The organism is Oceanobacillus sp. Castelsardo, assembly GCF_001659985.1.
Lineage (GTDB): Bacteria > Bacillota > Bacilli > Bacillales > Amphibacillaceae > Oceanobacillus.
Genome location: NZ_LYCS01000004.1, coordinates 1 through 57,671 on the forward strand (window position 1 = coordinate 1; position 57,671 = coordinate 57,671).

The window sequence follows — 57,671 nt, forward strand, 5'->3', positions numbered from 1 at the left end:
CTGAGCTACGCCGCCACTTTGGCTCCACAGGTAGGATTCGAACCTACGACCGATCGGTTAACAGCCGATTGCTCTACCACTGAGCTACTGTGGAATAGTGAAATGTTAATAATTAACAACGATATAAAATTTATCATGTTTTATATCATTTGTCAACTCGTTTTTTATAATCTCGACAAACAGAAAATAACGTATTTTATAATATCATCTTACAATTTATTTTGCAAACAAAAAGAGAAGGCTTTTATACCTCCTCTTTCAACTTAATTATTATGACCTAAAACATACTCTGCAATGTTCACAGCATGGTCACCTATACGTTCTAGATTACTTATAATATCAACAAATACAATACCAGCGGAACCACTACAAAGTCCCTCGTTCATACGAATAATATGTCGTTTACGATAATCTCTTTCCATTTTATCAATTTCTTCTTCTCGTTGTACAACTTCCAGAGCTTTCTCTCTATCTGACTCATTTAAAGCATCTACAGCTTGCTTAACAGTCGTAGTAGTTAAATCAAACATAGTATTTAATTCACCCATTGCTTTATCTGAAATTTGTACTTTATTAGAAATCTTGTAGTCCACTAACTCGATTAGATTTTCAAAATGATCTCCTATTCGTTCAATATCACGTACGGAGTCCATTAATGCTGTATGTTTTTCACTTTCTAGTTCTGATAAAGATCTCCCGGAAACGGTCACTAGATATTCCGTAATATTGCGATCTAGATTATTAATTGCACCCTCAATTTGCATGGCCATGTCAGAATGTTTTTGAGAACCTGTTGTTAAATATAAGTTGGATTCTTCTAGACCTTTACAAGCATATTCTCCCATTCTAACTATTTCCTTTTTCGCTTGATCTAACGCTAATGTAGAAGATCTCTCAATGAAAATTGGATCCAAGTATTGTGGTTTATATTCAATAATCGTGTCTTTTCCAGGGATAATTTTTGTTACTAGCCATGCCAAGCCAGCTATAAACGGAAATTGTATGATAGTATTCATAATATTAAAGCTTCCGTGCGCAAATGCAATCGTCATTTCTGGATTCAAATTTAATTTTGTCTGTAAGAATGATACATAAGCTGCAAATGGAATTAATAAAATTAGAAAAATAATAGTACCGATTAGGTTAAAAAATACATGGGTAAATGCAGCTCGCCTTGCAGCAACAGATGCACCGATTGCTGCTAACATAGCAGTAATTGTTGTCCCTATATTATCACCAAATAAGACTGGAATTGCTGCATTTAATGTTATTGCACCCTCGGAAAAAAGACCTTGTAAAATACCAACGGTTGCACTTGAGCTTTGTACGATCAAAGTAAAAACTGTCCCAATAACAACACCAAGAATTGGATTATCACTCATACTTACCGTTAATTCATGGAAAGCTTCTAGTGAGCGTAAAGGTTTCATACCACTGCTCATTAATTCTAATCCAAAGAACAATGCACCAAATCCAAAGACAGCTTGACCTAGAGCATTTATAATTGGCTTCTTAAAAAAGAATATTAGAAACGCTCCTGCTGCTAGAATAGGTAAAGCATACTCACCAATATCAATACCGATAATAAATGCGGTAACAGTCGTTCCAATATTCGCTCCCATAATAACACCGATTGCTTGTCTTAAAGTCATAAAACCAGCATTAACAAGACCAACTGTTAATACGGTAGTGCCCGAACTACTTTGAATAAGAACTGTTACTACGGCACCAGCAACTACTCCAAGCAATGGGTTACTAGTAAATCGATCAAGTATATCTCTTAATCGGTCACCTGCAGACTTTTGTAAACCATCCCCCATAAATTTAATACCTAAAAGGAAGATTCCCAGTCCACCAAAAAATTCAAAGAGCAGTGTCTGAATATCTACATCCAATGAAATTACATCCTTTCATCCAATTATCAAAATTAAAAAACCCTACTCTATATTAAGGTCAGGTTAATCCATTGTAAAGATATTTCGCCATAATTTTACATTAAATTTACAATCCTCTACAAAGCTCAAATATATTTAGTTATTACCCTGTTTTTAATTTAAGTATTCTCAAAAATAAGCAATAAAAAAGACTGTTCTTTGTTAAGTTTCCCAAATACTTTTATTTTAACTATTTAGGACTATTAACTTTTACAGTCTTCTATATTGACACTATTTAATTTTTTCAACTAATATTTTTGTTCCATCCACTTGTATCACTTGTATATGGGAATCTTTATCAATCCATTGCCCATTGGATACTGCGCTATAATCTTTTTTATTTACCTCAATTGTACCAACTGGTCGTAAATCTGTTTTAGTCATTCCAATTTGACCTAACAGCTTTTCATATTCTTTACTCATGGAATTATATCCTGCCTCACTTGTTAATTGATCCTTTAGAGCTATTTTTGTCCACATTTCCCGCTTATTAAAGACTTTTAAAAATAGTAAAGACCCCACAGTACCTAGAATCACTCCAAGAACCGAGTACAATCCTGAAGTAAATGAGGGTGCTGCTAATGCCACGGAAATTAACATAATAGCGACACCAATGGTTGCTAATGTCCCATCATTTAAAATTTTACCATCAATAATAATTAATATTAGTCCTAAAAAGTACAAAATAAGCATAAGAATAAAGGAACTTGTTTGCACAACATAAGCACCAAAATAAACTGTAATAAAGCCTATTCCTAATAAACCAAAAACTCCTCGAGCATTTACTAATACCTCACCAATTAAAAACAATGAGCCTAATCCTGTTAAGACAAAACCTATCCATACGAAATCAAAAATTTCCAACTACATCCCCCCTATATTAATTATACGAAATGATTTGATTTTAGTTTCATTTTAGAAAAACTTCTTTACCGAAAAGTTACTGGCGAAGGAAAAAGTTTTCTTTAACTTTTATAGTATAATAAGGAGCAAGTCATATGTCCTTTTCCAAACGATTTATTCTATATATATCCATTATACTGTTAATTGCAAGCATTTATAAAGATTTATCGTTAGCTAATAATAGTATAGAAAATTATCATTACACTAAACCTCTAACAACAGCCAACAGTCACTACTCCATAGTAAAGGTTAAAGTTGAATTCGGGGACACTGTAATATCGATTGTTGAAGACATAAACAAAGGTAATATGAAAATTTCTTTAGAACAAATAATGGATGACTTCCAGCATTTGAATCCAAATACTAATTCTCAATCTATTCAACCAAAAAATTATTATTATTTTCCTCTATATAAGTAAAAAATGGAGACTGAGTTATCAGTCTCCATTCTTTAAGCTAAACGAAAGGCAATATAAATACTGTTACTAAGATAGAAATTGCTCCAGCAGCGATTGCAATATTTCCTAACGTATCTGCACCACGGGCTCTGGAAACAAAACCTAAAATAATCCCTGCTGCACCTAAAACGATTGGCCATACGAAGAATGAAATAATCGATAGAGCTAGACCAATCCAGCCATACATACTATTGACATCACCATCAACGTCGTCTCTATCTCTTACAGCATAATCATCGGCTGTAAATTCTGCAGCAAATTCCTCATTCCTAGAACTATCTGGTTCAATTTCAACAAAATCCTGATTTTTAATTTCTTCACCGTGTTTTGGAGCATTTTCTATATCTTTATAATCCGCCATGGGTTTTGACCTCCTTTATTAGTCGAGGTGCATTTATAGTGTATGGAATAACGACATGTTTATAATGTTATTTTTTGGAAACACGCTAAAAAAGGCGGTATTTTTTAATAATACAAGTTTATTTTCCCTTTATAAATGCATATAGTACAACAGATTCTATTTAAAGGAGGTTCGCTAATGTCCATTATCATCAAAGAATTAGTGAGAAGGAAGCTTAAACAAACAAGTGATATCGAATTATTAGATTACTCTCAACAATACGGTTTTTCCATATCTAAGGAACAAGCTAAGCAGATATCTAACTTTTTAAAACATTATAATGGTGATCCTTTTAGACACGATAATCGGGAAACAATGTTTAGGGAATTAGCAAATATTACTGATTTACACACAGCAAAAGCGGCAAGAAAATTACTTAACGAACTTATTAAGTCCTATGGATTAGAATATTTATTTGAATAAAAATAGGGATAACCTTAGGTTACCCCTATTTTTATCTTAACTATTTTGTATTTTTTCCTTTAGATTTTCTTCAAAATGACCACTTTTAATCATTTCAATTTCAAATTGGTATGGCGCCTTTTTATTTTTCTTTTCCTCTCCAACGAAGGGGGTTTCTAATATTTTAGGCAATTCTTGTAACTGAGGATGATGGATAATGTAATGCAAAGCCTTAAATCCAATATGCCCAAAACCTATATTTTCATGGCGGTCTTTATGAGCCCCTCTTTCATTTTTACTATCATTTACATGAACAACCTTAATTCTTTCAACACCAATAATTTTGTCAAATTCATTTAAAACCCCATCAAAATCATTCACTATATCGTATCCTGCATCATGTATATGGCAAGTGTCCATGCAAACAGATAATTTTTCATTTAGCGTGACCCCGTCAATAATTTGGGCAATTTCATCGAAAGAACGTCCAATTTCAGTTCCTTTACCTGCCATGGTTTCTAATGCTATTTGCACATCATTATTTTTTTCAAGAACTTCATTTAAACCCTCAATGATTTTTTTAATTCCATTTTCAGCTCCAGCTCCAACATGTGCACCGGGGTGTAAAACAATTTGCTTTGCTCCAATAGCCTGTGTGCGTTCAATTTCACTTCTTAAGAAATTAACACCAAGTTCAAAAGTTTCTGGTTTTGTTGTATTTCCGATATTAATGATATAAGGGGCATGTACAACGATGTCAGTGAGACCATTTTTTTCCATATGTTCACGCCCAGCCTCAATATTTAACTCTTCAATTGGTTTCCTTCTCGTATTTTGAGGTGCACCTGTATAAATCATAAACGTATTTGCACCATACGAAATAGCATCTTCACTTGAACCTAATAACATTTTTTTACCACTCATTGATACATGCGATCCAATTTTTAACAATTTCGACGCACTCTCCCTCTTTATTCCATCTTTGTTCCATTTCTACTTTTTATGTTTAGAATTTTTTTGCAATTGATTTTTTATGGAGATTTGTTGTTTTTTAAGTTTTTTCTTATATCCGGGTTTTACTTTTTTAGCTTTTGGCACCCTTTTCCAAGCTTCTTTTTCAAGATCAGTATTTGTATTTTTTCTTAATTGACGGTCATTCCAAGATTTTGCTTTCGTCCATTCGCCATTTTTAATATCCACATATTGGAATGAAAGACCTTTTTCTTCAAGTTTTTGAATCAACTTTAAGTCGTCTTCAAGGTATAAACTTATTGCTGTACCTTCCATTCCTGCTCTTGCAGTTCTTCCAACCCGATGGATATAAAATTCTTCTTCTTTCGGTATATCTGCGTTAATGACGTGACTAACACCTTTAATATCGATTCCTCTTGCTGCAAGATCAGTTGCAACAATGTACTGGTACCGAAGAGTTTGGATATCTTTAAGTACTCGTTTTCTTTCTCTTGGTGTTAAACCACCATGAATAATCCCTACGTCCAAACCTTTTTCTTGCAATTCTGATGCAAGTTCATCAGCTTGCTTCTTACCATTTGTAAAAATAATGCTAATGTAAGGATTAATCGCTTTAGAGATTTGCAAAATAATATCCGCTTTTTCCCGATGTTTAACCGCGACTAATAAATGCTCCATTGTTTCTGGGGAAAAATGATCATTTATTTTTACGTAAATTGGGTTTTCTAAATATTTCTTAAAAAAATGCTGTAATCGTTCAGGGATTGTAGCCGAAAATACTAATAATTGGATATCCCTTCTTGTCCGTACTAACAGTTGATCTACATCATTAATAAAACCTAAATCAAGCATTAAATCCGCTTCATCTATAACAAAAGATTTTGCAGAATATATAGAAAGTGCTTCTTCTTTTACTAAATCCAAAATCCTTCCAGGCGTTCCAACAATAATATGAGGAGGTTCCTTTAATTTTTCCTTCATTTTTTGCTTGTCAGTTCCACCTACTAATAACTTAGCTACCCATTCACTTTCTTTATTCGAAAATTGGATAATTTTTTTTACCTCATCATAAATTTGCATTGCCAATTCTCTAGTAGGGGTTGTTATAACAAATTGCACTTCCCTTTTTGTACTATCCAAGTTATTAAATAGTGGAAGAAGAAAAGCATGGGTTTTTCCTGATCCAGTTCTTGATTGACCAATAACACTATTTTTATTTAAAATTTTGGGAATGATTTTCTCTTGAATTTCAGTAGGTTTCTTAAATTTTAGTTGACGAATGACCTCAAGTATAGAAGGTTTCAATTCTAATTGTTCAAATTGTTTTTCTGTCATATAATTATTGCTCCTTTTTAGAAAACTTGGTATTCCTTCTTTCTAAACAATAAACTGAAATGGATCAGTGTTTGTTTCAGACATAAGGATTTCTATGGAAGAATGATGTTTTAATTCATTCTTTAAATAATCTACTGTATATTTTTTCATGATTTTTTCAATATAATGACCAGCATCAATGACAGATAAACCCATTTGCCAAGCATCTTGTGCTGTATGGAAAGTCATATCTCCGGTAATATAAACATCGGCACCTTTTTGTTTTGCAGTTTGGATGTATTTTTCTCCACTTCCACCTAATATTGCCACTTTCTCAACTCTTTTCTCTAGATCTCCAATAACCTTTAAACCTGAGATATTAAGGGATTGTTTAATTTGTTTACATAACTCTTCAAGGGTTAATTTTTGAGGTAACACACCAACGCGACCAATTCCAAAACGTTTTACACTGTTTTTTAGAGGATATATATCATATGCTGGCTCTTCATATGGATGAGCCTTTAATATGGACGAAATGACCTTATTAACTTTCTCTTCTGGCACAATAGTTTCCATACGAACTTCATCTACAAACTCCAATTGGTCAGCTGTACCAATATAAGGATTTGTACCCTCTAACGGTTTAAATGTTCCTTGACCTTCTGTTTGGAAAGTACAATGACTATAGTTCCCAATATGTCCTGCGCCACTATCAGATAGGGCATTTCTAATTTCCTTTATATGTGTCTTTGGAACATATACAACTATCTTTAATAAACGTTGTGCACTAGTCTCTAATAAGTTATCTGTAGAATGTATTCCAATCGATTGACAAAGCATATCATTCACACCACCAACTGCAGCATCTAAGTTAGTGTGAGCCGCATAAACCGTAATTTGATGATTAATTAACTTTCTTATAATTCGTCCTTGAGGGGAGTCAAAGTTAATTTGCTTCATTGGTTTAAATAGTAAGGGATGGTGAGAAATGATTAAATTTACTTCTTTCCGGATTGCTTCATCAACAACCGATTCTAATACGTCTAATGTTACCATAATTTTATTCACGTTTTGATTATGTGAACCTACTTGTAATCCAACATTGTCCCAATCATATGCCAGATATTTTGGCGCCCATTTCTCCATTAACTGAAAAACGTGAGAATTATTAATTGGATGCTTTTTCATCTTTAAGTTCCCCCTCCATCCATACCAATTCTTTTTCAAACTGTATTATTTTTTCTTTGTCACGTACATTAGCATTTTTCATTTGTGCTACAACTTGTTGCATTTTTTCATATTCATGTTGCCATTTCTTATAAAATTCAATTGTTTTATTTCTTAATAATACGGGACCAAATAACAATTCTTTTTCACTAAGATTGTTTATTTGTTGTGACTTTGTTTGTTCCGCAACTATTATTTCATAAATATGACCATTTTCTTCTATAATGGATTCATTAATAATATTAAAATTATTATTTAAAAACCATCGTCGTACATTTCTTGCATCGATATTAGGCTGAGCTATGATACGCTCAACATTAGTAAGTTTTTTCTTTCCTTCTTCTAGAATGGTCTTAATTAAAGATCCACCCATTCCAGCAATAACAACGTGATTAATATTATCATCATGTTTTATGATTTCCAAACCATTTCCTAATCGCACTTCAATAACATCGTTAAGTTCAGTATCACTTACTGTCTTCTTCGCACTATTAAAAGGCCCCTCATTTATTTCACCAGCAATGGCACGAGCAGTGTTATCTTTTAAACATATATAACAAGGCAAATAAGCGTGATCTGAGCCGATATCTGCAAATTTTGCACCTTTACCTATAAAGTTCGCTACTTGAATTAATCGATTAGATAGATTTATTGTAATTGTCATGGTTCTCTCCTTCCATTAGCAAGTTCCAGTGTTACTAACATAATCATTATTATACTTTCCAAACAACCAAAAAGAAAAGCTTTCTGATTATAACAGAAAGCTTAACCTTTTTATTATTCCTTATTATTGTTTTTCACTAAGCCAATTAGCTAATAATTCTAATTCCTCCGGTGCTAGTGATCCACCAAAAGGGGGCATTCCTGCATCTGTACCATTTCGGATAATTTCTGTAATTTCATCAACACTGTGTGAAGAACCAATTTTCGTCAAATCTGGACCCGCTCCACCGGATAAATCTGCTCCGTGACACGCAGTACAGTTAGCTGAATAGATTGCCTCAGGATCAGTTGATACTTCCCCTTCTTCAGCGGTTTGTTCTCCGCCTTCCTCTGCTTGTTGAATCGCATCCCGTTGATTCACCCCAATAAATGAAATAATAATGATAGCTAGTACCCCTACTACGGCAATAATTGCGTATGGTATAACCGGGTTCTTTTTCATTACGTTTCCTCCTTATGTAATCCCCTTTTTCCTTTATGTTTTTATTAAGGCTATATATAGTTTACTCGAAAATCGTCTAAGTTTAAAGAAATTAGATAAGAAATTTTATAAAATAATAAAAGATGGCAAAAATCAGGCCAGTGATACTTGTATATTTTAAATACTTTAACTGTTTTATGTAACCTAAATAAAGCCAAAAAACAAAATTTAATATAATTGTAACATTGACAAAAAAACTACCACTTGATAATGTTTTAGCTAAATGAATACTGAATAAAAGTATAATAAATAAAGCAATTATAAGAGCTATATGAGCCATAATGTCTGTACGTTTTTTTAAAGATTTAAAACACCATAACGTGTAAATAAAAAAAAGAAATAAAATAGCGAGTTGCAAAAGAGCTTCAAATCTCGTAAAATAAATCACAAGAAAAGAAAACGGTAACAGCAATGTACATAGTACTAGTTGCAGAATAGGGATTACCTTTTGGAACGAGCTTGATTTAATGAAATCATCGCTCTCCCCCTTCGTATATAATGCCAAAAGATAATCACAATACGTCTCGGGTAGCATTTTATTTCTTTTCCAATAATTTATTTCATTAATAATAATATTGATGCGATTATCATCAGGCATATAGAGTCATCTCCTGAAAAACGAGATTAATTAGAAAACTTGACATTCGCCAAGCCGTTAGGCAAATGCCTTAGTTGCACTTATACAAAATAGAAAAAATTTTTCTACCAAAGAGAAGAGCCATTGAAAACTCTTTCGTTTTCAATGACTACAATCCTCAATTAATCCATGAAGTCTTTTAGTCGTTTACTACGACTAGGATGTCTAAGTTTACGTAAAGCTTTAGCTTCAATTTGACGGATACGTTCTCGAGTTACACCAAAAACTTTCCCTACCTCTTCAAGTGTTCGAGTACGTCCATCATCGAGACCAAAGCGAAGTCGTAAAACGTTCTCTTCTCTATCTGTTAACGTATCAAGAACATCTTCTAACTGTTCTTTAAGAAGTTCATATGCAGCATGATCTGATGGTGAAATAGCTTCCTGATCTTCAATAAAATCACCTAAATGGGAATCATCTTCTTCTCCAATAGGGGTCTCTAATGATACGGGCTCCTGAGCGATTTTTAAAATTTCTCGAACTTTATCAGGTGCTAATTCCATTTCTTCACCAATTTCTTCTGGCGTCGGTTCTCTACCAAGATCCTGCAAAAGTGAACGTTGCACTCGAATTAATTTATTAATTGTTTCAACCATGTGAACCGGAATACGGATGGTTCTAGCTTGATCCGCGATTGCCCTAGTAATTGCCTGACGTATCCACCATGTTGCATACGTACTAAATTTAAAGCCTTTTCGATAATCAAACTTTTCTACAGCTTTCATCAGACCCATGTTACCTTCTTGAATTAAGTCAAGAAATAACATTCCACGGCCAACATATCTTTTAGCTATACTTACAACCAATCTCAAGTTCGCTTCAGCTAGTCTTCTTTTTGCTTCCTCGTCGCCCTCTTCAATTCGGTTTGCAAGTTCGATCTCCTCCGCTGCGGAAAGTAGATTAACACGGCCAATTTCTTTCAAATACATCCTTACTGGATCATTGATTTTTATTCCAAGAGGCACACTTAAATCCTCTACATTAAATTCTTCTTCTTTGGCAATTTCCTTCATGTTAGGATCATCTTCAGATTCACCTATTACTTCAACACCTTGTTCTTCTAATTGTTCATAGAACTCATCCATTTGATCTGATTCAATCTCAAAGTTGGATAAACGGTCCGCAATTTCTTCATATGCTAAAGTTCCCCGTTTTTTCCCTAATTCCATTAAGCCTTCTTTAATTTGCTCAAGGGTTTCTGTTTCTTTAATTTGTTGTGATTGTTCCTTATCAGCCATGAGTCCCCCTCCTTCCAATTCCATAGAAAAAATTAATTTGTGCGTTTCAATTGCTTCTGAATTTCAATAATTTGCATTGCAATTTGGGCAGCTTTTAATGGATCACTTTGCTGTTCGGCTAATTTTTGTTGCTCTTTTAATGTTTGAATATGAACATAATCGTCGTTTTGAAATTTTATAGTTCGAATATAATCACTAATTTCTTGATCACTTATGTTATCTAATGTAGGATACATGGCTATCTCCGATGTTAGTTTCTGTAATTCAGGTTCATTCAATCTTTCTATAAACAAACTAACATTTGCTTCATTACCCTCTTCATAAAAAGCATATAAATAAGTCGCAATGATTTTATGCAAATCCAAATTAAATTTTGCCCCTAACTCTTGCTGAACTTTTTCAGCAATTAATTCATCTTGGAGCATGTAAGCTAATAACTTTCTTTCAGCATTTTGGTAAGCCGGTAATAGTTTCTTATTTTTTTGTTGAATATTTGCTCTTTTATTATGACTATATCTAAGCGAATTATCCTTATTTCGAGACTGGTCTTCATATTTTCTTCTTTGGTTTTCCACGTCCTCTGTAAGTGATTCCATGGAAATATTAAACTCATTATGAAGTTCCTTCAAATAATATTCTCTCTCGACCAAACTATTAAGGCTGGAAATTTCCCTTATCACTTTTTCTATATAGTCAATGCGATCTCCTTCCACACTAAGATTATAATCCTTCTTAAGATATCGCATATAAAAGCTTAAATAAGTTTCACTCGTATCCAACACTTTGTTTTTGAAGGCTTCTCCCCCATTTAGTTTTATATAACTATCAGGATCTAAGCCTTCCTTTAAATTAGCAATTTTGACTTGGCATCCTACATTTTGAAGTAATTGGACTGCTTTATATGTTGCTTCAAGTCCAGCGTTATCTCCGTCATAACAGACAACTACCGTTTCAACATATCGTTTTAATAACTTAGCTTGTGTTTCTGTTAATGCAGTACCTAAAGTAGCAATAACGTTTTTTATTCCTGCCTGATAGGAAGATATAACATCCAAATACCCTTCAAATAATATTACTTCACTTTCTTTACGAATATGTTTCTTTGCTAAATCAAAATTGTATAAAATTTTTCCTTTTTGGAATAGCTCACTTTCAGGACTGTTCAAATATTTAGGTCCACCTTCTGCAATTAACCTTCCTCCAAATGCAACGGTTTTACCTAAATGATTACGAATAGGAAATATAATTCTTCCTCTAAATCGGTCAGTTACACTATTGTCATTTTGTAAAGAAAGTAAACCTTCTTTCACCAATAAAGCTTGATTAAACCCCTTTTTCTTTAAAAATTCAGCGGTAAAACTTTTTGCTGTCGTAGCAAATCCTAACTGAAATTCATCAATAGCATGATCATTTATTCCTCTTTCAATTAAATAGTGATACCCTTCCTTACCATCCCTTGTATGTCTCAATAAATGATGATATAGTTTCGTTAACCAATCAAAAGCTGATAAGACATTCTGGCTTTCTTGGGATATAGTAAACTCACTTTGATTGCTATTAATGGGAAGATCTATTCCACTACGCTTAGCTAAATGAGTGATTGCTTCAATAAAAGAGTACTTCTCCATTTCCATCATAAATGTAACGACATTGCCACCCTTACCACATCCAAAACAATGAAAAATTTGCTTATCTTGAGTGACTGAAAAAGAAGGTGTATTTTCACCATGGAAAGGACAAAGTCCAAAAAAGTTTTTACCTTGTTTTTTTAATTGGACATACTCTCCTATAACATCCACAATATCATTAGACTTACGAACTTCCTCAATGATTTCCTCTGGTATTTGATAGGCCATTTGAACCACCATACTTTAATTATTCGATATAAACTAAAATAATCCTTCATGTTTCGACATTTTTTTCTTAAACTAGAAAAAAATTTCTACCCTAATGAGTGAATAATGGAAGGATAGTGAGTAATCTATAAGGTCGCCATTTAATAGGCTTAATGTATAATTCTACATAATATTGTAAGATTCCTTCTTTATCCTAGATGTTTTATTTTTCAGAATATGTCTAAGTTACTTCACTTTACTATATATATATCTTTACACAAATAATTATTATAATACAATATTAATAAAATTTCTATAAAAACGTTTTAAAATTTTCCAATCAGAAGAAAAACATTCTACAACAGTAACGTGTAGAATGTTTTATCCTTCTATTATATACCTTCATTACTTGTGAATCTTTTGTAAAATCACATTCGCAGTTTCTTCTACTGCTTTATTAGAAACGTCTATTACTTTACAACCTATTCTTTCCACTATTTTATTAAAATAGTCAAGCTCTTGAGAAATTCTATCAATATTTGCATATGTTGCTTGATTCCCCAAACCCAAAGCTTTTAAACGCTCTTTTCTAATTTCATTTAGTTTTTCTGGTCGAATACTTAAACCTATGCATTTAGCTGGATCCACCTCAAATAATTCTTCCGGTGGGTCAACTTCAGGTACAATTGGTACGTTGGCAACTTTTAATCGTTTATGAGCCAAGTATTGGGATAGCGGAGTTTTAGAAGTCCGTGAAACTCCAATCAGTATAATATCGGCTCGTGCAATCCCACGTGGATCTCTACCATCATCGTACTTCACAGCAAACTCTATTGCCTCTACTCGTTTAAAGTAATCTTCATCAAGCTTATGAACTAATCCAGCTTCTAATCTAGGTTCCTTTTTGAAAACACGTTCCATCGCACTAATCATAGGTCCCATAATATCAATAACTTCTATTTTTAACTTACTGGCTTGATCATTTAAATAGTTTCTTAATGTTGGATTAACCAAAGTAAAACCGATTAAACCATCGTTTTCGATAGCCAACTGCAACGTTTCATCAATGGTTTGTTGATCCTCCACATACGGAATCCGTGAAATTTTATAATCTTGACTATTAAATTGACTTAAGCCTGCTTTCACTACTAATTCTGCAGTTTCCCCAACGGAATCCGATATAACATAAACAAGTCGTTCGGAACTCATAGCCTACCTCTCCATTCTTACAAATTAAACATTCTTCGCTGAAGCCAGTTCTACAAAAACTCTAGTAATTGTTGTTTTCGTTACTCTTCCAACAACCGTTAAACCATTTTCAACATCTTTTACTACGGGCATTCCATCAATTTGTTTATTTATTAGTTTCTGCGCAACATCGATTAATGAATCATCTTTTCGACAAACCGTAATGTTAGGCATTCTTGTCATAATTATGTGGACAGCGATACTGTTAAGATCTTGTTGTCCAATGCTTGCACGTAATAAATCTTTACGTGACAAAACACCAGACAAACAACCCTTATCATTTAGTACAAATAGTGTTCCAACATCTTCAAGAAACATCGTTGAAATGGCATCATAAACGGATACGTCCTCTTTTACAACAATAGGTATTTGTTGGAATTCTGCTACTTTATATTTTTTTATTTTCTCTGATAACAATTCAAATCCAGTTTTACCCGTGTAGAAATATCCCACTCTGGGCCTTGCATCAAGAAATCCGGACATTGTTAAAATGGCTAAGTCTGGACGTAATGTTGCACGTGTTAAACTTAACTTTTCCGCAATATTTTCACCGGTTATCGGGCCGTTCTCTTTAACAATCTCAATAATCTCCTCTTGCCTTTTTGATAATTCCACCCTTTCACCACCTTACAAATGTAACACACTATTAAGAATAATTATATACTATTTATATTAGAAAGGGAATTTAGGTTAACATTCATATTTAACTTATTGAATTTTGTCTGAAGTATGGCCGCTTTCACTTTAGTTCATTGATGCTGTTTCCATTCAATTAATGTTAATTCGGCATATTTTTTAATCATATTTGCAATATTATTCACTAATGCCAAACGATTATTTCTCACATTTTCATCATCTGCCATAACCATATTGTTATCGAAGAAATCATGTATTGGCTTGGATAAATTACTTAGATGTAATAAAGCCTCTTCCGCATCAAAGTCTTCTAAAGCTTGACTATAATCTGCAGCAATATTTTGATATGTTTCATATAGAGCATTTTCAGACTCTGTTTCAAACCATTTTGCATCAATATTCATATTTTCCGTTTTATCAGCTAAGTTAAGTACTCGCACTAATGCTTCTTCAATCGATTTGAAATCTGGATCATTGCGTCTTTCAGATAATACTCTTGCTTTTTCCTCTGTAAATACATAAACACCTATGCCATTATTCGTAACAGCTTGAATGATATCTGATTCAATATTGCTCTCTTTTAATAAATAAGAAGCACGTTGTTGGAAAAATTCTTTTAATGCTTTTGTAACTTCTTCTTTATTGTCGATTTCAATTTCGGTATTTCTATAGATTGATTTTGCTATTTCTAAAAGAAATTCTAGAGAGATATTCCATTTATTCCCACTTAAAATCCGTAATATTCCTGCAGCTTGGCGACGTAAACCATAAGGATCTTGAGAACCAGTTGGTATTAAACCAATTGAAATACAGCCTACAATGGTATCTAATTTATCCGCTATGCTAACAATGGATCCTATTTGAGTTTCCGGTAAGTCTCCATTAGCCTGTTTTGGTAAATAATGTTCTCTTACCGCTTTAGCTATCTCTTCATCTTCACCAAAAATGATAGCGTATTTCTCTCCGATGATACCTTGAAGCTCCGTGAATTCGTCCACCATATTTGTCATTAAATCAAATTTACTAATTTCGGCTGCTCTAATTGCTTTATTCATCGTTACATCATCAAGTTGTAATTCTTTACAAATCTCTTTTGTAATAGAGATAACCCGATTGACTTTATCTGTATAAGTTCCTAATTTCACTTGGAAAACTACACGTTGTAATTTCTCTAAATAGAAATCGATGGAATGTTTTTGATCCTCTTCATAGAAAAATTCCGCATCTGACAACCTTGCACGTAATACTTTTTCATTCCCTTTAACCACGGTTGAAATGGAATAATCATCCCCATTTCGAACACCTATGAATTTTGCTAACAATTCCTGCTTATTAGACATAACCGGAAAATATCTCTGATGTTCTTTCATTGAAGTTATTAATACTTCAGACGGCAATTGTAAATATTCTTCCTCGAATGAGCCTAAAAATACAGTAGGATATTCTACTAAATTACGCACTTCATTTAAAAGGTCTTTATCAACGGGAATAATAACATTTTCTTTCTCTTCCAAATTTTTAATTTGTTCTACTATCATTTGTTCACGTTCATTTGAATCCACGATAACATATTCCTTACGAAGTAGTGATTCATATTGTTGGGCTTCTTGGATTGTTATTTCATTCCCTAAGAACCTGTGACCGAATGTTTGATTTCCAGTTTCGACTGTCGCCACTTCAAACCGAACAACTTCCTCACCAAAGAGCGCAACTAGCCATCGTATAGGACGAGCATATCGCATTGTTTGTGTAGACCATCGCATGTTCTTTCCAAACTGAATGGACTCTATTATTTTTTTAAATTCTGGTAATAGATCAAAGGTTTTTTGACCCTTAATATGTTTTTTCACATAGATATAAGAGGTTCCTTTAATCTCTTTAAGATATATATCATCTACTGTCTTCCCTTGACCTTTCGTAAAACCAATAGCCGCTTTTGTCCAATTACCATCCGCATCTTTTGCTATACTTTCGGATGGGCCTTTCACTTCTTCTTCAACACTTTCTTGTATTTCTCCCATGTTGCTAATTAGGACAGCCAATCTTCTAGGAGTAGAATATGTTTTAATATTGTCGAAGGAGATGCGCAATTCTGTTAACCATTTTGTTGTTTTATCTAATAATTGCTTTTCGGCATCATCAACAAACCGAGCAGGTAATTCCTCTAAACCAATTTCAAATAATGCATTTTTTGCCATTTATTTCTCCTCCTTATTTAACATAGGGTATCCAAGACGTTCGCGCTCAGCAACATACGCTTTTGCAATATTTCGTGCTAAATTACGAATCCGTGAAATATAACCTGTACGCTCCGTAACAGAAATAACTCCTTTTGCATCTAGTAAATTGAATGTATGGGAACATTTCAATACATAGTCATAGGCTGGAAATACAAGGCCTTTTTCCATTGTTGTTTTTGCTTCTTGCTCGTACATTGTGAACAACTCAAATAGCATTTCTGTATTGGACTCTTCAAACGTATATTTAGAATGTTCATACTCGGGCTGATAAAAAATATCACGAATCGTTACACCGTTGTTCCACTCCAAATCAAATACGTTTTCTTTATTTTGAATGTAGGAGGCTAAACGTTCTATACCGTAAGTTAGCTCTACAGCAACTGGGTTTGCTTCTAAACCACCGATTTGCTGGAAATAAGTAAACTGAGTAATTTCCATTCCATCTAACCATACTTCCCAACCTAAGCCGGCAGCGCCTAATGTAGGATTTTCCCAATTATCTTCAACGAAGCGAATATCATGTTCCAATGGGTTAACACCTAATTCTTTTAAAGAGTCTAAATATAACTCTTGTATATTATCGGGAGAAGGTTTCATAATTACTTGGAATTGGTGGTGTTGGTACAATCTATTTGGGTTTTCACCATAGCGACCATCATTGGGCCTTCTAGACGGTTCCACATAAGCTACGTTCCAAGGTTCCGGTCCTAAACTTCTTAGCAATGTCATTGGAGACATTGTTCCTGCACCTTTTTCAACATCATAAGCCTGCATTAAAATACAGTTCTGATTCGACCAGTATTTTTGAAGAGTTAATATCATTTCCTGGATATTCATATCAATTCATTCCTCCTAAAATTAGAAATAGGAAAAGCCGTCCCTATGTCTTATTCACACAAGACATAGGGACGGCTTTTACCGCGGTTCCACCCTACTTGCTCAAAGTTTTGAGCCACTTTATAAAACATGCTCCGGAGCGCCTTTCTCTGTATCCCTATTATCCAGCTTGCACCATCCTGGACTCGCTTAAAATAGGTATTACAGATACTCCTCTCCTTCTCTGCACAATCTATTTTTATCGAATTATGTACAAATCATACTGTAACATTAAAAACTTGTCAACTTTTACCTGGGGGTTAAGGGAATTTTCGCTACTTTATTTCAGTAAATCTATTTGGTTTAAAAATTTACGTGCCTTTATATAATATCCACCATAATGATCATAATAACTATCTAGAATTTGTCTAACTATATTTTTATTTTCATCTTTAACTGAGATATTGTTCACTCTTTCCAATCCAATTTCAGAAAAAATGTATAGTAGTTTAGGCAATGGGGTTGGTAAAAAGGTCGAATCTAAATCTACATGTCTACAACGAGAACATAAAATTCCACCTTCTTTTATCGAAAAGACAACAAGTTCCTCCTTTTTTCCGCAATTAACACAACTATCTACCTTTGGAGCAAATCCACCTATCTTATATAATTTCATTTCATACATGATAACAGGTATCTCACAATTCTCATTTCCTGCGATATAATCCATCGTATGTTGTAATTGTTCAAAAATATAGGCTTCACTATTACGGTCTTCCAATAATTTATCTGTTAGCTCCATTATATAAGCTGTATAGGCTGTCTTTATTATATCTTCACGAATTATACGATTAGAATTAATAATTTCCCCCTGCTGAATCGTACTTAACCCTTTGCTCATATAAATAAAAAATTGAGCAAAGATGAATGGCTGCGTCACCGCAGCCATTCTACTTTTCGGCTTTTTTGCACCTCGAGCCAATGCAGTAATCTTTCCAAACTTCTTACTAAATATAGTTACTATCTTATGTGTTTCTCCATAATCTCTGGATTTCATTACAATCCCATTAATTTTTTCAAGCATATCAATTCACCTTCTCCAAATAGATATGCCGAGAACGGGTCTAAAAACTAAGGTTACATTATTTTGATTCTAACGGTGATTCTTTCTCGATTTCCATTTGACCAAATTCAATAGAATTATGGTGGTCATTTTCTAGCTCCTTAAACAATAAATACGATTCAATACTTCCAGTTTCTTTAAAGAGTTTCCATGTAAGGTCGATCACGAAAAAACCCACCTTTCAGTAAATTTGTGATAATGTAACGTATCCTTAGGTTGACCCAGACTCAACCAATCATAAGTTAAAAAATTTACCAAGTATACCAATTAGTACTCATCACTACGGAATCCAAATTCATGTAATTGGCTTTGTTTATTTCTCCAATCCTTCTTAACCTTCACCCATAATTCAAGATATACTTTTGATCCTAATAAGGCTTCAATATCTTTTCTAGCTTTCTTCCCAATTTCTTTTAGCATGCTTCCTTGTTTACCTATAAGTATTCCTTTTTGTGTTTTTCTTTCAGTAACAATAGTTGCTTGTATAAAGACAGCATTCGATTCCCTTTTTTCTAGGTTTTCCATAACAACCGCAATGGAATGAGGTATTTCTTCTCTCGTTAATTCCAATACTTTTTCCCTTATTAATTCTGTTATAATAAATCTTTCCGGATGATCCGTAATTTGTTCTTCAGGGTAATATTGTGGCCCTTCAGGTAAATGGCTTTTTAATACATCTAGTAAGTGAGTAACGTTATTCCCTTGTAATGCCGAAATAGGAATGATTTCTTCAAAATCAACTTTATCCTTATATTCGTCAATTAAAGGAAATAAATCATCAGGATGGACTAAATCAATTTTATTGATAATTAAAAATACAGGAGTTTTTGCTTTTTGTAACAAGTCCATAATAAATTGATCGCCTCGTCCATACCCTTCTTTTGCATTAATCATAAAGATAACCGCATCGACTTCGTTTAAAGTATTCTCGGCTACTTGAACCATAAAGTCACCTAAACGATGTTTTGGTTTATGAATTCCAGGGGTATCAATAAAAATTATTTGTGAATCATTCGTAGTTAAAACCCCTTGAATTTTATTCCGTGTTGTTTGCGGTTTATCACTCATAATGGCAATTTTTTGTCCAATGACTCTATTTAAGAATGTTGATTTTCCAACATTTGGCCGGCCTATTATAGCAATAAACCCCGATTTGTAATTATTATTTTCCATGTTGCAACCTCCACGAACGTCAGATTTACACATATCATACTATAACTTTCCAGTCTTGCATACTTTACATATGGCGCCTTCTTCAGAATAGATATAGTTTTTAATGATTAAAAAATAAGCCCTAATGGAAAAGGGCTTATTACCATAATAACTTATATAAACTTGGAATAAAAATAATTGTACCAATGATCACAGCAATAATCGCAGAAATAAGGACTGCACCTGCAGCTGAATCTTTTATATATTTGGCTTGCGGATGATATTCCGGTTTTAAATAATCAATCATGGCTTCCATTACACTATTAATCATTTCAGTTACTAAAACTAAACCAATCGCAAAAAACACAAACATCCATTCTACCATTGAAATTTGAAATATAAATCCACAAATAATGACTATAAAAGTAGCCATCAAATGAATACGAAAATTGTATTCATGTTTTATGGTTTCTTTAATTCCATTCCATGCATGCGAAAAACCAATCTGTTTTTTCTTATCTTTCAAGACCAAATTCACCTAGAATTTCTTCTTGCCTAGCAAACATTTTCTTTTCATCTTCTTCATTCATATGGTCATATCCAAGTAAATGAAGAAGACCATGTACTGCAAGAAATCCTAATTCTCTTTCATAAGAATGATTATATTCTTCTGCTTGTTCTTTCGCTTTCTCAACAGAAATAATAATATCGCCTAACGTTTCTGGGATATCCATATCCTCAACAATTATTTCTAGTTCACCCTCAACGGATTCCTGCATTGCAAATGAAATAACATCTGTTGGAGCATCTTTATCACGATAATCTCGATTAATTTCTTGGATTTCTTTATTAGTTACAAAATTAATCGAAATTTCCGCTTCATCATTTATATTTTCCTTTTTTGCTGCAAATTGGAGTAAACGATCAAGTAAATCAATAATCTCTTTATTCACATCTTTGGTATTATCTTGAAAATCTATATTCATTATGTTGCCTCCTTAATTGGATATTGAATTCTAGAATGAAAAATTCCTTTTAAAGTATCGAATAACGTTTGTTGAATGATTTTTAGTTCCTTAAGCGAAAGTGGACTTTCATCCAGTTGCCCATCAGACATACGATCACGAACAATGGATGTAATAATGTTCTCTATTTTTTCTTCCGTTGGTTCTTTTAATGAACGAACCGCTGCCTCCACTGAATCACAAATATTGATTATTGCTGCTTCTTTTGTTTGTGGTTTTGGACCAGGATATCTAAAGTCCGTTTCTTTTACATGATTATTTTTTTCTTTCTCTTTAAAATAAAAGTATTTTAATAAAGAAGTTCCATGATGCTGTAACGCAATATCTATAATCTCTTTAGGCATTTTATATTTTTTTAAATAGTTTGCCCCATCATATGGATGACGAATTATGATTTCTGCACTTTGCTTTGGACTAATATAATCATGTGGATTTTGGATTGATAATTGGTTTTCTATAAAATAATGTGGTTTTACAGTTTTTCCAATATCATGATAATACGCCCCCACCCTTGCTAATAAACCATTCGCCCCTATAGCTTCACATGCTGTTTCACTTAAGTTAGCAACCATAACAGAATGATGATAGGTACCCGGTGCTTCCGTTAATAATTTTTTTAGTAAAGGTTGATTAGGATTGGACAATTGTAATAATTTTACATCAGATAGCATGTTTAAACCAGTTTCAAAGAATGGAAGTAGTCCAATCGTGAGTACTGCCGATAAGAATGCAGAAACAAAAGCGAATCCTGAATGAATAATTAAGTCTTGAATGGAATATTTTTCAAAAGATAAAAATATAAATAACAGTACAGTCATTATATTTACTACCATGATTCCTAAGCTAGACCTTAAAATCGTAGTTCTATCTTTCACATTCATCAAAAAGTATAAACTTGCGACCTGTGAAAATAATATGTAAAGACCTGCTTCCGCATTTAAAAATCCTGTAATTTTCCCGTTGAAGATAAAGCTTGCTAGAACCGCATAAATAACAGCCATTATAAACGCAAATCGTTCATTTATTAAAAGTTTTATTAATAAAGCACATGTCGCTATCGGTACGATGTAAAAAATTTCATTATACTCTTCAGAATAAAGACTTACTATTTTCATGAGAGTCATCCCTACAAAAGTAACGATAACGATTGTAATTATTTTATTATTATCCAATTTATGATTTCTTTTAAGTCGATACATTTCATAACCGATCACTGAGCAAATAAGAACAATTAATAGAAATATACCCAGTAGTGGGAATATATTCCTCTGACCGTCAAGAACACCAACTAATTCTAGATTCTCATATATTTGATTTGTAATAGTTTGTCCTTCACGCACAATAACTTCCCCAGCCCTAATCATGACTGGATCAACACTTCCTGCCGCTTCTTTCCTTGCCTCCATCGTTTGTTCTACATCAAAAAATGAATTTTCCACTACAAGGAATTTAGTAAGTTCCGTTAGTGGTTTTTTAATAGTATCATTTAAAGTAGAATATTTAATATTATCTTGAACATTCGTAATAGCGGTTTGTAAATTCTCCGTTCGTACTCCATCTTTCATTATTTCATGAAGTGATTTGCTTAATAAGACGAAACCTTGTTCACGTTCTTCATTAGAAGCCTCGATTAATTGTAAAAAAGTTTGATCCTTTACAGAAATAGAAATATCTTCTGATAACAATTGGTTTAATTTTTGAACCTTTTCTTGTCCTGTAATTGGCCTATTCTGATTATCTGTAACCCCTTCACCCTTTTCATTTAATGTATTAATGGCTTCTCTTATTTCCTCTACAAAATTAACTCTCTCTTTCGTTATTTCATCAGATACAAGATATCGATCGGAAACAGATTGAACCGTTTCTCTTGTTTTTCGTTCAGTTTCTTTTTCATCTTCTATCGTTATTGGAGAGCGAATGGTCTCGTTTGCTGTACTAAAACGATTAATATCATACGTTTTAGTATTTACATTTTCTAAAGTAATAAAAAAGAAGAAAACACCTAACAAAGCTACCGATGGAATAATGAATAGTGACGAGGTGTATTTTTTTAATAGTAAATGAAACCGATTCTTTCTCAACTATATCACCTCAAGATTTATTCATGATACAGAAATAAGACCCATGATCCTAGGGTCTTTAAATAACATTTATCTCTTATCATGACTCGCTTTTTTCATAAGCCTCTATTATTTTCTGTACCAAAGGATGTCTAACAACATCAGATTGATTTAAGTATACAAAGGAAATATCTTTCACATCCGTTAATAAATCTTTAGCAACTTGTAACCCGGATTTAGCTCCTTTAGGTAAATCAATTTGTGTAATATCTCCAGTTATAACCATTTTGGAACCAAACCCTAATCTAGTTAAAAACATCTTCATTTGAGCCGTTGTTGTATTCTGTGCTTCATCTAATATTACAAATGCATCATCCAACGTTCTTCCTCGCATATATGCTAATGGAGCAATTTCAATCGTTTCTCGTTCGATTAGTCGTAATGTATGCTCTGCTCCTAAAACATCATGAAGTGCATCGTATAAAGGACGTAAATAAGGATCTACTTTTTCTTTTAAATCCCCTGGTAAAAAGCCAAGGCTTTCCCCTGCTTCAACTGCTGGCCGGGTCAGGATGATTCGTTTTACTTCTCCTTTTTTTAATGCATGTACAGCCATAACAACAGCTAAATAAGTTTTACCAGTTCCAGCTGGTCCAATTCCAAATACCAAATCTTTAGATTTAATTGCTGAAATATAATTCTTCTGACCTAATGTTTTAACTCTGATTGATTTACCTTTTACATTTTTTGTAATTTCATCTTCAAAAAGAGTTTCTAATTGATTGATTTTCCCTTCCTTAGCTAAATCGACAGCATAAACGATGTCACGTTCAGAGATGGTAATACCTTTTCTGACAACGGTTAAAAGGTTTGTTAAAATTTCTTGTACAAGCGTTATTGCATTATCATCACCCGAAACTCTAACAAGTTCCCCTCTTGATACAATGGAGACTTGTAGTTTCTTTTCTATTAATTTCAAATGTTTATCATTAGTTCCAAATAAAGCTAATGCTTCATTAGGATCTGCAACATGCAAATTAATTTCTGTTAAATGTTCAGCCATAGCTAATCTCCTTGATTTATCACGTTTTAACTGGCTGTATGACCCACACTTCAAGAATTCGAGTAAACAAAGAAATCTAATTGCGGGACAACAGCCAGTAGCGCCCTGATAAGTTCAACTAACATTCAGTGGGGGATAAGAAATCCCCACTGAATGAGTTTCACTTTATAGGTTGTACACGTGCAATATTTTCCTCAACTGTAAATATTATGTTCATTTTAACTTTACCATGCTCCATACGTTCATGCAAAACTTTTTCTGACAATATTTTGGCATCTTTTCCTAACTCTAACAATAATTCTGACTTAGCTTGTTCAATTCCTGTTTGAATTGCTTCTTCTTTTGTTCTTTTCCCTTTATAGTATACCTTCTCACTTAAAACCGTATCTACAATTTTTATCGGCAATTCCCATTTCAAAAAATTTATTGAATTCTCTTTCGTATCATAATGAATTTGTTCGTACGATGGATCTCCAAAACCCCAAATCGGAAATTTAAACTCACCAATTTGAATGTAATATTTAGTTTCTTTATTACCTGACAATTCTTCATAACTATATTCTAGAGGGGATGTAACTTTTACTTCATACCAAGTCTCAGCAGTAATTTCTCCTTCTGCAGCTACTAAATCAAAGTTTCGTTCTTTCTTCTCTTCCTCACTTTCTTCCTCCTGATCAGTCGTACCAATTTGGCCTGATACTAGTAAATCTCCTGGTTCGACATAATCATTGACTTGAACTATGGGAAGTCCTTTAGCTACATACATTTTTTTAATTATTCCCTTCTTTGTAGCTATAAGATTCCTAGGTCCGTGTTTCTCCTCTTCCTTAACGATTAGTTTTTCTACTCCTTCAAGAGAATAAGTTGTCCCTCTTCGATCCACACCAACCCATAGGAGTTCAGGAACATCCTCAACTAATTTTTGCTGAATTGTATTAGGTTGGTCTAAAGAAAATATCCAAGCACCCCGATGTATTCCATACTCATCTAGTTGTTTAACTATTTTTTCTTCAATATCTTTTGGTACACCGGTAATCTCCACTTTCCAAAGAATATTAGAAAGAAAGAGAGCTAATAAAACACTTAAAAATATTGCTACTAAGAGGGGTCTTTTCTTAATAAATCTATTGAAAATAAAAGGATAACCTTTCTTATTGGTAAAATTTAATTTATAGTGTGTCCCCCTAATAATAGTTCTTAGATGTTTTATATCTTTTAATCTAACATTTCCTTCACAAACGTCTTGATCAATTTTTCTTATATTCCATACGGTTATCCCTTTTTTTGTACATTCTTGAAAAAATAATTCAGGATAATTTCCTTTAATTAAAATTGTGACATATCCAGTAAAAAAAGTCCCCTGTACCTGTCTCATTTCCTCCTCCTATTACTATTAGATAAACTCGCATTCACTTTCCTTTGCGCATGTTAATTTTTCTTATACTTGGAACGTTAATATTTAAGCTATGTCGAAACCACTTCTTAGCTAAAATTTTATCTTCTAATGCACAATAAAATTAATTTGATAAGAATTTTATGTCTGTAATGGTACCTTCTAGTAGGATTTCTTCAGGTAGCATCATTTTTAAAACAAATGAATTGCCTTTAATCTGAACGTATCCTTTATTCACTTTTAATTTTAATTCCGTGTCAGAATATGTTACTAATCCTTGGTGGTTTTCAATATACACGTGAATCTGTCCAATTACTGTAATCCGAGGTAACTCGAGAATTACATCAGAAGGAAGTGCAAAAGAATTAATTAATAATGATTGGACACGTTGCCTGAATTTTTTCACGTATGCATCCCCCTCTCATATTTATCTTATGTATCTAATAAAAAGTTAAGAACTTAACAAATTCATATAATCAAGAAATTAAAAAAGCCACCAGCTTACATAACCTTTTCGCTGGCGGCATTCTTCATTATTTAAATTTCATTTTTCTTTCCTCTATAACCGTTTGGTAAGGTTTCTTTGAACGTGGTGAACCCAACACTTCGGACAAAATAACTCCTTGAACTAGGTCATTTCTTTTTAATCGCATATTAAAATCAGTTCTTTTCTCGATCTGCTTCGTTTTCAATATCTTAGAATTTGAAAAGCTTTGACTGAAATCTAATCCTTGTTCTATTGTTCGACCGATTTCTTTATTTGTATTAAATTTCTCGGCTAAACGTTCCATCTGAGCTTTTTGTTGTTCCTCAACAGAAAGTTGTTGTAGAGATTCTTGAATTGTATCTTCTATTTTGGAAGTGTATACAGGCCTTTTCTTTGTTGTTTCTGTGCTTCTTGCAGAAGGTTGAACGGTTTTCGGCTTAGTTTTCTGCTTACTAGGCGTTTTATTTTTCTTCTGGTCTTCAGTATTCTTTTTAAAAAAACTAAATATTCCTGAGAGGATAACTAGAATTAAAAAGAAGTTACTGAATATCGCTTCTAATATTGCTTCCACGTTATCCTTCCTTTCCCATTGAAATGATTAGTTATTTTCATGTTCGTCATCATTTTCTTGAGACAATTTACCAATTGAATCACGCATATCAGTATCAGCATTGATATTTTGGTAATTTAAATAGTCCATGACACCCATTTTCCCAGAGCGAAGTGCTTCTGCTAATGCTAGCGGTACATCTGCTTCCGCTTCTACCACTTTAGCGCGCATTTCTTGAACACGGGCTACCATTTCTTGTTCTTGAGCTACAGCCATTGCACGACGTTCCTCTGCTTTAGCTTGTGCAATATTTTTATCTGCTTCAGCCTGGTCTGTTTGTAAAATGGCCCCAATGTTTTTACCAATATCTACATCTGCAATATCAATGGATAAGATTTCAAAAGCTGTCCCAGCATCAAGCCCTTTTTCTAATACTGTATGAGAGATAGAGTCAGGATTTTCTAATACTTTTGCATGTGTTTCAGAACTACCAATTGTACTAACGACCCCTTCACCTACACGGGCAATAATAGTTTCTTCACCCGCACCACCGACTAAACGGTCTATATTTGCACGAACGGTTATTCTCGCTTTTGCTTTTACTTCAATACCATCTATAGCAATACCAGAAATAAAAGGAGTTTCAATTACTTCTGGGTTTACACTCATTTGTACAGCTTCAAGAACGTCACGACCAGCTAAATCGATTGCTGCTGCTCGCTCAAAGCTAAGCTCAATATTTGCTCGATGTGCTGCAATTAATGCATTAACAACACGGTCAACATTCCCGCCTGCTAAGTAATGACTTTCTAGTTGGTTAATCTTAACATCTAAACCTGCCTTATGAGCTTTTATTAATGGATTAATTACCCGGTTCGGTACTACACGACGTAATCGCATACCAACTAATGTAAATATACCAACCTTTACTCCTGCTGCTAATGCACTGATCCAGAGTGCTACTGGAATAAACGTAAATAAAATAACTACCGCAATGATGATAAGTGCGATGATAATAAGCGGCATTAAATCGTAAATCTCCATTTAAATTCCTCCTAATTGTTATTTACTTCCCTCACAACTACTCTAGCACCTTCTACTTTGACTACCTTTATTTGACTAGCTTTGTCAATAAAGGTCCCCTCTGAAACAACATCTACCCGCTCATCTCCAATATCAGCTATCCCTGAAGGTCTTAAGTTCGTAACGGCGACCCCTTTTTGACCAACAAGTTCTGATCGATTAGAGTTAGATACATAGCCTAACTCTGTTGATGTACTTTCTTTGAGAATGATATGTCTAAAAACTCCCTTATCCATTCCAATTCTTCTAAACAGTATGACACTTGCAATAACTGCTACTAAAAATGCAATACCAACACTTATTGACATTTGTCCAATATCATAACCAGACATGAATAAGGAAACAAGAATAGCTCCTACACCAATTATACCAAGTATACCACCAGGGACAAAAAATTCTGCAACAATAAGAGCAATACCTAATAACAATAATATAATTGCTTCCATTCCTGCTAATCCAGCAACGATATGTCCATAGAAAAAGAGAATTAAAGCAGTTAAGCCCATAATACCCGGAATACCAAAACCTGGCGAATATAATTCAACTATAAGTCCTAGACTTGCTACGGAAAGCAATATGGAGTATACAATAGGATTGGTTAAAAATCTTGCTACTTCTTCTGCTAATGTAGGTTGCGTTTCAATAATCGTAGCATTTTCCAAACCTAGCTCATGGAGTAATTCAACCCTATCGTCTACAATTCCTTCCGCATAACCAACTTTCAATGCATCCGTTGGGCCTAATGTTAAAAATGAGCCTTTCGCGGCACCATACTCTGGTAAGTCTATACTAGAATCAGCCATAGCCTCTGCATAAATTGGATCTCGTCCTTTGGATTCCGCAGCCGCCTTCATTCTTTCTTTCCAAGCTGACTGTGCTTTATCATCTGCAGCAGTTCCATCTCCATTTATTACTCCACTTGCTCCCATTGTAGCATGTGGTACAAAATAAATTTTATCTGTATTTAATGCAATGTAAGAACCTGCAGACAATGCTTCGTTAATAATGAAAGAAGTCGTAGGTAACTTTAAATTTTGTAGTAATGTACCAATTTGCCCAGCTGAATCAACTCTCCCCCCTGGTGTATCTATTTCAAAAATAATATGATCCGCACCAGATTCCATTGCTTCATTTGTTGTTCTTTTTAGGAAAGCTTCTAAACCACGTTCAACTTCACGTTCGATTGGAATGATGTAAACTGTTTGGCCACTTCCATCATTTTTCTCCGCATGAACTACTTTTTGTACATGGAGACAGGAAAAAGAAAATGCTAACCCTATCAGAACTATGTAAAATTTTATGAAGTTTTTTCGCAAATATTATCACCTCCTTTATTAAGTATATACGAGCACCGGGCAAAAAAGTTTCATAATAATAAAGCTTTTTTTCATAATATATTAGAATCCCCAGTATTCGCAATTAGGCTCGTGAATATTTAGGTTACACTTATACAGATAAGGTTATGTGTTCTTTTATCCTGCCAAAAAAGGTCCTTATCTTTAGATAAGGACCTTTTCCTTCTTAATTTAAATGTTTTAAAACAATATCTTTTATTTGGGATCCGTCAGCTTTGCCTTTCACTTTTGGCATTACTGCACTCATTACTTTACCCATATCTTTCTTAGTTGTTGCACTTACTTCCTGAATCGTTTGCTGAATTATTTCTGAGAGCTCTCCCTCAGAAAGTTGTTCAGGCATATATCTTTGAACGATAGAAATCTCTGTCTCAACTTTTTTAACAAGATCATCGCGTCCAGCAGATTTAAATTCTTGGAGGGAATCTTTTCTTTGTTTTACTTCTCTAGACAAGATGGTTAAATCTTCGTCTTCAGATAGTGTATCTTTTCCAAGTTTAATCGATTCATTCTGTATTGAAGCTTTTATCATGCGAATTACGCCTAGGGTTTCTTTATCTCTATTCTTCATCGCTTGCTTCATATCTTCATTTAATTTTTCGAGTAATGACATGAGTCCGCACCCTCTTTAGTATTTACGCTTTCTAGCAGCTTCAGACTTTTTCTTACGGCGAACGCTAGGTTTTTCATAGTATTCACGCTTACGATATTCTGATAGTGTACCACTTTTTGACACACTACGTTTAAAGCGACGAAGAGCATCTTCAAGAGACTCGTTTTTACGAACGCGAGTTGTATTTGACATGCTAATTTCCCTCCCTCCGAAGCAAAGAACCAAAAATTTAATGACATATGTTTTATTTCACATATGCCACTATAAAGTATAATATAATACTATTAATAGGTCAACTGATTATTTACATGTTGATGAATGTTATTTAAAGGAAGATGATGATTTTATTAATATCCATCCATTCCTTTATTCCCTTTCATTATCTCTACTCCAGCATTAGTATTAATGTGCGTTACACTAACTTCTATCAAACTTTTATAGTTCTTCAAAATGGTACGAAATCGCGGATAATGCATACAATGGTGCTGTCTCTGTTCGTAATATCCTTGGTCCTAATCGTATAGAATGAAAATCATTCGATTTTAATAAATTAGCCTCTTCATTTGAAAAACCACCTTCTGGACCTATACAGACTAATAATTTTTGATTCGGATTTAGTTGTTTCAGTATGGACCCAAATGTATGATAGTTATTTACTTTAGCTTCTTCCTCATAAGCAAATATTTTCAGATTGTATTCGGAACTTTCTTCGATTAGTTCTGTTATCGACATTGGATTACTTATAGTTGGCACATAAGATCGGTGGCTTTGTTCACTAGCTTCTTTTACAATTTTGCTAAAGCGTTGTAATTTTTTTTCCCATTTTTTCTTATCCCAAACGACTACGGATCTTTCCGATTGAAAAGGGATATACTTATATGCACCAAGTTCAGTACCTTTTTGTAAAACAAGTTCAAATTTGTCAGACTTTGGTATACCGTGGACAATTGTTACCTTAATTGGTAATTCATTATTTTCTTCCAACCAATTAAGAATGGTTACAACGACAAAGTCTTTATCTATTTCCACAATTTCACATTGGGCAGCTATTCCATTTTCATCATTACAAATGATTTTTTCTCCAACCGAAAAACGCATTACCCTAGAAATATGATGTACATCAGCACCAGTAATCATAATTCTATCGTCATCCCATGCTTTTTTCGGAACAAAATACCGTTGCATTTACACACCTACTTTAATTTAAAACTTTGGCATTTTTCCTATAGGTTCGGGCAAATGCCTTAGTTGTACTTTTCCAGATTAAAACAGTGGGGCGAATATTCGGAGCCCCAGGATAACACGTAATAAATCTTATCCGGGATACCTTTAAAAACTAACAATTCTTTTTAGCAACGATAGAAATCCAATCTTCCATTTCATTCATTGCGATAATTTCAAAACCTTGTTCCTTTAGTTTATCTTTAACAAGTTCTTTCTTATTTTGAATAATACCTGAGGTTATAAATAATCCACCCGGTTTTAAATTATTCCATGTCTCATCAACAAAACGAACAATAATTTCAGCTAAAATATTAGAGACAACCACATCAACTTTCATATCAACATGATCTAGTAAATTATTTTGTTTAGCTGTAATATTATTTTCTAATCTATTTAACTTCACATTTTCTTCTGTACTTTTAACCGCAACATCGTCTAAATCATATGCGAAAACTTCTTTTGCACCTAATAAAGAAGAGGCGATGCTTAATACGCCAGAACCACTACCAACATCTATTACAGTGTCACCTTCATTAATATACCGCTCTAAAGCTTGAATACTTAATACCGTTGTAGGATGGGTCCCTGTGCCGAAAGCCATACCAGGATCCAATTCAATAATGATTTCATCACTAGAAACTGGTGTATATTCTTCCCATGTAGGCTTAATGGTAATTTTTTGAGAGATTTTCACTGGATGATAATATTTTTTCCAGGCATGAGCCCAATCCTCTTCCTTAACCTCACTTATAGTTACTTCATTAATACCAAGGTCAATATCATACACTAATAAGTTGTTAATAGCCTGTTTAATTTCTTCGACCGTTTCTATAAAAAAACTAGTTAGAGGCAAATATGCTTTAATCCGTACACCTTCTTCAGGATAGTCATCTGGATTTAACTCATATACCTCACCAAAAGGGGCACTTCTAATTGCAACTAGATCCTCCGAGTCTTCAATAACTAGTCCACTAGCACCTGTTTCATGTAAAATATTAGAGATTGGTTCTATTGCTTCATTTGTTGTGTAAATACTTATTTCTGACCATTTCATACGGACCACTCACCCATTTCTATAAAGTGAAACTTATTCAGGAAAAGCCTTTCAACTTCTACTGAATACTAAAGTCTTATCAGGACTCTACTGGCTACCCTTTATCATTCGCAAAAACATTTGAGCAAATCGGTTTTCTAATTGGTTAGCCAGTAAAGACTTGAAAATGTATAATTAATTTTTAAAAGCATTTTTAAAACGTTTAAAAATGGAATTATCTTGTTCTTCTGTTGCACCGTTTCCACGTAATTCATTAAATTCTCTTATTAAGTCTTTTTGTTTTTCTGATAAATTTGTTGGGGTTACAACCCGAACCTTTAAAATTTGATCTCCTTGACCACGTCCGCGTACATTTGGTGCTCCCTTTCCTTTTAGGCGGAACATCTTTCCTGTCTGGGTTCCAGCAGGGACTTTTAATTTCACTTTTCCATGTACAGTTGGTACCTCTAACTCATCGCCTAACGCTGCTTGAGCAAAATTTATTGGCAATTCACAATGAATATTATCTCCTTCACGAACAAAGAATTCATGGTCTTTCACATGGATAACGACAAATAAGTCACCAGCAGGACCACCATTGACTCCTGGTTCCCCTTTTCCTGCTACACGTATTTGTTGTCCTTCATCTATACCTGCAGGAATATTGATATGGATTTTTTTATTTTTCTTCACTCTGCCGCTCCCACTACAAGAATTACATTTCTCTTTAATCATCTTTCCGGAACCATTACAATAATGACAAACTCTACGGTTTACAACCCTGCCAAAAGGAGTATTTTGTTCTTGGTTCAACTGACCACTACCATGACAGTGAGAACAAGTATCTACTTTTGTCCCGGGTTTTGCACCTGAGCCATGACACGTTTCACATGTTTCTTCTTTTGGAATACGTATATCCATTTCTTTCCCGAAAATCGCTTCCTCGAATTCTAACACCATGGTATACTGTAAATCATTTCCTTGTTGTGGAGCATTTGGATCTCGTCTTCTTCCACCACCAAAGAACATATCGAAAATATCACCGAAACCACCAAAGTCTTCAGCTCCTCCACCAAAGCCTCCAAAACCTTGACCATTAGTAGCTGCATGACCGAACTGATCATATTGGGCACGTTTATTTTCATCACTTAAGACTTCATACGCCTCTTTTGCTTCCTTAAATTTGTCTTCAGCATCTGCTTCTTTATTCACATCAGGGTGATATTTTCTAGCTAATTTTCGATAAGCCTTTTTTATTTCTTCTTTTGATGCACCTTTGTCAATTCCTAAAACTTCATAATAATCTCGCTTACTCACAGTAAATTCACTCTCCCGACACACTTTAAAAGGTTGTTCAAAAAGTCCGGTGAAAAAGACACTTCGCATTTCTTCGTTGGCTTGCTTTTCCGATACTCACGTATTAATTGCATACGTTCCGTTTCTCAAAGCGACACCGCCTCGAACTACTCGGTCCTTTTCATCCTCCTTTTTGAACACACACTTTAGCATAGATTTTATATTATCATCATTTTGCTTATGATGGCAAATATCCTTATTTATTAAAACTTTAAAGTCTAATAATGACAATGAGTAAAAAAGTCAAAGCCAAGATAGCCCTGACTTTGACTTATATTTAGAATAAACATATTATAAATTATTTATTGTCTTTATCATCATCAACTTCTTGATAGTCCGCATCTACAACATCATCTGCAGCGTCATTTGAAGTTTGTTCACCTTGAGCTGCTTGCGCTTGTGCTTGAGCTTGTTCATATAGTTTTACAGAGAGTTGTTGTACTTTCTCTTGTAACGCTTCTTTCTTCGCTTTAATTTGTTCTAAATCATTTCCTTCAAGAGCTTTTTTCAACTCTTCCTTAGCAGTTTCCGCTTCTTGTTTTTCACTATCGGAAACTTTGTCACCAAGGTCTTTTATCGTTTTATCTGTTGTAAATACAAGCTGATCAGCTTCATTACGTAAATCTACTTCTTCACGACGCTTTTGATCGGATTCAGCGTTTTCTTCTGCTTCTTTAACCATGCGATCAATTTCCTCATCAGAAAGACCAGAAGAAGATTTAATAGTAATGGATTGTTCTTTATTTGTTCCTAAATCTTTTGCACGTACATTTACGATACCATTAGCATCAATATCAAATGACACTTCAATTTGTGGTACTCCTCTAGGAGCTGGTGGAATATCTGTTAATTGGAAACGACCTAATGTTTTATTGTCTGCAGCCATTTGACGTTCACCTTGAAGCACATGAATGTCTACAGCAGTTTGATTATCAGCCGCAGTAGAGAATACTTGAGAATGGCTTGTTGGGATTGTTGTATTGCGCTCAATTAACTTGGTAAATACACTTCCCATCGTTTCGATACCTAATGAAAGTGGTGTGACATCAAGTAATAGTACATCTTTCACATCACCTTGAAGTACCCCACCTTGGATAGCTGCACCTAATGCTACAACTTCATCTGGATTAACACCTTTAGATGGGTCTTTCCCAATTTCACTCTTAATTGCTTCTTGTACTGCAGGGATACGAGTTGAACCACCAACAAGAATAACTTTATCAATATCATTATTTGAATAACTTGCATCAGATAAAGCCTTACGAACTGGAACCATTGTACGCTCTACTAATTCAGAAGATAGTTCTTCAAATTTTGCACGAGTAAGGTTCATTTCCAAGTGTAAAGGTCCAGCTTCTCCTGCTGTAATAAATGGCAATGAAATTTGTGTTTGGCTTACACCAGATAAATCTTTTTTGGCTTTTTCTGCAGCATCTTTTAGACGTTGAACAGCCATTTTATCTTGTGATAAGTCAATTCCATTTTCCTTCTTAAATTCTTGAACTAAATAATCAATGATAACTTGGTCAAAATCATCCCCACCTAAACGATTATCACCAGCTGTAGCAACAACCTCAAACGTTCCATCTCCAATATCAAGGATAGAAACATCAAAAGTACCACCACCAAGGTCAAACACTAAAATGGTTTGATCTTGATCATCTTTATCAATACCATATGCAAGAGCAGCTGCAGTTGGTTCATTAATAATACGTTCCACTTCAAGACCAGCAATTCTGCCGGCATCTTTAGTTGCTTGACGTTCGGAATCATTAAAGTACGCTGGTACAGTAATGACCGCTTTGTCTATTTTTTCACCAATATAATCTTCGGCATACGATTTAATATGTTGTAAGATAATAGCAGAAACCTCTTGTGGAGTATAATCTTTTCCTTCAATAGTTTCTTTGTAATCAGTACCCATATGACGTTTAATAGATTGAATTGTATTTGGGTTTGTAATTGATTGACGTTTCGCAACTTCCCCAACTTGTCTTTCTCCATTTTTAAACGCTACTACAGATGGAGTCGTACGGTTTCCCTCAGGGTTGGGAATAACTACCGCTTCTCCTCCTTCCATAACAGATACACATGAGTTTGTTGTTCCTAAATCGATTCCTATTATTTTGCTCATTGTAATATTTCCTCCTTGACTACTAGAAGTTGTTCAAAAAGTCCGGTAAAAATGACACTTCGAAATTCTTCGTTGGCTCGTTTTTCCGTTCCTCACGTATTAATTGCATACGTTCCGGTACTCAAAGCTTCGCCGCCTCGAACTTCCGACGCACAGGACGTGCTAGTGTCGGCGTTGCAACAGGACGTTGCGACTTTAGCCGACTCGGTCCTTTTTATCCTCCTTTTTGAACACGCATTACTAGAAGCTTATTTATTTATTTACTTTTACCATTGCAGGTCGAATAACTCGGTCTTTAATCATATAGCCCTTTTGCAATTCCTCTACAATTTTATCTGATTCAATAGAGTCATCTTCCACTTGCATGACTGCATGATGAAGATTCGGATCAAAGTCTTTTCCTTCCGTCTCTATTATTTCCACGCCTTGGGACTTTAATGCTTCTATGAGTTGCTTGTGTACCATTGTAATCCCATCAATCAAGCTTTTCGTTTCCTCAGTAGCTTCCACTTGTAATGCACGTTCAAAATTGTCAATTGCAGGTAATAGTTCTTGAACTAAATCTTGTGCTTTATATTTTCTATCTGCTTCACGTTCTTTAAGCGTGCGTTTTTTATAGTTTTCAAATTCAGCTTGCAATCTTAATAGACGATTATGTGTTTCTTCTTTTTCTGATTGTAGTAGATTAATTTTTTCTTCTAGTTCATTAGAAGATTCTTCATTAGTTGTTTCAACAGGTTCATCGTCAACTTGTTTATCTTGTTCTTCCACTAATTCTTCATCTAAAGCATTATTTTTTTCTTCCATTATTGCCACCTCCATTATTAAGATTCCATTAGCTGTTTTACATCCTATTTTTTATGTAAAACATTTTTTAATAAGTAAGTAACCACAAGGAATGTGGCAGGTAATACCCTACCACATTCTAAGCAAAAATCCTATTCAGAAGTCTTATACCATTTATAAAGAGCTTCGGATAATTCCTTAGATAAACTTGATAATAAAGATATAACCTTTTTATATTCCATTCGAGTAGGTCCTAATAGAGCAATAGTTCCCATTTGGTCTTTACCAAGTTGATAGGTTGCAGTTATTAAACTTAGGTCCTTTATCGCTTCAACTTTATTTTCATTACCAATAGAAATACCTATACCATCTTTTTTACTTTTTAATAAATTAGCTATTTCATTTTCATTTTCAATCATAGTATAAAATGATCTTATTTTATCTACATCATTAAATTCGGGTTGCATTAATATATTAGACTTTCCACCAATATATAATTTAACTGGATTATTTTGCGAAATAATGGCTTGTAAATAATGTTGGGTAGATCCAAAGTCATTTATATAACGTTTTAAAAGGCCAACTATTTCCTTTTGAAAAACTTTTTCCAATTGAATAATGGGAACACCTTTTAATCGATCATTTAAAATGTTAACCATCTTTTCTAGATCAGATAAATCAATTTTCTCTGGTACAGTAATTGAACGATGTTCTACATGTCCTGTATCTGTCACTAAAATAGCTACAGCTGTATGGTTGGATATAGGCAAAATTTCTAATTGTTTTAATTTCGTTTCACTTAATTCCGGACCTATAATAATTGAAGTATAGTTGGTTAATTCAGATAATACCTCCGCAGACATTTGAACAATTTGTTCAAATTCATAAATACCCTCTTTCATTATGTTTCGGATAATCTTTATGTTTTGACCACTCGATAAAGGAGCAATAAGATGATCTACATAATAACGGTACCCTTTTTCTGAAGGGATTCTCCCAGAGGATGAATGTGTTTTCTCTAAAAAACCCATATCCTCTAGATCTGCCATATCATTTCTAATTGTAGCAGCACTGTATGGAATACTTCCTTTTTTGGATAGGGCACGGGAGCCAACCGGATGGGCAGTTTCGATGAAATCATCAATAATTATTTGTAATACTAATAATTGCCTTTCTGTTAGCATTTGATCACCCCTGTTAGCACTCGTGTTATTTGAGTGCTAATACTAATAATAAATTAACAAATCCATTATTTTTTGTCAATAAATCCGTTGTAAATCAGAATCTTCTAACATGAATTCTTCAAACACTTTATTTGCAAGTAGTAAACCACTTTCCGTTAAATATAGTGTTTCATTGTTTACAAATAATAAATCCATCTTAGTAAGATTTTTTATTTGTTCTTTAAATAGAGTGTCTAGGGAGAATCCATATTTAGACTTGAAATGATTGTTATTTAATCCTTCCATTCTTCTTAAACCCAAAAATATTTCTTCTTCAATATTTTCTTTAAGTGTAATACGTTCCTCTTCCAAAATTGGGTGTCCATCTTTCATTGCTTTGTTAACATAAGCTGGCAGAGGACGTAAATTGGTAATTCTTCTTCCAGGCAAATACCCATGTGCACCGGCACCAAAGCCATAGTAATATCCATTACTCCAATAATTTAAATTATGTTTGCTTTCAAATCCAGGCTTCGCAAAATTACTAATCTCATATTGTTTAATTCCTTTTTCATTCATTGTACTCCTAAGGATTTGATACATTTCAATTTCAGCTTCTTCGGTCGGACGGTTGAGTTGTCCTTTTTTATGTTTTAAATAAAAAACCGTTTTTGGTTCAATTTGTAATCCATAAGTTGCGTAATGCGGTAAGTCAAATTGTAATGCCAAATCTAACGAATGTTGGAACTGTTCAACCGATTGATGAGGTAATGCATACATCAAATCTAGGCTTATATTACTAAAATGATATTGATGGAACAATTCAACGGTTTTATAGACATCTTTAACGCGGTGGACCCTACCAATTTCCTCTAGTAATTGATCATCCATGACTTGAACTCCAAATGAAATTCTGGAAATACCATATTCCTTTAATAATTCTGCCTTTTCTTGATCAATATCACCCGGATTCACTTCAATAGTAAATTCCTTACAAGAATCCAAGTCAAATTTTTCATTTAAAAACTCAAGTAAAAATTTCAATTGTTTATAATTAAGTGCGGTGGGTGTACCTCCGCCGATATACAACGTCCGTATAATATTATGTTTTCCTTTAATATTCGTATTTATTTCATTTATTAGTGCATGTATATATTCCGTTGCCAGCCTTTCATTATAGAAAAACTTAACAAAATCACAATAATGACAAATTTGCGTACAAAAAGGAATATGAATATATACAGATTGAACTTCCCGTTCCATTTTTATCCTCTCCTTTAGAACAAACGTAAAAAGGAAAACCTAGTCCCCTAAGTTTTCCCTTCATTGCATCTTAATCTTCGCCCATTTCAAGAACTGCCATAAACGCTTCTTGCGGTACTTCTACAGAACCGACCATTTTCATACGTTTCTTACCTTCTTTTTGTTTCTCCAATAATTTACGTTTACGTGAAATATCCCCACCGTACAGTTTAGCAGTTACATCTTTTCTTACTGCTTTTATTGTTGAACGTGCTATAATTTTGTTGCCGATAGCAGCTTGAACAGGAACTTCAAATTGCTGTCTTGGTATTAATTCTTTTAATTTATCCACTATTTGTTTACCACGAGTATAAGCAAAATCACGATGAACGATAAAGGAAAGAGCATCAATCGTATCACTATTGAGTAGAATGTCCATTTTAACTAGATTGGACGGTTGATATCCTATTAACTCATAATCAAAAGATGCGTATCCTTTTGTTTGTGATTTCAATTGGTCAAAGAAATCATATACAATTTCTGATAACGGAATATGATAAATAACATTTACACGAATATCATCTAAATACTGCATATCGATAAAGTTTCCGCGTTTTTTCTGGGAAATCTCCATCACTGCCCCAACGTAATCGTTAGGAACCATTATTGTAGCTTTAACATATGGTTCTCTAATTTCTTGTATCTTTTGTGGATCTGGCATTTTAGATGGATTATCTACAGAAATCGTTTCACCATCTGTTTTTTCTACTTCAAAAATAACACTTGGTGCAGTTGTAATAAGATTTATATTAAATTCTCTTTCAATCCGCTCTTGGAGAATTTCCATATGCAGTAGTCCCAAGAACCCACAACGGAAACCAAATCCTAATGCTTGTGACGTCTCAGGCTCATACTGGAGAGCTGAATCATTTAACTCTAGTCGCTCTAGTGCTTCTCTTAAATCGTTATAATCATTTGAATCAACAGGATAAAGGCCACAATATACCATCGGATTTAAACGACGATACCCTGGTAAAGCCTCCTCTGCAGGACGATTAGCGTTGGTAATCGTATCTCCAACATGAATATCCCCAACACTTTTAATCGAAGCCGTTATAAATCCTACATCCCCCACTGTAAGTTCATCACGTGAAGTAGCTTTCGGTGTAAAAACTCCAACCTCATTTACTTCATATTCCTTACCCGTTGCCATCATTTTTATTTTATCGCCAACTTTAATGGCCCCTTCTTTTATACAAACATAAGCAATAACACCACGGTAAGAGTCATATAAGGAATCAAATATAAGTGCTTTAAGAGGCTCTTCTTCATTGCCAGCCGGTTCAGGTACTACTTCAACAATTCTTTCTAAAATATCCTCAATACCGATATTAGCTTTTGCTGAAGCCAAGATAGCATCGTCACCATCAATACCAAGAACATCTTCTAATTCCTGTTTTACCCTATCAGGATCCGCACTTGGTAGGTCGATTTTATTAATGACAGGAATGATTTCTAGATCATTTTCCATTGCTAAATATACATTAGCTAGTGTTTGTGCTTCGATACCTTGTGCAGCATCGACTACAAGAATGGCACCTTCACAAGCTGCAAGGCTTCGAGATACTTCATAAGTAAAATCGACATGTCCAGGTGTATCAATTAAATGGAATATATATTCTTCTCCATTTTTACTAAGATATTTAAGTTGTACTGCGTTTAATTTAATGGTAATTCCACGCTCACGTTCCAAGTCCATCCCATCAAGAAGTTGTTCTTTCATTTCTCTTTTAGAAACGGTTTGCGTATTTTCTAAAATTCGATCAGCTAATGTAGATTTTCCATGATCGATATGCGCTATGATTGAAAAATTACGTACTTTTCTTTTATTACTCCCCATTCTATTGTTCACTCCTACAAATTCTATAGAGGTCCTTCATATAATTTTTAAAACACCAAACTCCAAAAATAATCGATAATGATGATTATAGCAATTGAATGAGGGATATTCAAACAAGAACATATTCATAATCCATACATTTTAGCTTTTTAAAAAAATATGTCAGCTACATGATACATAATTCCGACTACGACTTCATAAAATCCTTGCACACTTGTTTCTAAAAATGAAGCTGTTTTCTGGGTTAAGTGAAATTCGTTTTCCATCATCATAAGATCCTGATCTACTGTTGATGTAACACTTTCTTGATTTACTGTCTCAATATCTTTTTCTGTAATTATTTTTTCTTCTATTAATTTTTCTTCAATTTCATTACCATTTATTCCATTCTCATTCGATGCCATACTCATTTCGTTACCACTTCGATTGATTCCATACAACGTTCCAGATAGAAAAAATACAGCTAATAGTAAAAGCGTTATAACTGTACGAACCATTTATACTTCCCCCTTAGGAATTCCCTTCAACTGATTCGGCATCCCAATAATATTCACTAAACACTTCCGCAAATGCATCTGCTGTGCGATATAATTCATCCAAGTTATTTTCCGGCCCACCAAATTCAATTAATAGTGCATTTTCTGATAAATCCTGATTAAAAATACCATTCGTTCCAGCTCCACCTTTTCTTAGTACACCACGACTCAATCCCGGATATTTCTCCTCTACTAAATAATGCAATTTAGTAGCTAGCTGTAAATTCTTTTCAAATTTAGGGTGGTCTTCACCAACAACAAAAATAATTCTAGCATAGTCTTTTCCTTTGATTTCCTTTGTAGTGTGCTCTCTATTTAGTGAATCTCGATGTAAATCAAAAGAAAATTGTATATCGTTATTCGCTGCAAAAGCTTCTTGAACAACACCTCTTGAAGCTTCGTATGACTGCCAATACTTCATTCCTTTATCATCTAGTAGTTTTCCTATATCTGCTTCTTCTACTTCGGCACCTATTCCTTTCGCCTCTAAAGATTTAGCCATTCTGTCACTAACCATTGTAATGTTCACTTTGGAATGGTGTGCTAGATTAGGATCATTTACATCTGGTAAGTGCGGTAGAAACGACTCTCGGTTATGCGAGTTATAAATATAAACGACTTTTCTATTACCTGTTGATTGCGGATTCTCTTCCTCTTGAACATCTTCTTCGTCAGTCTCTACAATAGCCTCTCTATCTTTTAAAACCTCTTCTAATGGTGGAGAGGATTCATAAGGAAGATTCGTATAATCTGTTCCTTCACCCGCAATTAAGATTTGACTATCATAGATAGAGAAACCAGGAATTTCATTACCTAATAAGCTTCTCGGATCCTTTGGTTTAATACTTGTCGCTACTTGAAATAGCGAAGAAGACCAACTAGGTAAGGGGGTCTCTTCTGGAAAAGCTTGATTAAAAGCTCTATTTTCCATTCCAAGTAAATGTAAAAAAACAGAGCCATCTATATCATTTGTCCATTTTGTTATCGTATCTGAAGATATACGATAAGCTGGCTGTATTGTAGTTAATAATCCAATAAGCAAAAATAAAATGACAATACTAGTTAGGTATAACCCACCTTTTTTATAAAAACGAAACGGACGGTTCTTCTGGAATTTATTTTTGGAAATCATTCCTCCACCTCTTTCTAATGGCACTTCTAGTAAAATCTATGAAAGCCCATTAGAAAGTAGAACACTTTTCGTATCATTTCTATTAAAAATAATAGGGAGATAAGACGTCGTAAATTAAGTCAGTCCTATCCCCAACTGAATGCTAGGTAAACGAAGGGCCGTGTACCGGCTATTGATTTCCTTTCTATTTATTGTCACTTAAACCTACACCTGCGATAAACTATCTGGAGTATTGAGCAAAATTTGTTATATCAACTTTTTCATGTAATGCAGCATTAATTCCTTCTGCAATCAGATTGGCCATATCAATCATAAAACCATCTACTTCTTTCGGAGTAACCATAAGATTATGTCCAAGCGGAGTTAAAACTTCCTGGATTAATTTTCGTTTTTCATCTTCTGATAAAGTACCGACAATCCCCATAAAAGTTTGTCTCTTTTCTTCATTCGGAAGGTCCTCGTCAGTCAATTCCTTCCCTCCAAATGACATACCGGCTGGGGCCAAAGCTTTAGACGGTCTATCTTTTTCATTCCATTCTCTACCAAAGTGTTTTAAAATAAAATCTATCGTATCACTTGTTATGGTAACAGCATCTACTACTGTTGGTACTCCAACCGCTATCACTGGAACTCCGAGTGTATCTTTACTCAATTCCTTTCGTTTATTCCCAACACCTGAGCCGGGATGAATACCTGAATCTGAAAGCTGTATTGTCTCGTTAACTCTTTCAATCGATCTTGAGGCTAATGCATCAATAGCAATAACAAAATCAGGTTGAAATTTTTCAACAATACCATAAATGATGTCGCTTGTTTCTATACCAGTGACTCCCATTACCCCTGGTGTTACAGCAGCCACAGGACGATACCCGTCTGAAACCGATTCAAATTTAAGTTTAAATAAATGACTTGTAACTAAAGTTTTTTCTACAGCCATCGGTCCAAGTGCATCAGGTGTTACATTCCAGTTACCAAGTCCTACAATTAATCCTGTTCCATCCTTAGGGATTTCATTTTTTTCTACTAAATTTTCAAGCTCACGAGCGAGAACTTTCGCTGCAACTTCTTGACGTTTCGTATCCTGTCTTTTTACCCCATCAGCATATATAGTTACATAAGAACCGGGTTTCTTACCTACTAGTTTAGCTCCGTCTTTATCAATATCTACATAAGATATTTTAATACCTTCTTGATTTCTCTCCTTAAATGTTACACCTTTGATTTCACCCGTCTCTTTTGTTTGTTTTCTTTTTTGTTCTGATTCTACATACATATCCCTAGCTTCAACGGCTAAATCTGTTCTCACCTGGTATACTTGTTCTTGTTCATTGTTTTTTTCCATACGATGACATTCCTTTCCCATCTTCTTATTATTAGAATGAACAAATTCACAAAAACAATACGACATTCTAGTAAAGCATTTGGAATAAAAACGGATAAATTTTAACTCTTGGAAAGAAATTTATTGAAAAGAAGGAGCTCCTTTGGTAAAATATCATTTGTTAACTTGAAAGTTATAAATGGTAGACTATATAAACATAAATTTTGAAAAATGAAAGTCTTACCGTGTCCTGTTTAGGAGGTGAAATACATGGCAAATATTAAATCTGCAATTAAACGTGTTGATATTAACAATAAAAAACGTTCAGCTAACCAATCTCAAAAATCTGAAATGCGTACTGCTATTAAAAATGTTGAAAAATTAGTAGAAGCTAAAGATATTGAAGCTGCAAAAACAGCACTTACAGCTACTGTTAAACAAATTGACAAAGCTGTACAAAAAGGGATTATCCATAAAAATAATGGAAACCGTCAGAAATCACGCTTAATGAAAAGAGTAAGTAGTATTACTGCTTAATTAAAGCAAATAAAAAAAACGATCCATCAGGATCGTTTTTTTTATTTATGCAACACTTATTAAGTCGTATAAAAGAATTTCGAATGCAAGTTGCTTTTCCATATTTCCCCGTTTCATCGCCGCATCAGTATTCGCTAATTTATCCATAATAGTCTTTAATTTTTGAACTGAAAATTGTTTTTCTCTACTTAAGGCAATCTTAACAACATATGGATGAACCCCTAACTGCTTCTGCATTTGAAATTGCGTATAACCTTTTCGTTTTAACAGTTTCACTCGTAATATCGTTCTAAATTGAAATGCAAGTAATCCAATTAACGCAATAGGTTCTTCATTCATCTTCTCTAAATCCTTAAAAATAGCAATAGCTTTATGTAAATCTCTTTCAATTACTGCATCGACTAGCCTTAAAGAAGAGCTATTTGATGTATGGGAAATTAACTTATCTACCACCTCTTTTGTAACAACACCATTATCACCAACAAACGTAGAAAATTTCTTTAGTTCACTCTCTAATAATTGTAAATTGGCCGATAACTCACCTTCAATTATCTCTACTGCATCTTGATCAATAGTAATATGAAATTGATTCGCTAAAGAATGAATCCAACTTGATACATCTTTTTCTTTAATAGGTTCACAATTTACATATTTTGCATGTTTTTTTAGTTCTTTGCTAACTTTTTTTCTTTCATCTATTTTTTCATATGGAGCAATAATAACAAAAACGGAATAATCAACCGGATTTTCTAAGTAGCTTATCAGACTGTCCAAATTATGGTCAAAAGGAGTTTTGTCGGGTTTTGCTTTTAAAAAAGTCGGGTTTGAAGCAATAATTAATTTTCTTTCACCAAAAAATGGATATGTCTCAACATCACCTATAACTTCTTGGATTGGAACTTCTTCTAAATCATATGTAGATAAATTTTCTTTATCTTGTCCAAGTACACGACTGATAATTTCTTTTTTTATATTTTCCACAAAAAAATTTTCAGACCCATATAGCAAATAAACTGGGGCAATTTTATTCTTTTTTAGTTCTTTTAATACTTCTAAATATGACATTTATATACACCATTACTTTCCAAAACTGAACTTTTTTAGTTTTTATTTGATTACATATATGGTAAATTGTATATTAAGTAATATCAAGAAATAAATGGAGGGAAATTTTTGTCCCTTAAACAATAAATAATTTCCCCCCAGAATCTATATAAACATTTAACAAATAGCTCTAGAAACTAAATGTTAAACGATATTTGTTTTGTGTTCAAAAAGTACAATTAATCCTCCTTTTTGAATACGCACTTATAGCTTATGTTTTCTCAAGAAATATATAGATGTAAAGTCTTTCTAATTTAGTAATAAGGTATTAATTATGTTAAAATTGTAATATCTGGAAATTTTTATAATCATAAGTAGATTTTTTCATTTACTTATTTTATACTAATGATGGTAACAGGAGGGGTAAAAGTGAACGAATTCGAAAATAATCCACAATCAAAGCACAGTAATGATGTTGTAGATTCTATCAAGGGATTTGTTGGCTCATTTGTTTTCTTTGTAGCCATTTTTGCAATTGGAGTTATTATTAGTGTGGTAGCAGGTTAATAAACATTTTTTAGAAAAGAGACTAAATAATAGTCTCTTTTTTCTTTATTTTTCTTTATCTTTAAACTTCAAAATAATTGGATCACTGGATATCGCGCTCATTGCCTGTAAGGATATTTGCCCCTTTGTTCTTAATCAAGGCTCTAAGCCATTACTTATGATTATAGTATGGTAAGAAGCTAGAAAATGTTCCAGAATTTCCTTTAAAGTGATACTGAACGGCACCATGCTCATCCGTACGAAAAATAACGATATCATTATCCTTCATTCTTTGAATGACTTCCGGGGATGGGTGGCCATAGCGATTATTTTTTCCAACAGATATAAAAGCGAATTTGGGATTAATTTGCTTCAAAAGTTCCTCCCCTGTTGAGGTGTTACTACCGTGATGACCTACTTTTAATACATCTACTTTTAAATCAGGATATTTATTTATTATATATTTTTCTGTTTCTATACCTATATCCCCGGTAAATAACCATGTTAAACCACCAATTTTTGTATACACTACGACAGAATTCTCATTCGGATTATTGGAGTCTTTTAATGGTCCTAGCACATAAAACGGTTGACCTTTTATATTCAGCACATCCAACCCCTCAACCCTCTTGACTTTCTTAGGGTTCCATTGTTTATCTTCCTCTATATCATAATATGGATGTATATAAATACGCTCTACATTCATTTCTTCTATAATAAAAGGAACACTTCCAACATGATCTAGATCTTCATGAGATAAAATTAATGCGTCCACTTTTTGAATTCCTTGTGAATATAAATATGGCTTAATGATTCGTTTATAGGTATTTTCGCTGACTGTTCCATCCGAAAAAGAAAAGGTAGCTCCAGCGTCTATCATAATGACGCCTTTTCGATAAGGTAGTTCAATAATATAAGCGTCTCCTTGTCCAATATCTAACATCGTTACCTTTCCTTCAGGAGATAAATAAGGTCTTGCTACAAGAAAAAATAACATTAAACAGATTAATATCCCCAATTTAAATGCCTTTAATGATTGGTTTAATTCCATTTCCATCATCATTCTTAGAAAGAGAATAAAATATAAACAAGTTATACCTATAGAAAATGTCCCAATAACCCATGGTGTATCAGCGACTTTATCAATCAAGAAAATAAATTGTAAAACAAATTGATGAATGAACGTAAAAGCTTGATCTAAAAATTTAACAAAAGGAAAAGGTAATAATGTAAGAGGAAGTAATATATACATAAACGGAATCACAAAAACAGAAAAATAAGGAATAATGATAATATTCAACAGAATAGATAGCGGTTGAAAAAAGGAAAAATAAATGAATTGTAGGGGTAAAATAATCATTTGTGCAACAAAGCTAATTTTCAAAGCCTGCATAGTAGGATTTTTATTGACAGATAGCCATCTTTTGGAAAGTAAGATACTAAACGTAACCAAAAAAGAAAATTGAAACCCAACATGATAAATTAACAAAGGATCCCTGATAATTAATAATGTAAAAACGATAGCTAATACATCTGTCACACTATATTTCGCCTTTATTTTAAGAAGTAGAATAAATATAATAGCCATCATACTAGCGCGCCATATCGATGGTTCTCCTCCTGCTAAAATCGCATAAATAGGCATAAATATGACAACAAACCACTGAGCTTTTTCTTTCGTTAAGATAGATAATTTAATTAAAACGAAATACATAAAGGTAAGTAAGATTGCCACATGTGTGCCTGAAATAGCAATAATATGTGACAGGCCCCATTTTCGAAACAATTGTACCGATTCCTCATCTAAAGATGAATCATCCCCCAGAACTAGGGAATTTAGCCACGAGGCAGTAAACGGCGTCAATTCATTTTGAATGTCAATAAGAAGGTTAGAACGTACAGAGTATATTTTGTCGAGTGATTTAAATCCATCACAATGAATTTGATGAATGGAAGATAAAGTTATTTGTACATGAATTCCTTGTTTCTTTAAGAAATCTTGGTAATCAAATTCTCCAGGATTTCTGCGCCCATTCGGAATTTCTTTCTTCCCTTGAATAACACAGGATGCACCGTATTTTAAAAAATGAGTAGAGAACTCTTCTTTTTGATTAGGAAAATAAATTACAACTATCCTCTCTCCTGTAATGGTTTCTTTTAGGACAAATTCCACTTTCTTGTCATTTTTCTCAATGGAACTTATTATTTCTCCATATATTGGGCGTGGATTTATGTTGATCTCTTCTTCAGAGGGCGATGTACTTGTTTCTGGGAAATAAAGTAGAAAAAATATGAGGAAGGTTAAGGAAACAATCAAAGGAAGTTTCCTTAGCCTTTTCAAAGCATATAACATTCCGATCCAGATTATAAACACTATAATAAAAAGATAATGATGATAATGAATAAATAATATAGCACATATTGCAGCAATAGCAACTATATGCCAGTAACCTTTCATCTGCTCACCCTCTTCTATTTTTTCATAAACAGTTTTTCTGCTTCTTTTTTTAACAACGTTATTTCTTGCTTGTCCCCACCAGTAGCGTTTTCCAATTTATGGATCAATTCATAAACAAACTCATTCTTTTTCTGAAAATTAGTATCGACTAATAAATAGTCTAGTTCTACTTTCCTTGTCTTAACTCCTGCTTCTTTAAACAACGTAATGGCATATTCATTATTCCGATAATCTTCTGCGTAATAAACATTCTTAATACCACTTTGTATAATTTGCTTACAACATTGCAAACACGGAAAATGTGTTACATAAATATCTGCGTTATCCGTAGGTACCCCGAATTTAGCACATTGTAACAGCGCATTAGCTTCAGCATGAACGGTTCTTACGCAATGACCATCTATTACTAGACACCCTTCATCAATACAATGAACGCCTCCTGAAACACTACCATTGTAACCACCGGCTATAATACGTTTATCCCGTACAATAGTTGCGCCTACCATTAGTCTTGTACATGTACTTCTTAGTGAAAGAAGATGACTCTGAGCCATAAAATACTGATCCCAAGAAATTCTATCCATAAATATCCCCTCTATCTATAATGTTACATGTTAAGTTTACATTCCGTTATGAAATTCCGTCAACATTCAACAAAACCAAAACCATCCTACTAAATGAATTAAGGTAATTGAATGTTATCTTTCATGTTTTCTAACGTTTTTTCACCGATACCAGAGATATCAAGTAAATCCTCTACAGATTGAAATAAACCAAACTCTTCTCGATGTTGAATGATCGCTTGCGCTTTAGAAGGACCTATACCTGGTAGAGTCTCAATTTCATCCTGTGTTGCATAATTAATTCTAACTTTACCACTTATATTACCACTTACATTTTGCGCAGTCTGCCCCGAATCCATATTCAAATTTAGAAGTTCAGGTACAATTATAATCATTTCGTCATGCACTTTTTGCGCTAAATTAACTTGTGACTGATCCGCGTCCTTGGTTAATCCACCAGCTTTTTCGATAACATCCTTCACCCTATTTTCTTCCGTCATTTCATAGACACCTGGTTGTTCAACAGCACCTTTAACATCTACAAATAGAGTAATTTGCTGGGCTTTTTCACCATTTACTATTTCTTCTGTCATTGGAATTTGATTACCTTTCGTTGAGGCGAATGTCATTATTTCTTCATCTTCTTGTATACTCTTTTCTTTCGAGAAGAAAATAATAAAGATAATGACAATGGAAGTTAAAATAAAGAAAGAACTTTTTTTGAGAAGATTTAACAAGTGGAACCACATCCTCCTATTTGTATTATTAGAGGGAAAAAAGGATAGAATGTGGGATATATGTAAATCTATTCGACATTATAAGTGAATTTCCTTCAAAAAAACATGAGATTAATTTAAAATCTCATGTTTTTTCTGCAACAAAGAAAATCCTCTCTGATTGTTCATGTAATTGATCTCGCTCTAATGAAAAATCGGCATATACTTTAATGTTCGTAAATCCTACTTCTTTTAGTGTTTCTTTATAAAACGAAATAGGATATGTCCGCTCATGATGATATTCATCAAATCTTACATATTTATCTTTATCTAAGACAAAAAAAGTCAAGTCGTGAAACATTTCCCCGGTTTCCTCACCCTCAGAGCAAAACCAGATATAAGACATATCTTCTAATACATCGGCAAAGGTTTGGTTTTTATAATTTTGTTCAACTTGATAGAGTGAATGAACATCAAATATAAATATGCCATCTGGATTTAAACTGGTGTACGTTCGCCTGAATACCTCTTTAATTTGCGCTTTTTCCGTAATATAGTTCATTACATCGCAATAACTTACTGCTAAATCAATATTTTCTAAACCTTCCATTTCTGTCAAATCTTGATGTAACCAAGTGATAGATAATTTTTTTTCGTTTGCTTTATTTGCAGCATACGTTAACATATCTTCTGAATAATCTAATCCAATCGTTTCAAAACCTTGCTCTGCTAACCTAGTTGAAATTTCTCCAGTTCCACAACCTAAATCAGCAATTCGATTTATATGACGATTTCCTAGTACACTTAACGTGAAATGAACCCATTCATCATAAGGTGCATCTGCCATAAATTTATCGTAAACATACGCCATTTGTTTATAAACCATAACCTATCCTTCTAATTCAATCTCTAAAGGTAATCTTTCCGCATCTCCCCATAAACGTTCAAGGTTATAATAGCTCCGCTCATCTTTGTGGAATACATGACAAACAATATCTCCTATATCTACCAAAACCCATCTTGCTTGCTCGAATCCTTCCATCCGTTTTATATCAATGCCTAATTCATCCATGTTATCTTTAATTTCTCGTGCAATTGATTGTACTTGTCTTTCATTATTCCCATGACAAATAACAAAATAATCAGCAACAAGTGATACGTCCTTCATATCTAGAGCGATAATATCCTCTGCTCGTTTATCATCACATGCTACTGCAATCTTTTGTACAATTTCATTATTTTCCATATATTCCATTACCTCCGTTTGTACGTTTAGTTAAATCATTATATGCATAAAATGTATCAGGATATATTGTTGCATTTTTTTTCATTAAAAAAGAAATGGTATTTTTTGATGCCATCCAACAAGCTAGAACTAGATCATTCTTTGCAACCTCACGAACATCAACAACACCAGGAAAATCTCTACCAGGTTCTATATAATCAGCCAGAAAAATAATCATTTCTAACTTACTCATATTTGCCCTTCCAGTCGTATGTGAATAGATTGCTTGTTTAATTCCACCATCATCTATTCCATACTCTCGATCGATTACAATGGATGCTACAGGACCATGCCATAGCTCATGATGGAAATTTAATAAATCTTTTGGTAAAGAGGTCGTTTTAATAATCCTCTCCATTTCATCTAACGATCTATACTTACAATAATCATGAAAAACAGCTGCTAATTCCGCTTTTTCTATAGATTCATCGTATAATCTTGCCAAATCAATCGCCGTATCTTTAACCCTAAGTGTATGTTCGAATCTTTTCCGGGTTAAATGAGGCTCTACTATCCGTATTGCTTCATCAATTTTCATATAATTTATACTCCCTCATATAACGATAAACAGGATCAGGTACCATATATTTTACCGATCTCTCATTAAAAACTCTTTCTCGTATCATGGAAGATGAAATATCTACCATTGGTATGTCCACTACATTAATCGGATAGGAAGTTTCCAATTTATAACCGGATCTCTTCACACCTATAAACTCGATCAATTGAATTAATTCATCTATTTTATACCAATTCGGTAAATATTCCACCATATCTGCACCAATGATAAAGAAAAAATCATGGTCAGGATAGTCCGCCTTTAATGCCTTTATAGTTTGAAGGGTATAAGACTTACCTTTTCTTTCCAGTTCTATTGTATTTAGTTTAAAATATTCGTTGTCACGTATTGCTAAGTCCAACATATTTAAGCGATCCGATGCATCTATTTTAGTTTCAACTTTATGTGGTGGTGTATAAGTTGGAATAAACCAAATTTCTTCTAATTCCATAGCAATACGAACTTCCTCTGCAATCCATAAATGTCCTAAATGGGGAGGGTTAAATGTTCCACCTAAAAGTCCAATTCGTTTCATATTTAAGGTAACTCCAACCGTTTATTTTCCTTCGATTCTTTATATAAAACGATATTATTTCCAATGATCTGGACTAATTCAGAATCAGTTCCTTCTACCAACTGAGTGGCAACTGTATTTTTGTCTTCCATACAATTTTGTAAGATACTAACTTTTAATATTTCTCTCTTTTCTAAAGCTTCACTAATTTGCGCTATCATATTATCATTAACCCCATCTTTTCCAACTTGAAAAATAGGCTTTAAATGATGTGCTTCAGATCGTAAAAAACGTTTTTGTTTACCTGTTAACATATTATCTTCCTTCCAAAACTTGTTGTAATTTTTCATCCATATTTTTAATATCAATACTTAATCCTGTCCATATTTCGAATGCGTATAAGCCCTGGTATAGAAGCATCGTATGGCCAAAATGTATTCTTGCACCTAGTTCTTCAGCCTCCTTAAGGAATTTCGTCTTAATTGGCTGATATACAATGTCACTTACAATTACGTCTGGCTTTAAAGAGTTTAAACTAATAATTGTATTTTTTATATTAGGCTTCATACCAACAGAAGTTGTTTGAATAATGATATCGTATTTAGATAAATCACTTTCCACTTCTTTTAGTGTTAATATTTTTGTATTCGTTGATTCACTTCTTAGTTCTGCAATTTCTCTCGCCTTCTCTGTTGTTCTATTAGCTATATCGATATTAACATAACCAGCAAAATCTAAACCGCAATATATACCACGAGCTGCCCCGCCGGCTCCTAAAATTAAAACATGTTTAGACTTTCTTTCCTTTGTTAATTCTGGATATTTCGTTTCCAAGGCACGAACATAGCCAGTAGAATCCGTATTATAACCTATCCATTTTCCATCTTTATTTATTAAAACTGTGTTAACCGCCCCAAGTTTTTCAGCATGCTTATCTAACGAATCTAAATATGGTATGATTTTTTGTTTATATGGAACAGTAACATTAAACCCATTTAATTTTTTATTATTTTTCATTTCCATTATTCTATCTTCAAATGAATCTTGCAAATCTATTTCATTAATTTCATACGTACCTTGTAAATTAGCTTTACTTAAAAATCGCTCATGTATCCATGGGGATAATGAATGCTTTATTGGATAACCAATAAGTTGAAATTGTAAAGACATTTTTCTCCTCAACCCCTCTTTACATATATCTATATTAAAGATTTTCGTTTTGTAATTGCTACTCCCTTTGGACTATGCGCCCGAATAGTTGCACCCTCTCCAGACAGTGTCACCCAACCCAATCCCGGAAAGACGATATCAGTTTTTTCTCTATCTACTTTAAACGTACTTTCCGTTAGCTCAGGTAATATTTCAAGTGTTTTACTATTTGGCGGAGTTAATAAATCCCCTAAATGCTTGTTGTATAGGTTATCAGCGTTCTCGAGTTTTGTTCGATGAATTTCTAATAAATTGGAAAAATAACAGATAAATGATTGTCTTTCTCCCTTTATAAAATCCAAACGAGCTAATCCGCCAAAAAATAAAGTTTGTCCACTATTCAACTGATAGACCTTAGGTTTTATTTCATTTTTTGGTGTGATTATTTTCATATCTTCTTCTGAAATATAATGAGAAATTTGTTGCCTATTAACTATTCCCGGTGTATCCACTAGTGATGTTTTCTCGTCCAATGGAATTTCTATAAAACCTAATGTTGTTCCAGGAAAATAGGAGGTGGTAATGATATCGTTAGCTCCTGTTGATTGTTTTATCAAACGATTTATGAAAGTAGACTTTCCTACATTCGTCGTTCCAACAATGAAAACATCTTTGTTATTACGATAATGTTCGATTTGACCTGATAACTCTTCTATTCCATAGCCTTTTTTAGATGAAATTAAGAAAACATCTAATACTTTAATTCCAGCGTCTTTCGCTTGAGATCTTAACCATTGTATTAATTTTCGCTGATTCGTAGATTTAGGTAATAGATCTACTTTATTCCCGACTAAAATGATGGGGTTATCACCCGTTATTCGTGGCAAACTTTTAATTAAACTTCCATTAACATCAAAAATGTCAATGAGATGAACAACTAAACCATTCGCATTTCTGATAGAACTAACCATTTTTAGGAAGTCATCATCCGTTATCGAAACATCTTGTATTTCATTATAATGTTTTAAACGAAAACACCTTTTACATAGAATATCTTCTTTTCCTAACGATGATTTAGGAGTGTACCCTGGTTTGTCTGGACTGATTGTTTGAATTTGTGCCCCACAACCTTGACAAAATATTTCTTCCAATTCTATTCCTCCCAGCTAATTTTCCCTTGATTTCTTAACTTTTTCAATATAATACGTTCAATTTTTCTATTTATCCTTGTAATCTTACCATCTGTTTGGACAATTGGAACAACTAAAATTGTATACAGACCTGCACTATTTCCTCCAAGGACATCTGTTAAAACCTGATCGCCAATTACAACAATCTCTTCTTTTTTCAAGTTCAAATTTTTTTGGACTTTTTTAAATGCTCGCTTTAATGGCTTCCTTGCACTATAAATATATGGTGTATCCAATGGTTCTGAAAATACCTTTACTCGATTAACATTATTGTTAGAAATAATGGTTATTTTAATATCATGTTCCTTCATTAATTTAAACCACTCGATTACTTCAGGTGTCGCATGTTCAACATCCCAAGCTACCAATGTGTTATCTAAATCAGTAATAATACCCCTGATTCCCTTTTCTTTTAAAGTTTCAGGTTGGATATCGAATATACTTTTTACATATTCATTTGGTAAAAATCTACTTAGCACCTTATTTCTCCTTATCGTGTTTAAAATATTATTCCCTTAGTGACTTCAAGGACTTACACCCAGTAAGGACGTAATAAACTAATCCTACAATAATTTACCATAGAATAAAAGTTCTGCACCATTCCTTTTTATAAACCTGTGAGAAAACTTAGGCGAATGCCTTAGTTGCACTTACGCAGGATAAAGAAATTTCACAAATGAAGAAAATAGAAATTATATGATAAGTTTTATGAAAAATACCCAATTTTTCGATAAAAAAACAAGAAATCGTTCGACAAATTTCTACACATTCCGATTTGTGGATAACATTATCAACATTTTCAACAGCGTTCACACTCTGAAATATAAGGGAATATTCGTTATTACCCACAACTTATCTACAGCTCGTTGTAGATAAGTTGCGTCTTGTCCTAGTTTAAGAAACATGATAAATTATTATTAACTTAAGCTAGAAAGTATTTTTAGGAGGGCTGCGAATGGAACATTTATCTGATGAATTACTATTAGAATCTTACTATACAGCGAACGATTTAAATTTAAGCCCTGACTTCATTTCCTTAATTGAAGAAGAAATCCATAGAAGAAGTCTTTCACACAAGATTAAACGAATTAAATCTAGTTAATCCCTAACTACTTAGTTCTCATGTTTACTTTTCCTTCTATCCTACCTTATAAATAAGGTAGGCTTTTTTTTGTAGGAAGATATAAAATTTTCTACCATGGTCTTCGATTACTCCCCATACCGTAATGATTTGCATAAATGCTACTAAGACATTTGCCTAACCCAATAGAAATCGCCTAGTTTTCTAAACTTTTCTAATAAATAGATGATATATTAGGTTTGTTTCTCCCATCCCAATATATTATAATTAAATTTGGTTTGCCTGTAGTGTTTTTCAGTTTTTAACCAAATAGCTAATTTGTTCCCAATTCTTTGTATTACATTATCAGAAAGTAAATTTTTTTAAAATTAAACCTTAGATTGAATTAAATCTATAAAAAAAGGAGGAATAACTATAGATGATTTATTCAGTTTTTGCCCCCTTAATTTTCGCTTTATTTGTACCTTGGCTGAGTAAACATAAAGACAAAATACATACAGGAATTTTTGTGTTTTTTATACCATTCATTATTTTTCTCTATTTTATTCAATTTATTGGATCCGATTTTTCTCCCATACGAGAAACTATCAATTGGATACCCTCTATGAATATTAATTTAGATTTCTATCTTGATGGTTTAAGTTTACTATTCGTTCTACTTATTAGTGGAATAGGTGCACTTGTTGTTCTATATTCTATTTACTACCTAGATAAATCAGAAAAGTTAGGGAACTTTTATGTTTATCTTCTTATGTTCATGGCAGCAATGCTTGGTGTAGTACTATCTGATAATGTTTTCGTATTGTATACTTTTTGGGAATTAACCTCTATCTCTTCTTTCTTACTCATTGGATATTGGAATTTTAAAGACCGTTCAAGATATGGCGCTTTAAAATCGATGCTTATTACAGTATTTGGTGGGTTAAGTTTACTAGGGGGATTTGTTCTTCTAACAGTTATAACTGGTACTACTAGCATTCAAGGGATGATTGAACAAGTTGATATTATCCTATCTAGTCAATATCTACCACTTGCTTTAGCTTTTATTCTTTTAGGCGCCTTTACAAAATCAGCACAATTTCCATTCCATATTTGGTTACCAGATGCAATGGAGGCTCCGACCCCTGTAAGTGCTTATTTACACTCAGCTACGATGGTAAAAGCTGGAATATTTTTAGTTGCTAGATTTTCACCAATATTCGCTGGATTTGAAGGTTTCTTTATTACTGTTAGTCTAGTGGGTATTATTACCCTCTGTTGGGGTTCCTATATGGCAGTTCGGCAGACAGACCTTAAAGGTATTCTAGCCTTTTCTACTATAAGTCAATTAGGTATGATTATGGCGATGCTTGGATTTGGAACTGAAGCTGCCGTTTTTGCTGCCGTTTTCCATATCTTAAGTCACGCAACATTTAAAGGAAGCTTATTTATGATTGCGGGGATTATTGACCACGAAACAGGAACACGTGATATTAGAAAATTAGGCGGTTTATTTACGTTAATGCCAATATCAGCAACATTAGCTATATTTGGAACATTTTCTATGGCTGGGGTTCCATTACCTTTCTTAAACGGATTTTATAGTAAAGAGCTCTTCTTTGATGCAACGCTTAGTCTAGAAGGGGTGTCGTGGTTAAGTCAAGCCATTCCCTATTTAGCTGTTTTTGGAAGTATTTTTACTTTTGTCTATTCTATGTACTTCTTCTTTGGGGTATTTACTGGTCCAAAACGTTTCGATCGATTACCTAAAAAACCGCATGAAGCACCATTTGGTATGCTAATTTCTCCTATCATTCTCGTTCTAGGTGTTATCTTAATCGGTTTATTCGCAGATAAATTTAATCAGCCATTTTTACTTCATGCGGCCCAAGCAGTAAATAGTGGTGTAGAATATCATGAGGTATATTTCTGGCATGGTTTTATCACTCCATTTATTATGTCGTTGATCGTTATAGCTGTTGGAGCAATTCTATATTTAACACGAACGAAATGGAATAAAATATATACTATACTGCCAGGGCGTCTAAGTTTTAATAGAGTGTATGATGCTATAGTAGAGAAACTAGATACCTATTCCAAACGTCTAACCAATTCTTATATGACTGGTTCTGTTAGAACATATATGCTACTGATTTTAGGTACTACTATAGTTATTACAGCGGTTTATATGTATATTACAAATGGTTTTATAATTAATCTTCACGATACAGCAGAAGTTACGGGCCTTGAAGTTTCTATCGTAGTAATCATTATCATTGCTTCTATTGCAACATTATTTGCTAAAAATAATATTGCAGCAATCTTGATTACCGGTATTGTCGGATATGGTGTATCCATGTTATTCGTTATTTACCGAGCTCCGGACCTAGCATTAACACAGCTGGTTGTAGAAACAGTATCTATTGCATTGTTCTTACTTTGTTTCTACCATTTGCCGAAATTACGTAAAAGAGAAGAAAGTACTGGTACTAAGTTAATTAATTTGTTCATTTCCATAGGATTTGGATTATTGATTATAATGGTTGGTATTTCAGCACACAGTTCAAATTGGTTCGATTCTATATCCAGTTACTTTGTAGAGAATTCCTATAAACTTGGCGGTGGAGATAATATTGTTAACGTAATTCTTGTAGATTTCCGTGGCCTAGATACATTGTTTGAAATTGCGGTATTAGGAATTGCTGCATTGGCCGTCTTTTCCCTTATCCGATTAAAAAACAAAAAGGGGGCGAAGTAAATGGAGATATTAATTATTATATTGAGTGGAGTGCTGTTTACTACAGCTATATATAATCTGTTACAAAAACAATTACTCCGTATCATTATAGGAACTG

59 protein-coding genes, 1 tRNA gene and 1 other annotated feature (1 of these 61 running past the window's edge) are annotated in these 57,671 nt (G+C 33.5%); of the genes, 7 read left to right on the plus strand and 53 right to left on the minus strand.

The features are described from left to right. Positions 1–19: 19 nt before the first annotated feature. From A9178_RS08435 to A9178_RS08445, 3 genes are all read right to left on the minus strand, one after another. Positions 20–94: transfer RNA gene (locus A9178_RS08435), tRNA-Asn, on the minus strand. Between the two features lie 169 nt (positions 95–263). After that, positions 264–1,895 (minus strand): Na/Pi cotransporter family protein, encoded by a 1,632-nt coding sequence (locus A9178_RS08440; RefSeq protein ID WP_068674296.1) that lies wholly within the window; start codon positions 1,893–1,895, stop codon positions 264–266. Positions 1,896–2,165: 270 nt separating this feature from the next. Further along, positions 2,166–2,798 carry an NfeD family protein gene (locus A9178_RS08445; RefSeq protein WP_068674298.1) on the minus strand — a complete coding sequence of 211 codons (633 nt, stop codon included), beginning with the start codon at positions 2,796–2,798 and terminating at the stop codon, positions 2,166–2,168. A gap of 134 nt (positions 2,799–2,932) precedes the next feature. Between A9178_RS08445 and A9178_RS08450 the strand changes: the two genes are divergently transcribed. Beyond that, the gene (locus A9178_RS08450; RefSeq protein WP_068674300.1) at positions 2,933–3,256 is read left to right on the plus strand and encodes a hypothetical protein; all 324 of its coding nucleotides are present in this window, start codon (positions 2,933–2,935) and stop codon (positions 3,254–3,256) included. A gap of 37 nt (positions 3,257–3,293) precedes the next feature. Here the strand turns inward: A9178_RS08450 and A9178_RS08455 are convergent, their stop codons facing one another. Next, on the minus strand, positions 3,294–3,656 hold the full coding sequence (locus tag A9178_RS08455) for a hypothetical protein (RefSeq protein WP_082918145.1): 363 nt from the start codon (positions 3,654–3,656) through the stop codon (positions 3,294–3,296). A 177-nt stretch (positions 3,657–3,833) separates the two neighbouring features. On the opposite strand from A9178_RS08455, the gene A9178_RS08460 reads away from it, so the two are divergent. Next, entirely contained in the window at positions 3,834–4,118 is a 285-nt protein-coding gene (locus tag A9178_RS08460) for a DUF2624 family protein (RefSeq protein WP_068674302.1), read from the plus strand. Positions 4,119–4,154: 36 nt separating this feature from the next. Here A9178_RS08460 and A9178_RS08465 read toward each other — a convergent pair whose 3' ends face one another. The 37 genes from A9178_RS08465 to gpr form a co-directional block, all read right to left on the minus strand. Continuing rightward, on the minus strand, positions 4,155–5,048 hold the full coding sequence (locus tag A9178_RS08465; protein ID WP_068674304.1) for a deoxyribonuclease IV: 894 nt from the start codon (positions 5,046–5,048) through the stop codon (positions 4,155–4,157). A 42-nt stretch (positions 5,049–5,090) separates the two neighbouring features. Beyond that, complete coding sequence (locus tag A9178_RS08470) at positions 5,091–6,404, minus strand: DEAD/DEAH box helicase (RefSeq protein WP_068674306.1); 1,314 nt, start codon at positions 6,402–6,404, stop codon at positions 5,091–5,093. A 42-nt stretch (positions 6,405–6,446) separates the two neighbouring features. Then, a complete protein-coding gene (locus A9178_RS08475) occupies positions 6,447–7,571 on the minus strand; it encodes a Nif3-like dinuclear metal center hexameric protein (RefSeq protein WP_068674308.1) in 1,125 nt (374 codons plus the stop codon). Beyond that, complete coding sequence (locus tag A9178_RS08480; RefSeq protein ID WP_082918146.1) at positions 7,552–8,274, minus strand: tRNA (adenine(22)-N(1))-methyltransferase; 723 nt, start codon at positions 8,272–8,274, stop codon at positions 7,552–7,554. The genes A9178_RS08475 and A9178_RS08480 overlap by 20 nt, the downstream gene beginning before the upstream one ends. A 123-nt stretch (positions 8,275–8,397) precedes the next feature. Then, positions 8,398–8,775, minus strand: a complete 378-nt coding sequence (gene cccA, locus A9178_RS08485; RefSeq protein WP_068674311.1) for a cytochrome c550 — start codon at positions 8,773–8,775, stop codon at positions 8,398–8,400. Between the two features lie 91 nt (positions 8,776–8,866). Then, positions 8,867–9,412, minus strand: a complete 546-nt coding sequence (locus A9178_RS08490) for a hypothetical protein (protein ID WP_068674313.1) — start codon at positions 9,410–9,412, stop codon at positions 8,867–8,869. A gap of 161 nt (positions 9,413–9,573) precedes the next feature. Next, the gene (gene rpoD, locus A9178_RS08495; RefSeq protein ID WP_068674315.1) at positions 9,574–10,689 is read right to left on the minus strand and encodes an RNA polymerase sigma factor RpoD; all 1,116 of its coding nucleotides are present in this window, start codon (positions 10,687–10,689) and stop codon (positions 9,574–9,576) included. Positions 10,690–10,721: 32 nt separating this feature from the next. Continuing rightward, a complete protein-coding gene (dnaG, locus tag A9178_RS08500) occupies positions 10,722–12,545 on the minus strand; it encodes a DNA primase (protein ID WP_068674317.1) in 1,824 nt (607 codons plus the stop codon). 384 nt (positions 12,546–12,929) lie between these two features. Then, positions 12,930–13,733, minus strand: coding sequence for a pyruvate, water dikinase regulatory protein (locus A9178_RS08505; RefSeq protein ID WP_068674319.1), 804 nt, complete (start codon positions 13,731–13,733; stop codon positions 12,930–12,932). A 24-nt stretch (positions 13,734–13,757) separates the two neighbouring features. Continuing rightward, positions 13,758–14,387, minus strand: coding sequence for a transcriptional regulator CcpN (gene ccpN / locus A9178_RS08510; protein ID WP_068674321.1), 630 nt, complete (start codon positions 14,385–14,387; stop codon positions 13,758–13,760). Between the two features lie 134 nt (positions 14,388–14,521). Then, positions 14,522–16,606 (minus strand): glycine--tRNA ligase subunit beta, encoded by a 2,085-nt coding sequence (gene glyS, locus A9178_RS08515; RefSeq protein WP_068674323.1) that lies wholly within the window; start codon positions 16,604–16,606, stop codon positions 14,522–14,524. Then, positions 16,607–17,485, minus strand: coding sequence for a glycine--tRNA ligase subunit alpha (gene glyQ, locus A9178_RS08520; RefSeq protein ID WP_068674325.1), 879 nt, complete (start codon positions 17,483–17,485; stop codon positions 16,607–16,609). Positions 17,486–17,549: 64 nt separating this feature from the next. Further along, positions 17,550–17,718: a binding site (T-box leader), on the minus strand. An 86-nt stretch (positions 17,719–17,804) separates the two neighbouring features. After that, positions 17,805–18,548, minus strand: a complete 744-nt coding sequence (gene recO / locus A9178_RS08525; RefSeq protein ID WP_068674327.1) for a DNA repair protein RecO — start codon at positions 18,546–18,548, stop codon at positions 17,805–17,807. A 58-nt stretch (positions 18,549–18,606) separates the two neighbouring features. Further along, positions 18,607–18,753 (minus strand): YqzL family protein, encoded by a 147-nt coding sequence (locus tag A9178_RS18620; RefSeq protein ID WP_082918147.1) that lies wholly within the window; start codon positions 18,751–18,753, stop codon positions 18,607–18,609. A 101-nt stretch (positions 18,754–18,854) separates the two neighbouring features. After that, positions 18,855–19,760, minus strand: coding sequence for a GTPase Era (gene era, locus A9178_RS08530; RefSeq protein ID WP_068674329.1), 906 nt, complete (start codon positions 19,758–19,760; stop codon positions 18,855–18,857). Between the two features lie 139 nt (positions 19,761–19,899). Further along, on the minus strand, positions 19,900–20,277 hold the full coding sequence (locus tag A9178_RS08535; RefSeq protein WP_156520732.1) for a diacylglycerol kinase family protein: 378 nt from the start codon (positions 20,275–20,277) through the stop codon (positions 19,900–19,902). Continuing rightward, positions 20,255–20,725, minus strand: a complete 471-nt coding sequence (gene ybeY / locus A9178_RS08540) for an rRNA maturation RNase YbeY (RefSeq protein ID WP_068674333.1) — start codon at positions 20,723–20,725, stop codon at positions 20,255–20,257. The genes A9178_RS08535 and ybeY overlap by 23 nt, the downstream gene beginning before the upstream one ends. Continuing rightward, positions 20,725–22,845 carry an HD family phosphohydrolase gene (locus A9178_RS08545; RefSeq protein WP_068674334.1) on the minus strand — a complete coding sequence of 707 codons (2,121 nt, stop codon included), beginning with the start codon at positions 22,843–22,845 and terminating at the stop codon, positions 20,725–20,727. The genes ybeY and A9178_RS08545 overlap by 1 nt, the downstream gene beginning before the upstream one ends. 79 nt (positions 22,846–22,924) lie before the next feature. Further along, entirely contained in the window at positions 22,925–23,887 is a 963-nt protein-coding gene (locus A9178_RS08550; protein WP_068674335.1) for a PhoH family protein, read from the minus strand. 160 nt (positions 23,888–24,047) lie between these two features. After that, positions 24,048–25,262 (minus strand): sporulation protein YqfD, encoded by a 1,215-nt coding sequence (gene yqfD / locus A9178_RS08555; protein WP_068674337.1) that lies wholly within the window; start codon positions 25,260–25,262, stop codon positions 24,048–24,050. A 142-nt stretch (positions 25,263–25,404) separates the two neighbouring features. Further along, positions 25,405–25,686, minus strand: a complete 282-nt coding sequence (gene yqfC, locus A9178_RS08560; protein WP_047183797.1) for a sporulation protein YqfC — start codon at positions 25,684–25,686, stop codon at positions 25,405–25,407. A gap of 127 nt (positions 25,687–25,813) precedes the next feature. Then, positions 25,814–26,338, minus strand: a complete 525-nt coding sequence (locus tag A9178_RS08565) for a hypothetical protein (RefSeq protein WP_068674339.1) — start codon at positions 26,336–26,338, stop codon at positions 25,814–25,816. A gap of 27 nt (positions 26,339–26,365) precedes the next feature. Continuing rightward, positions 26,366–27,361: a flotillin-like protein FloA gene (gene floA / locus A9178_RS08570; RefSeq protein ID WP_068674341.1), complete on the minus strand. Its 996-nt coding sequence runs from the start codon at positions 27,359–27,361 to the stop codon at positions 26,366–26,368. Between the two features lie 11 nt (positions 27,362–27,372). Further along, positions 27,373–28,716 carry an NfeD family protein gene (locus A9178_RS08575; RefSeq protein ID WP_068674343.1) on the minus strand — a complete coding sequence of 448 codons (1,344 nt, stop codon included), beginning with the start codon at positions 28,714–28,716 and terminating at the stop codon, positions 27,373–27,375. Positions 28,717–28,921: 205 nt separating this feature from the next. Further along, on the minus strand, positions 28,922–29,368 hold the full coding sequence (locus tag A9178_RS08580; RefSeq protein ID WP_068674345.1) for a GatB/YqeY domain-containing protein: 447 nt from the start codon (positions 29,366–29,368) through the stop codon (positions 28,922–28,924). Between the two features lie 15 nt (positions 29,369–29,383). Then, complete coding sequence (rpsU, locus tag A9178_RS08585) at positions 29,384–29,560, minus strand: 30S ribosomal protein S21 (RefSeq protein WP_047183793.1); 177 nt, start codon at positions 29,558–29,560, stop codon at positions 29,384–29,386. Between the two features lie 243 nt (positions 29,561–29,803). Further along, the gene (locus A9178_RS08590) at positions 29,804–30,553 is read right to left on the minus strand and encodes a 16S rRNA (uracil(1498)-N(3))-methyltransferase (protein WP_068674347.1); all 750 of its coding nucleotides are present in this window, start codon (positions 30,551–30,553) and stop codon (positions 29,804–29,806) included. 151 nt (positions 30,554–30,704) lie between these two features. Then, positions 30,705–31,646, minus strand: a complete 942-nt coding sequence (gene prmA / locus A9178_RS08595) for a 50S ribosomal protein L11 methyltransferase (RefSeq protein WP_068674349.1) — start codon at positions 31,644–31,646, stop codon at positions 30,705–30,707. Between the two features lie 174 nt (positions 31,647–31,820). Next, entirely contained in the window at positions 31,821–32,942 is a 1,122-nt protein-coding gene (gene dnaJ, locus A9178_RS08600; protein WP_068674351.1) for a molecular chaperone DnaJ, read from the minus strand. Between the two features lie 337 nt (positions 32,943–33,279). Next, positions 33,280–35,115: a molecular chaperone DnaK gene (gene dnaK, locus A9178_RS08605; RefSeq protein WP_068674353.1), complete on the minus strand. Its 1,836-nt coding sequence runs from the start codon at positions 35,113–35,115 to the stop codon at positions 33,280–33,282. Positions 35,116–35,367: 252 nt separating this feature from the next. Further along, positions 35,368–35,922, minus strand: coding sequence for a nucleotide exchange factor GrpE (gene grpE, locus A9178_RS08610; RefSeq protein WP_068674355.1), 555 nt, complete (start codon positions 35,920–35,922; stop codon positions 35,368–35,370). A gap of 131 nt (positions 35,923–36,053) precedes the next feature. After that, the gene (hrcA, locus tag A9178_RS08615; RefSeq protein WP_068674357.1) at positions 36,054–37,085 is read right to left on the minus strand and encodes a heat-inducible transcriptional repressor HrcA; all 1,032 of its coding nucleotides are present in this window, start codon (positions 37,083–37,085) and stop codon (positions 36,054–36,056) included. A gap of 75 nt (positions 37,086–37,160) precedes the next feature. Then, positions 37,161–38,327, minus strand: coding sequence for a radical SAM family heme chaperone HemW (gene hemW / locus A9178_RS08620; protein WP_068674358.1), 1,167 nt, complete (start codon positions 38,325–38,327; stop codon positions 37,161–37,163). A gap of 70 nt (positions 38,328–38,397) precedes the next feature. Continuing rightward, entirely contained in the window at positions 38,398–40,206 is a 1,809-nt protein-coding gene (gene lepA / locus A9178_RS08625) for a translation elongation factor 4 (RefSeq protein ID WP_068674360.1), read from the minus strand. A 149-nt stretch (positions 40,207–40,355) separates the two neighbouring features. After that, on the minus strand, positions 40,356–40,703 hold the full coding sequence (locus A9178_RS08630; RefSeq protein WP_068674362.1) for a hypothetical protein: 348 nt from the start codon (positions 40,701–40,703) through the stop codon (positions 40,356–40,358). 13 nt (positions 40,704–40,716) lie between these two features. Continuing rightward, positions 40,717–41,874, minus strand: a complete 1,158-nt coding sequence (gene spoIIP / locus A9178_RS08635) for a stage II sporulation protein P (protein ID WP_068674364.1) — start codon at positions 41,872–41,874, stop codon at positions 40,717–40,719. 220 nt (positions 41,875–42,094) lie between these two features. Beyond that, complete coding sequence (gene gpr, locus A9178_RS08640; RefSeq protein WP_068674367.1) at positions 42,095–43,216, minus strand: GPR endopeptidase; 1,122 nt, start codon at positions 43,214–43,216, stop codon at positions 42,095–42,097. 249 nt (positions 43,217–43,465) lie between these two features. Here gpr and rpsT point away from each other — a divergent pair, with 249 nt between their 5' ends. Further along, on the plus strand, positions 43,466–43,732 hold the full coding sequence (rpsT, locus tag A9178_RS08645) for a 30S ribosomal protein S20 (protein ID WP_068674369.1): 267 nt from the start codon (positions 43,466–43,468) through the stop codon (positions 43,730–43,732). Positions 43,733–43,777: 45 nt separating this feature from the next. Here rpsT and holA read toward each other — a convergent pair whose 3' ends face one another. Beyond that, the gene (gene holA, locus A9178_RS08650; RefSeq protein ID WP_068674371.1) at positions 43,778–44,797 is read right to left on the minus strand and encodes a DNA polymerase III subunit delta; all 1,020 of its coding nucleotides are present in this window, start codon (positions 44,795–44,797) and stop codon (positions 43,778–43,780) included. 408 nt (positions 44,798–45,205) lie between these two features. On the opposite strand from holA, the gene A9178_RS18625 reads away from it, so the two are divergent. Further along, the gene (locus A9178_RS18625; RefSeq protein ID WP_047183778.1) at positions 45,206–45,343 is read left to right on the plus strand and encodes a YqzM family protein; all 138 of its coding nucleotides are present in this window, start codon (positions 45,206–45,208) and stop codon (positions 45,341–45,343) included. Positions 45,344–45,494: 151 nt separating this feature from the next. Here the strand turns inward: A9178_RS18625 and A9178_RS08655 are convergent, their stop codons facing one another. The 11 genes from A9178_RS08655 to A9178_RS08705 all read right to left on the minus strand — a co-directional run bounded on the left by A9178_RS08655 (position 45,495) and on the right by A9178_RS08705 (position 54,235). Then, entirely contained in the window at positions 45,495–47,780 is a 2,286-nt protein-coding gene (locus A9178_RS08655; protein ID WP_068674372.1) for a DNA internalization-related competence protein ComEC/Rec2, read from the minus strand. A gap of 14 nt (positions 47,781–47,794) precedes the next feature. Next, on the minus strand, positions 47,795–48,364 hold the full coding sequence (locus A9178_RS08660; protein WP_068674374.1) for a ComE operon protein 2: 570 nt from the start codon (positions 48,362–48,364) through the stop codon (positions 47,795–47,797). 98 nt (positions 48,365–48,462) lie between these two features. Next, positions 48,463–49,080: a helix-hairpin-helix domain-containing protein gene (locus A9178_RS08665; protein ID WP_068674376.1), complete on the minus strand. Its 618-nt coding sequence runs from the start codon at positions 49,078–49,080 to the stop codon at positions 48,463–48,465. Positions 49,081–49,204: 124 nt separating this feature from the next. Then, positions 49,205–49,945: a class I SAM-dependent DNA methyltransferase gene (locus A9178_RS08670; protein WP_068674378.1), complete on the minus strand. Its 741-nt coding sequence runs from the start codon at positions 49,943–49,945 to the stop codon at positions 49,205–49,207. A gap of 3 nt (positions 49,946–49,948) precedes the next feature. Next, on the minus strand, positions 49,949–50,305 hold the full coding sequence (rsfS, locus tag A9178_RS08675; protein ID WP_068674380.1) for a ribosome silencing factor: 357 nt from the start codon (positions 50,303–50,305) through the stop codon (positions 49,949–49,951). Further along, on the minus strand, positions 50,295–50,882 hold the full coding sequence (yqeK, locus tag A9178_RS08680; protein ID WP_068674382.1) for a bis(5'-nucleosyl)-tetraphosphatase (symmetrical) YqeK: 588 nt from the start codon (positions 50,880–50,882) through the stop codon (positions 50,295–50,297). The genes rsfS and yqeK overlap by 11 nt, the downstream gene beginning before the upstream one ends. Next, positions 50,872–51,438, minus strand: a complete 567-nt coding sequence (locus A9178_RS08685) for a nicotinate-nucleotide adenylyltransferase (protein ID WP_068674384.1) — start codon at positions 51,436–51,438, stop codon at positions 50,872–50,874. The genes yqeK and A9178_RS08685 overlap by 11 nt, the downstream gene beginning before the upstream one ends. A gap of 2 nt (positions 51,439–51,440) precedes the next feature. Then, a complete protein-coding gene (gene yhbY, locus A9178_RS08690) occupies positions 51,441–51,731 on the minus strand; it encodes a ribosome assembly RNA-binding protein YhbY (protein ID WP_068674385.1) in 291 nt (96 codons plus the stop codon). A 1-nt stretch (position 51,732) separates the two neighbouring features. Beyond that, positions 51,733–52,587, minus strand: a complete 855-nt coding sequence (aroE, locus tag A9178_RS08695; RefSeq protein ID WP_068674387.1) for a shikimate dehydrogenase — start codon at positions 52,585–52,587, stop codon at positions 51,733–51,735. Positions 52,588–52,616: 29 nt separating this feature from the next. Further along, positions 52,617–53,717 carry a ribosome biogenesis GTPase YqeH gene (gene yqeH / locus A9178_RS08700; protein WP_068674389.1) on the minus strand — a complete coding sequence of 367 codons (1,101 nt, stop codon included), beginning with the start codon at positions 53,715–53,717 and terminating at the stop codon, positions 52,617–52,619. 2 nt (positions 53,718–53,719) lie between these two features. After that, entirely contained in the window at positions 53,720–54,235 is a 516-nt protein-coding gene (locus A9178_RS08705; RefSeq protein ID WP_068674391.1) for a YqeG family HAD IIIA-type phosphatase, read from the minus strand. A gap of 476 nt (positions 54,236–54,711) precedes the next feature. Between A9178_RS08705 and sda the strand changes: the two genes are divergently transcribed. The 3 genes from sda to A9178_RS08720 all read left to right on the plus strand — a co-directional run. Continuing rightward, positions 54,712–54,858, plus strand: a complete 147-nt coding sequence (sda, locus tag A9178_RS08710) for a sporulation histidine kinase inhibitor Sda (RefSeq protein WP_047183766.1) — start codon at positions 54,712–54,714, stop codon at positions 54,856–54,858. A gap of 397 nt (positions 54,859–55,255) precedes the next feature. Beyond that, positions 55,256–57,574, plus strand: coding sequence for a Na+/H+ antiporter subunit A (locus A9178_RS08715; protein ID WP_068674393.1), 2,319 nt, complete (start codon positions 55,256–55,258; stop codon positions 57,572–57,574). Next, on the plus strand, positions 57,575–57,671 hold the 5' end (the start) of the coding sequence (locus A9178_RS08720; RefSeq protein WP_068674395.1) for a Na(+)/H(+) antiporter subunit C. Its footprint extends 242 nt past the window's final position; the window shows 97 of its 339 coding nt (coding positions 1–97); it begins with the start codon at positions 57,575–57,577; the stop codon falls past the right edge of the window.

Excerpts from the sequence above, each read along its gene's own strand:
- rpsT (WP_068674369.1), top strand. The coding sequence starts at position 43,466 with ATGGCAAATATTAAATCTGCAATTAAACGTGTTGATATTAACAATAAA.
- A9178_RS08480 (WP_082918146.1), bottom strand. The coding sequence starts at position 8,274 with ATGACAATTACAATAAATCTATCTAATCGATTAATTCAAGTAGCGAAC.
- A9178_RS08685 (WP_068674384.1), bottom strand. The coding sequence starts at position 51,438 with ATGAAACGAATTGGACTTTTAGGTGGAACATTTAACCCTCCCCATTTA.
- A9178_RS08450 (WP_068674300.1), top strand. The coding sequence starts at position 2,933 with ATGTCCTTTTCCAAACGATTTATTCTATATATATCCATTATACTGTTA.
- A9178_RS08655 (WP_068674372.1), bottom strand. The coding sequence starts at position 47,780 with ATGAAAGGTTACTGGCATATAGTTGCTATTGCTGCAATATGTGCTATA.
- A9178_RS08475 (WP_068674308.1), bottom strand. The coding sequence starts at position 7,571 with ATGAAAAAGCATCCAATTAATAATTCTCACGTTTTTCAGTTAATGGAG.
- era (WP_068674329.1), bottom strand. The coding sequence starts at position 19,760 with ATGGAAAATAATAATTACAAATCGGGGTTTATTGCTATAATAGGCCGG.
- prmA (WP_068674349.1), bottom strand. The coding sequence starts at position 31,646 with ATGAAATGGTCAGAAATAAGTATTTACACAACAAATGAAGCAATAGAA.
- rpoD (WP_068674315.1), bottom strand. The coding sequence starts at position 10,689 with ATGGCTGATAAGGAACAATCACAACAAATTAAAGAAACAGAAACCCTT.
- A9178_RS08630 (WP_068674362.1), bottom strand. The coding sequence starts at position 40,703 with ATGGTTCGTACAGTTATAACGCTTTTACTATTAGCTGTATTTTTTCTA.
- spoIIP (WP_068674364.1), bottom strand. The coding sequence starts at position 41,874 with ATGATTTCCAAAAATAAATTCCAGAAGAACCGTCCGTTTCGTTTTTAT.
- A9178_RS08505 (WP_068674319.1), bottom strand. The coding sequence starts at position 13,733 with ATGAGTTCCGAACGACTTGTTTATGTTATATCGGATTCCGTTGGGGAA.
- A9178_RS08550 (WP_068674335.1), bottom strand. The coding sequence starts at position 23,887 with ATGGCTGAACATTTAACAGAAATTAATTTGCATGTTGCAGATCCTAAT.
- rsfS (WP_068674380.1), bottom strand. The coding sequence starts at position 50,305 with ATGGAAAATAATGAAATTGTACAAAAGATTGCAGTAGCATGTGATGAT.
- hemW (WP_068674358.1), bottom strand. The coding sequence starts at position 38,327 with ATGGAACGGGAAGTTCAATCTGTATATATTCATATTCCTTTTTGTACG.
- glyQ (WP_068674325.1), bottom strand. The coding sequence starts at position 17,485 with ATGAATATCCAGGAAATGATATTAACTCTTCAAAAATACTGGTCGAAT.
- lepA (WP_068674360.1), bottom strand. The coding sequence starts at position 40,206 with ATGGGGAGTAATAAAAGAAAAGTACGTAATTTTTCAATCATAGCGCAT.
- A9178_RS08715 (WP_068674393.1), top strand. The coding sequence starts at position 55,256 with ATGATTTATTCAGTTTTTGCCCCCTTAATTTTCGCTTTATTTGTACCT.
- A9178_RS08670 (WP_068674378.1), bottom strand. The coding sequence starts at position 49,945 with ATGGTTTATAAACAAATGGCGTATGTTTACGATAAATTTATGGCAGAT.
- yqfD (WP_068674337.1), bottom strand. The coding sequence starts at position 25,262 with ATGAGACAGGTACAGGGGACTTTTTTTACTGGATATGTCACAATTTTA.
- dnaK (WP_068674353.1), bottom strand. The coding sequence starts at position 35,115 with ATGAGCAAAATAATAGGAATCGATTTAGGAACAACAAACTCATGTGTA.
- A9178_RS08590 (WP_068674347.1), bottom strand. The coding sequence starts at position 30,553 with ATGCAACGGTATTTTGTTCCGAAAAAAGCATGGGATGACGATAGAATT.
- rpsU (WP_047183793.1), bottom strand. The coding sequence starts at position 29,560 with ATGTCAAATACAACTCGCGTTCGTAAAAACGAGTCTCTTGAAGATGCT.
- grpE (WP_068674355.1), bottom strand. The coding sequence starts at position 35,922 with ATGGAAGAAAAAAATAATGCTTTAGATGAAGAATTAGTGGAAGAACAA.
- holA (WP_068674371.1), bottom strand. The coding sequence starts at position 44,797 with ATGTCATATTTAGAAGTATTAAAAGAACTAAAAAAGAATAAAATTGCC.
- floA (WP_068674341.1), bottom strand. The coding sequence starts at position 27,361 with ATGGAGATTTACGATTTAATGCCGCTTATTATCATCGCACTTATCATC.
- glyS (WP_068674323.1), bottom strand. The coding sequence starts at position 16,606 with ATGGCAAAAAATGCATTATTTGAAATTGGTTTAGAGGAATTACCTGCT.
- sda (WP_047183766.1), top strand. The coding sequence starts at position 54,712 with ATGGAACATTTATCTGATGAATTACTATTAGAATCTTACTATACAGCG.
- hrcA (WP_068674357.1), bottom strand. The coding sequence starts at position 37,085 with ATGCTAACAGAAAGGCAATTATTAGTATTACAAATAATTATTGATGAT.
- A9178_RS08660 (WP_068674374.1), bottom strand. The coding sequence starts at position 48,364 with ATGGATAGAATTTCTTGGGATCAGTATTTTATGGCTCAGAGTCATCTT.
- dnaG (WP_068674317.1), bottom strand. The coding sequence starts at position 12,545 with ATGGCCTATCAAATACCAGAGGAAATCATTGAGGAAGTTCGTAAGTCT.
- cccA (WP_068674311.1), bottom strand. The coding sequence starts at position 8,775 with ATGAAAAAGAACCCGGTTATACCATACGCAATTATTGCCGTAGTAGGG.
- yqeK (WP_068674382.1), bottom strand. The coding sequence starts at position 50,882 with ATGAAAATTGATGAAGCAATACGGATAGTAGAGCCTCATTTAACCCGG.
- A9178_RS08470 (WP_068674306.1), bottom strand. The coding sequence starts at position 6,404 with ATGACAGAAAAACAATTTGAACAATTAGAATTGAAACCTTCTATACTT.
- aroE (WP_068674387.1), bottom strand. The coding sequence starts at position 52,587 with ATGTCTTTACAATTTCAACTTATTGGTTATCCAATAAAGCATTCATTA.
- A9178_RS08580 (WP_068674345.1), bottom strand. The coding sequence starts at position 29,368 with ATGTCATTACTCGAAAAATTAAATGAAGATATGAAGCAAGCGATGAAG.
- gpr (WP_068674367.1), bottom strand. The coding sequence starts at position 43,216 with ATGGAAAAAAACAATGAACAAGAACAAGTATACCAGGTGAGAACAGAT.
- recO (WP_068674327.1), bottom strand. The coding sequence starts at position 18,548 with ATGCTTGAAAAAATTAATGGGATTGTAATGAAATCCAGAGATTATGGA.
- A9178_RS08455 (WP_082918145.1), bottom strand. The coding sequence starts at position 3,656 with ATGGCGGATTATAAAGATATAGAAAATGCTCCAAAACACGGTGAAGAA.
- A9178_RS08490 (WP_068674313.1), bottom strand. The coding sequence starts at position 9,412 with ATGCCTGATGATAATCGCATCAATATTATTATTAATGAAATAAATTAT.
- yhbY (WP_068674385.1), bottom strand. The coding sequence starts at position 51,731 with ATGTTAACAGGTAAACAAAAACGTTTTTTACGATCTGAAGCACATCAT.
- A9178_RS08460 (WP_068674302.1), top strand. The coding sequence starts at position 3,834 with ATGTCCATTATCATCAAAGAATTAGTGAGAAGGAAGCTTAAACAAACA.
- ybeY (WP_068674333.1), bottom strand. The coding sequence starts at position 20,725 with ATGAATATAGATTTTCAAGATAATACCAAAGATGTGAATAAAGAGATT.